A 56,786-nucleotide genomic window follows, 5' to 3' on the forward strand; every position below is an offset into this window, starting at 1 on the left:
GCCCGCGACCTGTTCCTGCGCCGCGGCTACGCCGGCACCACCATCGAGGCCGTCGCCCACCGGGCGAAGGTCAGCCCGCAGACCGTCTACAACGTCGTCGGCGGCAAGGCCGCGCTGCTCAAGACGGTGTACGACGTGCTGCTCGCCGGCGACGACGAACCCGTCCCCATGATCGAGCGCCCCGCGTTCCGGGCGATGCTCGCCGCCACCGACGGCCGCGACTGCCTCACCCGGTACGCCGCCATCGGCGGCGGCATGTACCGCCGGGTCGGCCCGCTCGTCCCCGTCGTCTACGCGGGCGGGCCCGACCCGGCGCTGCGCGCGTTCGCCGACACCGTCGAGGGCGAACGGGCCCGCGGCACCGCCGCCATGGCGGCGCACGTCGCCGGCCGGTTCGGGCTGCGCCCCGGCCTGAGCGTCGCCGAGGCCGCCGACGTGCTGTGGGCGCTCACCGCCCCCGAGCTCGCCGACCGGTTCGTGCGCCGCCGCGGCTGGAGCCTGCAGCGCTACGAGGAGTGGCTGGCGACCACCATGGCCGACGCGCTGCTGCCACCGGCCGCGCCGGTCAGCGGAAGTCGCGCGACCGCGGGCTGATCGGCGGGGTCGCCGCCTCCAACCGGTCCGCCACCAGGTTGATCACGCCCTCCGCGCGTTCCAGCCGGCCCCGCACCACCAGCGCCGCGCTCGTCTTCGCCACCCGCCGGTACCTCTCCCACAGCCCCGGCGAACAGGTCACGTTCAGCATCCCCGTCTCGTCCTCCAGGTTGATGAACGTCACCCCGCCCGCCGTCGCCGGGCGCTGCCGGTGCGTCACGATGCCGCCGACCCGGATGCGCCGCCCCGCCTCCACCCGCGCCAGCCGCGCGATCGGCACCGCCTCCACCGCGTCGAACTGCGCCCGCAGGTGGCGCGCCGGGTGGTCGTCGGGCGACAGGCCCGTCGCCCACACGTCCGCCACCAGGCGGTCCACCTCCTCCATGCCGGGCAGGGCCGGCGCCGACGTGCCCGTCACCGTGCCCGCCAGCCGGTCCGGCTTGTCCTGCGCCGCCGCGCCCGCCGCCCACAGCGCCTCCCGGCGGCTCAGCCCGAAACAGGCGAAGGCGTCCGCCGTCGCCAGCGCCTCCAGGTGCGCGGTCGTGAGACCCACGCGCCGCGCCAGGTCCGTCATGCCCGTGTACGGCCCGCCGGCCGCCCGCTCGTCCTCGATCCGCCGCGCCAGGTCGTCGCCCAGGGTGCGCACGCTGCTCAGGCCCAGCCGCACCACCGGGCCGCCCAGCCCCCACGCGTGCGGCGGCTCCCCCGGCAGGCTCGCCCACCGCGTCGCCGCCGTCGTCTCCAGGACGGCCGCCGCGCCGCTCGCGTTGACGTCCGGGCGGCGCACCTCCACCCCGTGCCGGCGGGCGTCGTCCACCAGCGACTGCGGCGAGTAGAACCCCATCGGCTGCGCGTTCAGCAGCGCCGCGCAGAACGCCGCCGGGTGGTACCGCTTCAGCCAGGCGCTCGCGTACACCAGGTACGCGAAACTGATCGCGTGGCTCTCCGGGAAGCCGTAGCTGGCGAACGACGACAGCTTCAGGTACAGGTCGTCGGCCAGCCCGCCCGTGATGCCCTTGGCCGCCATCCCCTCGTACAGCCGGTCCTTGATCCGGGCCATGCGCTCCGCGGACCGCTTCGACCCCATCGCCCGGCGCAGCTCGTCCGCCTCCGCCGGGCTGAACCCGGCCACGTCGATCGCCAGCTGCATCAGCTGCTCCTGGAACAGCGGCACCCCCAGCGTCTTGTGCAGCGCGTTCGCCATGCTCGGATGCGGCACGCTCGGCTCCTCGCGGCCGTTGCGGCGCCGGATGTACGGGTGCACCGAACCGCCCTGGATCGGCCCCGGGCGGATCAGCGCCACCTCGACCACCAGGTCGTAGAACTCGCGCGGCCGCAACCGCGGCAGCGTCGCCATCTGCGCCCGGCTCTCCACCTGGAACACGCCCACCGAGTCCGCGCGGCACAGCATCGCGTACACCTCGGCGTCGTCCAGGCGCAGGTTCGAGAAGTCCAGCTCCGAGCAGATCATGTCGTACGCGTAGTGCAGCGCCGACAGCATGCCCAGCCCCAGCAGGTCGAACTTCACCAGGTTGACCGCCGCGCAGTCGTCCTTGTCCCACTGCAGCACCGTGCGGCCCGGCATCCGCCCCCACTCCACCGGGCACACCTCGATCACCGGCCGGTCGCAGATCACCATGCCGCCCGAGTGGATGCCCAGGTGCCGCGGGAACGTCTGCAGCTCGTTCGCGAACTGCACCACCTGCTCCGGGATCTCCGCCACGTCCACCGCCGCCACGCTGCCCCAGCGGTCGATCTGCTTGCTCCACGCGTCCTGCTGCCCCGGCGAGAACCCGAACGCCTTCGCCATGTCCCGCACCGCCGACCGCGGCCGGTACGAGATCACGTTCGCCACCTGCGCCGTGTGCTCCCGGCCGTAGCGCTCGTACACGTGCTGGATGACCTCCTCCCGCCGGTCCGACTCGATGTCCACGTCGATGTCCGGCGGGCCGTCACGCTCCGGCGCCAGGAACCGCTCGAACAGCAGCCCGTACTCCACCGCGTCCACATTGGTGATCCGCAGCGCGTAACAGACCGCCGAGTTCGCCGCCGACCCGCGCCCCTGGCAGTAGATGCGGTTCCGCCGGCAGAAGTCCACGATCTCCCACACCACCAGGAAGTAACCCGGGAACCCCAGCCGCTCGATCATGTCCAGCTCGTGATCGATCTGCCGGTACGCCCGCGGGTGCGCCTGGCGCGGCCCGTACCGCTCCCGCGCCCCGTCGTAGGTGAGCTTGCGCAACCAGCTCATCTCCGTGTGCCCCGGCTCCGGGATCGGGAAGTCCGGCAGCTTCGGCGCCACCAGCTCCAGGTCGAACGCCAGCCCCTCGCCGTACTCGGCGGCCCGCTCCACCGCCCCCGGGTACGCGGCGAACCGGCGCGCCATCTCCGCCCCGCTGCGCAGGTGCGCCGTCCCCGCCGCCGGCAACCACCCGTCGATCTCGTCCAGGCTGCGCCGCGCCCGCACCGCCGCCACCGCCGTCGCCAGCCGCCGCCGCCCCGGCGCCGCATAGTGGACGTTGTTCGTCGCCACCGTCGGCACCCCGTACCGCGCGGCGATCCCCGCCAGCGCGTCGTTACGGTCCTCGTCGAACGGGTGCCCGTGGTCGCTCAGCTCCACCGCCACGTTCTCCCGCCCGAACAACGCCACCAGCCGGTCCAGCTCCCGCCCCGCCGCCGCCACACCCCCCGCCGCCAGCGCCCGCGGCACCGAGCCCTTGCGGCACCCCGTCAGCACCAGCACGTGGTCGCGCAGGATCCCCGCCACCGCCTCGATCCCGTCGTAGTCCGGCCGGCCCTTCTCCCCGCCCCGCAGCTGCGCCTGCGACACCGTGCGCGCCACCCGCGCGTACCCCTCGTGGCCGTGCGCCAGCACCAGCAGGTGCTCCCCCTCCGGGTCCGGGACCCCGTTCTGCGGCGCGGTGAGCCCCAGCGACAACTCCGCCCCCAGCACCGTCGGCAACGCCAGCTCCCGCGCCGCCTCCGCGAACCGCACCACCCCGTACATGCCGTCGTGGTCCGTCACCGCCAGCGCCGTCAGCCCCAGCCGCGCCGCCTCCTCCGCCAGCTCCTCCGGGTGGCTGGCGCCGTCGAGGAAACTGAAGTTCGTGTGACAGTGCAGCTCCGCGTACGGCACACTCCGGTCCGGCCGCACCAGCGCGGGCGCCTCGTAGCGCTCCCGCTTACGCGACCACGCCGGCGAGTCCCCGCCGTCCCCGTCCGCGGCGAGCGGGTCGACGATCACCTTCTCCGCCCGGTCGCCCGAGAGGGTGCGCTCGAGTTCCGACCACGGCACCTTCGGGTTGTGAAACCCCACGCCCCCTCCCTCCTTCCTTCCTCAGTCGTAGACGGCCTCCACCGCCCACTCCCCCGCCGCCAGGAACAACAGCACCGCCCGCCCATCGGCCAGCCCGGCCTGGAACCGCGCCCGCCGCCGCGCCTCCCCCGGCGCCCACCACCGCTCGTCCACCGGCCACGGCCCGGCCCACCCGACGATCGGCACCGCCGGCGTCCGGTCCACGACCAGCACCGCCGGCTCCCCGGTCACCTCCAGCCGCGCACTGACCTGCACCACCTCCCCACCGGCATCCCGCACCACCGCCGGCAACGGCTGCGGCAACACCACGGCGGGCGCCGGCTCCGGCAACCGCCCGGGCCACGGCGGCAGCCCGGCGGTGGGATCCCGCACCCGGCGCGCCACGGTGCCCCTTCCTCGCCGCACCACCGCCTTCCCGGCCACCGGCTCCCCGGCCGCCGGGGGCACGACCGCGGGCCCGGACCCGGGCGTGGGCTCCGGTGATGGACCGGAGCCGGGACCGGTTGGGGGGTTGAGGCCAGATCGGGGGGCAAGGTCGGGGCCGGGCTCGGGTTCGCCATCGGGCTCGGGGGCGAAGCCGAGCTTCGGGCTGGAGGCGGGGGCGGGGTGAGGTCCGGAGCGGACGTCAGATTCGCGGTCAAGGCCGGGTCCGGGAGTGGGTGCAGGTCCGGAGGTGGGTCCAGGTCCGAGGGTCGGTCCAGGTCCGAAGGTGGGTCCGGGCCCGGAGGTGGGTCCAGGTCCGAGGGTCGGTCCAGGTCCGAGGGTCGGTCCAGGTCCGAAGGTGGGTTCGGGCCCGGAGGTCGGTCCAGGTCCCGAGGTCGGTCCGGGGATCGGGTCAGAATCGTCGAGGTCGGGCACGGCCCGGAGGTTGCGCACGGGGGCCACCGCCGGGTCGGCGACACGCTCACCCACCGGCGCGATGTCCTTCCGCACCCCCGGTCCCGGCCGCAGCTCCCGGACCTGAGCGGACCCCTGACCCGTCCCCCAGCCAGGCCCGGACCGTGTCGCGGCCCCGGACGACGACTGAAGGTTCGACCAGGGATCGTGGTCCGGGACCGCGGCCAACCCCCGGCCACCCCGGCGCGGCGCCGCGGCCCCCGGGTCAACCTCGGCGGCCGGCGCCGGACCGCCGAAGGGCAGCTCCTCCACCGTGGACGGTGCGAGCGGCGGGCCCGGGCGGGCGGGGGTGCGTTCGTCGCCCCAGGGGATCAGCTGGACCTGGTCCGCGGCCGAGCGGCCGCCGCCCAGGACCGGGGTCACCACCGCTTCCGGGCCGAGGAGGCCCTGGATGCGGCTGAGGGCGCGGTGCGCGCGGTCGCGTTCGGCGCCCGCGTCGCCCCACAGGCCGGGTTGGAGTCCGAGGTGGACGATGACGCCGTCGGGGACGAGGCGCAGGCGGACGAGGCCGGCGGTGGGGCGGCCGGCGGGGCCGGTGCGGTGGGTGCCGGAGAGCCAGCCGTCGAGTTGCCAGCGGACGCGTTCGGCGATGGCGGCGGCGGTGAGCATGCCGTCGTGGCGCCACAGGCGGTGCAGTTCCTGGCCGTCGGCGGTGACGGCCTCGATGCCGAGGCGGGTGCAGGCGAGGCCGTGGGCGGCGAGGCGGTCGTGGAGGCGTTCGGCGAGGGCGCGGCCGGCGAAGGCGGCGACGTCGACGCGTTCCAGGTGGTCGTCGTAGGTTTCGGTGACCTCGAGGTCCGGGGGTGGGCGGCGGACGGCGAGGGGGCGGTGGTCGGCGCCGGCGGCGAGGCGGTACGCCAGGGCGCCGTCGAAGCCGAAGCGGGTGAGGACGTCGCCCGGGGGCAGGGCGGCGAAGTCGCCGAGGGTGCTCAGGCCGAGGCGGCGCAGCAGGTCGGCGAGGTCGGGGCGGTCGAGGGCTTCGACGCCGATGCCGGCGAGGAACTCGCGGGTGCCGCCGGGGGCGACGATGCGGCCGGTGCGGGCGGCGAGCCCGGCGGCGAAGACGCCGTCGGCGATGCCGAGCTGGCTCTCGACGGCGCACGCCTGGGCGACCTGTTCGACGATGCGTTCGGCGGCGGCCTCCTCGCCGCCGAAGTAGCGGGCGGGGCCGCGGGCGGCGACGGCGCAGGCGCCGGGGCGGACCACCTCGACGCCGGCGGCGACCTGTTCGACGGCGGCGACGACGGGTTCGAACGCGCGGGCGTCGCGGCCGGGGTCGTGGTCGACGACGACGAGGCCGGGGCAGCGGCTCTGCGCCTCGCGCCGGCGCAGCCCGCGGCGGACCCCCTCGGCGCGGGCGGCCTCGGAGCAGGCGTGCACCCGGTTGGCGTGCAGCACGGCGACGGGGGCGCCGGCGGGCACCCCGTCGACGATCTCGGCGGCGACGACGGGCCAGTCGGGGCACCACAGCAGCATGGTGCGGTGCGCGTCGCGCGGCGGCCGGGTCACGAACTGTCCCCCGCGGCCCCGGCGGAAGCGGCGGCCGCGGGGGCGGCGGCAGCCGCGGGAGGGGCCGCGGGAGGGGCCGCGGCGACGCGGGCGGTCGCGGGGGCGCCGGCCGGGACGGCGCGGTGGCCGGGGCGGGCGGCGGGCAGCCAGACGGTGAGTTCCTTGCCGCGGGCGGCGGCGCCGCGGCCGCTGGCGGCGACGGTCACGCGGCGGCGGCGCAGCCGGCCCCGGCCGCGGCCGAGGCCCTCCCAGGCGCCGTGGCTGATCTGGAGGGTGACGTCGGCGCCGGTCCACGGCCCGTACGGGACGAGCACGGCGCCGCGCTGGCGGGCGCGGGCGGCGAGCCGGGCGGTGACGGCGGCGGAGACCCCGCCGGGGACGGCGACGACGACCACGTCGACGCCGTCGAGCAGGGCGGCGACGACGGTGGGCCATTCGGGGCCGGGGTGCGGGACGAGCGCGAGCCGGTCGAGGGCGATGCCGAGTTCGGCGGCGGCGAGCACGCCGAGGGCGGGCAGGCCGGCGACGGCGCACCACGAGCCGGCCTGGGAGGCGGCGGCGAGCAGGGCGAGCATGAGGCTGGTGTGGCCGCCGGCGGCGCCGGGGTGGCCGCCGGCGATGGCGACGGTGCTGCCGCGGCGCAGGCCCCGGCCGGGCAGCAGGCCGCCGAGTTCGGGCAGGACGGGCAGGATGCGGTGGATGCCGGGGTCGGCGGTGCCGCTCGCGGGGCGGATCAGCTCGGCGAGGGCGGCGGCGTTGGTGCTCATGCGTCCCGCCATGTCGCGCCCCCGATTGTGCCGTGCCGTGAGTAGGTGGATGGGTGTGGTGCTCAGGTGGTGCGGGGCGGCGCCTGGGGGGTCAGGCGGCCAGGTCGTCGAAGGGGGCGGGGTCGTCGAGGGCGGGCTGGTGCGCGATGCCGAGGGTGGCCTCGACGACGAGCAGGAAGTGCCCGGCGGCGCGGAGCAGGTCGTCGGCGTCGCGGGCGCTGACGACGCGCGGGATGCCGGCCTCGGCGGCGGCCCGCTTGTGCGCGCCGAGGGCGAAGTAGGTGGCCCACTCGCCCAGCTCGGGGGCGACGAGGACGAGCAGGGACCACACGCTGGTGGCGCGGGGGCCGCGGCGCGACGCCGGGGCGGCGGGCCGGGCGCGGACGGCGAGGACCGCGGCGGCGGCGCGCAGGGCCGCCAGGTGGGCGGTGGCGTAGCGCTGGCCGTCGGCGCGGGTGCGGGCCGCCTCGGCGAGGCCGCGGCGGGCGATCGTGAGCAGCTGGGCGGGGGTGCGGTGCGGCAGCATGTGGGCCGGCACGGTGATCGCCGGGTCGGTCGGGACCGTCGCGCTCGTCATGGGACCTTCTCCTCCGCGAAGCGAAACCTGTGGACGCCGGCGGCACCGGCCGGGCGTGAAGCTTCCCCACACCACGCCCGGCCGGCCTGCCGGCGGGGCCACCGGCCGCCGCCCGGGGGTCGAGGGCGGCGGCCGGTGATCCTGCCTGTGGGCGCCGGACCCGCGAAAGCCCGGAACCCTGGGTCGTGCGGCTCGCGAAACCGCACTGCCCCGGCTGGCTGCGCCGCGAATCGCCGCCCGCCGGGCCGCTAGCACGAACGTTCGACTCAATCGAACACTCGTTCTAACTACGAAGAAGACTACACCGCGGGTCCGACAAAAAAGCAAGCACTCGCGGCGGGTAGCGTCGCAGCGAGGCACAGATCAGAGGGGGTACGGCGTGAGCGAGCGCACCGTCGTCGTGACCGGGGCCAGTTCCGGGGTGGGCCTGGCCGCGGCCGAGCAGTTCGCCCGCGCCGGCGACACCGTGGTCCTGGTGGGCCGCACGCCGGGCCGGCTGGACGAGGCGGCCCGCCGGGTCGAGCGCGCCGGCGGCGGCCGCGAGCCGGGCCGGTTCCGCGCCGACTTCGAGCGGCTCGCCGACGTGCGGGCGCTCGCCGAGCACCTGCTGAGCACGTACCCGAGGATCGACGTCCTGGCGAACAACGCCGGCGGCATGGTGCCGGCGCACCGCGTCACCGACGACGGCCTCGAGGCCACCGTGCAGAGCAACCACCTGGCGCCGTTCCTGCTCACCCGCCTGCTGCGCGAGCGGCTGGCCGGCGGCCGCGTGGTCACCACCGCGTCGCGCGCCCACCGCATGGGCGCGGGCCTCGACCCGGCCGACCTCGTCGGCGCGGCGGGCCGCTACAACACCTGGAAGGTGTACGGCGAGAGCAAGGCCGCCAACATCCTGTTCGCGGCCGAGGCGGCCCGCCGGTGGCCGGACGTCCTGTCGGTGTCGTTCCACCCGGGCGTGGTGCGCAGCAACTTCGGCACGGGCGCGCTGACCCGGTTCTTCTACCGCTGGGCGCCCGGCCTGACCACCCCGGAGGCGGCCGGCGAGCTGCTGGTGTGGCTGGCCACGGTCGCGCCGGACCGGCTGGTGCAGGGCGGCTACTACGTGGGCCGCACCGCCACCACGCCCGACCCGCACGCGGCCGACCCGGCCCGCGCGGCCGCCCTCTGGGAGGCGAGCGAGAAGGCCACCGCATGACGCACCGCCGCCCCCTGCTGGGCGTGGCGATGGTGCTCGCCGGCAGCGTGCTGTTCGCCGTCAACGGCACGGTCTCCAAGCTCGTGCTGCGCGCCGGCTTCGACGCGCCCCAGCTCACCCTCCTGCGCGCGGCCGGCGCGTTCACCGGCCTGCTGCTCATCAGCCTCGTCGTGCGCGGCGGCGTGCGGAACCTGCGGGTCACCCGCCACGAGGTGCCGCTGCTGCTGGCGTACGGGCTCTGCGGCTTCTTCCTCGTCCCGATGCTGTACTTCGTGGCGATCAGCCGGATGCCGGTCGGCATCGCCCTGCTGTTCGAGTACACGGCGCCGCTGCTGGTGGCCCTGTGGGCCCGGTTCGGCCAGCGGCACCGGGTGAAGCCGCGGCTGTGGGCGGGCCTGGCGCTGAGCCTGGCCGGCCTGGCGTGCGTCGCCGAGGTGTGGGGCGAGCTGCGTCTCGACGGCGTGGGTGTGGCCGCGGGCCTGGGCGCGGCGGTGCTGCTGGCGCTGTACTACGTGCTGGGCGCGCGCGGCGTCGAGCGGCGCGACACCCTGTCGCTGTGCACGTGGGCGTTCGGGGCGTCGGCGGTGGCGGGCCTGCTGACCCGGGCGGTGACGGCGGGCACGGGCGGCTGGGAGCCGCTGGCCGAACCGCGCACGGTGCTGCTCTGCGCGTACGTGGTGGTGCTCGGCTCGATCGTGCCGTACCTGCTGCTGGCGGCGTCGCTGCGGCACCTGCCGGCCACCAGCGTGGGCATCATCGGCATGATGGAACCGGTCCTGGCGGCCACTGTGGCGTGGATCACGCTCGGGGCGGGCGAAGCGCTGAATTCGGCCCAGTTGGTGGGCGGCCTGCTCGTCCTGGCGGGCGTCGGCCTCGCCGAGACGGCCCGCACGGCGCCGCCGGCGACGACACCGCCGCCGGCCCCGGACACCCTGACCCCGGTGCCCGGCCGCGGGTCGTGACCGCCCGCTAGTCGAACTGGAAGTGCCGGTCCACCGCGTCGATGGTGGCGGCGAGCGCGGTCGGCTGGTTGCCGGCCGGTCCCAGCGCGAACTCCGCGACGATGCGCACCGAGTGGGCGGAGATGTTCTGCTGCCGGGCGGTGGAGGTCCAGCCGCCCTTCTTGAGGATGTCGACGGCCTGCTTGGCGGCCGGCAGCACGTACTTGCCGAGGCTCTTGCGCTCGGCGGTGCCGGTGTCGGACCACTCGATGGTCAGCACCAGTTTGGCGGCGGGCTGGTCGCCGGCGAGCAGCAGGTTCATGCCGGTGCGGCGGTGCACGACGACGCGGGTGCGGTCCTCGTCCCACTCGTAGCTGCGCAGCGCGTCCGACCTGCTCGCCACCTCCTCGGCGAGCAGGTCGGCGTCGCCGACCGCCGACGGCGCGGTGAGGGCCTTCAGCAGCCGGTCGAGCTCCGTGTGCACCTGCGACATGTCCCAGCGGCTGCTCTGCTTCGTCTTCGTCGCGGCGTCGATGACGCGGGCGAAGCGGGCCGGCAGGGAACGCCAGGACACGTCGTCCACGAGCCGCTCCGCGGCGATCCGGACCGTCTCCGGCCAGTCCCTGTGACCGTGCTCCCCCGGCACGGGATCGCGGCCGCTGACGAGCGAGAACAGCGTCATGCCCAGCCCGAACGAGTCGACGGCGGCGTTGCGGGTCGAGGCGTTCGGGATCCGGACCACCTGTTCGGGCGCCAGATAACCGGCCGCCGAGGAATGCATCACCGAATTCTCGACGGCGCCGCGGTGCCAGGAGAGGTCGAAATCGAGGACGACCACGTCGACCGTGTCGGGATCGGCGTAGAAATTGCGCAGCATCACGTTGGCCGGGCGCAGGTCGCGGTGCAGCACCCGTTCGGGCAGCGCGTGGGCGCGCCGGATGATCTCGCTGAGCCGGACGGAGATCTCGAGTATCTGCTGCCAGCCGGTCAGGTAACCCGACTGGGTGGCCTCGGCGAGATTGGGGCCCTCGATCCATTCCATCGCGACGAAGGCGGGGATCTCGGAGGCCTCCAGGAAACGCACCATCCCGTCGGCGTGGTACTGCTGCAGAATGCGCATCGACCGCACCCCGCGGCGGAATCCCTGCAGCGAATCGGGCTTCGTCCGGATCTCCTCCAGGAGCACCTTCACCGCCACCTCCTGGCCGTCGGGGGCGGCCGCCTTGAAGACCCGCCCGAACGCGCCGCGCGCCACGTCCTCGCGCAGCGTGTAGCCGAGCAGGACGTTGCGCGGCGGCGTCGTGCTCGTGTACCACGCCCGGTAGATGGCCTCGTCGTAGCGGCGGGAGAAGTCGTCGTACTCGTCGTAGCCCTTCGGGTTGGCGGGGTCGAGCAGCCGGCTGGCGTGTTCGTTGAGGACACTGCGGATCTCGTCGGCGCCCCAGGCGGCCATCTCCTCCGCCGGGGGCAGCGACTCCGGCGTCTCGCTGGGCCGGTTGAGCGTGACGCGCGGGAGGTCCACGTCGTCGCGCGGCACGAACTCCAGCAGCGCGTCGATCATCTCGTCGACGTCGCCCGGGCTGTGGTACCGGATCACCTTGATGTTGAGCTTCTCGCCGCGGTCGTCGGTGCCCACGTCGCGCGACGGGGTGAGCCAGTAGTGGCCGGGCACGTTGAGCCGCTTGCGCTCCAGCCAGTCGAACAGGCCGCAGACCTGCAGGTCGTCGTCCGTGACGCCGACGAACAGCAGGGCGTTGGCCTGCACCAGGATCTTGAGGAAGTCCTGGACCCTGCTGTCGCGCAGCGCGGCGTCGACGTGCTCGCGCTCGAACGTCCAGCTGGCGGCGTCCTCGAACTGGCCGTGGAAGTTGACCACGAACTCGCGGCGCTGACCCCAGGACACCTGGGCGATCTGCCGCCGGCCGGAGTACTCGTGCGGCGGCAGGTCGCTGCGCGACTGGGCGAGGTACGCCCGGGTGACGAGCCGGTCGAGGGAGAGGCTGACCATGCCGCGGACCGGCAGGCTCCACAGTCGCTTGTAGATCCGCGGCAGCTCCACCGTGGCGGCGGCGGCGTAGGCCTCCCGCACGGCCCCCGGGAACGAGCCGGCGCCGAGCACCCCGCGCAGGCTGCCGAACGCCCGGCCGAGGTCCGCCTCCTTGAGGATGCGCTCGGCGGCCATCTTCTTGTGCACGGCGTCCGGCCGCTCGAACGAGCCCGCCTTCCGGACGACCTGCTCGACCAGCGCCTCGCGCAGCGCCGGCCACGTCGGCACGTCGGGCACGAATTGCGAGCCGAGGACGACGACGAGGGGCCGGGTCCGCTCGCCGACGATGTCGCGCAATTCGAGATAGGAAGACTGACTGGCATCGAACGACATGCGCGCCCCCGTTGTGAGCCGATGGTGGGCCGATCGGGTCCGGTATACGTTAACGTCCCGCCACGCCCGGCATCGACCACCGGACGGGTGGTGAGCATTCATCGGAACGGAGTTGCATGGACGCAGGACATGAAACCGATTCGCCCGGTGTGGACACTCCGGCCGGGCGGTTGCGGGGGGCGTTGTCGCGGGCCCGGGCGCTGCCCGGAAACGTGAATGCGGCCGAGGGCTGGGCGCGGATTTTCGGCGTCGACCCGGAAAGGGAATCGGCGGAGCTGCTGCTGCGGGGTGCGGCACTGTTGCACGACGCGGCCGCCACCAGGGAATTCATCACGCGGCTGGACGACAACGGGCGGTCCTGGCTGCGCCACTTCGGCGAGGTCGAGGAGACGGTGGCCAACTTCGGCTACCTGTCGGAGGACATGGCGTTCTTCCTGAGCCCGCTGCGCGACACCGGCCTGCACGCGCTGGAGATGTGCGAGGGCCTGCAGCGGCGCACGTCGCGCGAGCCGACCCTGCCGGCGGACACGGTCGCCGAGCTGCTCCGGCAGGTGCAGGACCTGATCGCGGACGTGCGGGCGGCGGCCGACCTGGACGACGAGACCCGGCAGCGGGCCCTGCACCACCTGCTGGAGATCGCCCGGGCGCTGACGCTGGCGCCGCAGCAGGGCGGGGAGCCGCTGCGCCGGGCCGTCGACGAGACGGTCGGCGACGCGGCCCGCGATCCGCGGTGGCTGGAACGGCTGCGCGGCTCCAAGGCGTTCAACGGGTTCGCGGCGGTGCTGCTCGCCACCGACTTCGCGCTCAACCTGGCCCTGGCCGGCAAGGAGCTGCTGGCCGGCGAGGAGGAGCCCAAGCCGTCGACGGTCGTCGTGCAGCTCGTCGAGGGCGGCGATCCCGTCGTGCTGCCCATCGCGCCACCGAAGTGATCCGGATCACACCGCGATCGACCCGATCGCCGATTTCGGGCCGTCCGGCCGAGGCGCCGCCGCCCGGTGGCGGCCGCCTCGGGGCCCGGTCGGCCGTCGCCGGCTCCCCGCACGCACCCACTGCCTCAACCGACTAAACGGGCGAAGGCCTACGTCCGGGCCACTCGGGCGCCGTCGCGGTCGCCCGGACCACCCGGGAGGTGGACACGAAACCGCCCGGCGAGGGGTTTCCGGACGGTCGGCGGGGCGGCCACAGAAAGAATTAAGGCGGCCGTAAAACAGCGTCTGGCACCGTAGTCGGGTGACCGCTGCCGCACAGAGCGCTCCCCCCGCCCTCCGCCGCCCGGCGCCCACCCCGCGCTGGTGGGGCCCGTTCGCGCTGTTCGCCGGCGGGCTCAGCCTCGTCGCCGTCGTCGCGTTGTGGATCCGCAACGGCGGGGCGTTCGACCTGACCCAGGGCGCGTTCGGGGGGTACCTGACCGCCGTCGGGCGGCTCACCGGGCTGCTCGCCACCCAGCTCATGCTGATCCAGGTGCTGCTGATGGCGCGCATCCCGCTCGTGGAGCGCGCCTTCGGCCAGGACACCCTCGCCCGGGTGCACCGGGTCACGGGGTTCACCTCGTTCAACCTGATGCTCGCGCACATCGTGCTGATCACGTTCGGCTACGCGGCCGGCGTCGATCAGGGGCCGGTGGCGCAGTTCTGGAGCCTCGTCACCACGTACCCGGGCATGTTGCTCGCGACCGCGGCCACCGCGTGCCTGGTGCTGGTGGTCGTGACCTCGATCCGGGCGGCGCGGCGCAAGCTGCGCTACGAGTCGTGGCACCTGCTGCACCTGTACGCGTACCTCGGCATCGGCCTGGCCCTGCCGCACCAGCTGTGGACCGGCACCGACTTCGTCAGCTCGCCCGAGGCGCGGGCGTTCTGGTGGGGGATGTACCTGTTCGCGGCCGGCGCCGTGCTGGTGTGCCGCATCGGCATCCCGATCCGGCGCAGCCTGCGGCACCGGCTGGAGGTGGCGTCGGTGGTGCCGGAGGGGCCGGGGCTGACCTCGGTGTACCTGCGCGGCCGCGAGCTGGACCGGCTGCCCGCGCGGGCCGGGCAGTTCATGCTGTGGCGGTTCCTCGACGGGCCGGGGTGGTCGCGGGCGCACCCGTTCTCGCTGTCCGGGCCGCCGCGGGCCGACCTGCTGCGGATCACCGTGAAGGAGCTGGGCGACGGCAGCCGCCGGGTGTCGACGATGGCGCCGGGCACGAAGGTGCTGATCGAGGGGCCGTACGGCAAGCTCACCGGCCAGACGTACGACGGCGGGCCGGTCACCATGTTCGCCTGCGGCATCGGCATCACGCCGCTGCTGGCGCTGCTGTGGGAGCTGCCGTACCGGCCCGGAGAGGCGACCCTGGTGTTCCGCGCCCGCACCGACGACGACCTGGCGTTCGCCGAGGAGCTGGACTGGCTCGTGAAGAACCGCGGCCTGCGCGTCGTCGACCTGATCGGCCCGCGCGCCCGGCCCGACTCGTGGCTGCCGCAGGAGTACGGCGACTACAGCGACCTGGAGGCCGTGCAGGCCATCGCTCCGGACGTCGCCGGGCACCATGTGTACGTGTGCGGCCCGGACGCCTGGACGGAGTCGGTGCGCGGGGCGATGCGCGAGGCCGGCGTGCCCGCGAACCGGCTGCACACCGAGCGCTTCGCGTGGTGACTCCCCGTTTCCACCCCCGCTGACGGTGAACCGGCCGCGCCGGTGACCCGTACCGGAGGGTGGAGAAGGGAGAACGATGCGCCGGATCACCCTGTGGCTCATGTCGACTGTCGGAGCCCTGGTGTTGTTGTTCAGCTACCGCACCAGCACCCAGGCCCCCTCGCACGACGTGGTCGACGCGTCCCAGGCCCGCCCCGGGCCCGCCCCCGCCGACGACGCCCCGACCCGGGAGCCGAGGCCGGCGGGCGAGGACGACGAGGACGAGGGCCGCGACGCCGAGGACGACGACGAGGGCGGTGACGGCGGCGGTGACGGCGGCGGCCGCGAGGAGTCCGCCGACGCCGGCGGGACCTTCGAGGGCGCGCTGGCCCAGACCGCGCAGGGCCCCGTCCAGGTCAGCATCACCGTCGAGGGCGGCCGGATCACCGACGTCGGCGTGCTCACCGCGCCGAGCGGCTCGGGCCGGCACGAGGAGATCAACTCGCGGGCGCTGCCGATCCTCGAGGAGGACGCGCTCGCCAAGCAGAGCGCCGACGTCGACACCGTCTCGGGCGCCACCGCCACCAGCGGCGGCTACCGGGAGTCCCTGCAGGCCGCGATCGACGCCGCGAACCTGTGACCGCCGCCGTCCTGGAGCGCAGGGCCTGGGTCGAGCAGGTGATGGGCCTGCCGGTCAGCGTGCACGTGCGCGGGCCCCGGCCCGGCGCCGCCGCCGACGCGGTGGCGCGGCTGTTCGCAGAGCTGCGGCGCGCCGACGCGGTGTTCAGCCCGTACCGCGACGACAGCGAGCTGAACCGGCTGGAGCGCGGCGAGCTGGCCCTGCGCGACGCCGACCACACGATGCCCGAGGTGCTGCACCTGTGCGGCGAGGCGCGGCGGCGCACGGCCGGCTGGTTCGATGCCCGCGGCCTGCCCGACCCGCGCACCGGCCGCCCCCGGCTCGACCCGTCCGGCCTGGTGAAGGGCTGGGCGGCGGAGCGGGCCGCGGGCCACCTGGCGGGCCTGGACGGCCACGGCTGGTGCCTGAACGCGGGCGGCGACGTGCTGGTGTCCGATGCGGACGGTCACCCGCCGTGGCGGGTCGGCATCGAGGACCCGGCCGCGCCGGGCCGGATCCTGCGGGTGGTCGAGGTCCGCTCCGGGGCGGTCGCCACCTCCGGCGACGCGCACCGCGGCGCGCACATCGTGGACCCGCACACGGGACGCCCGGCGACCGCGGTGCGCTCGGTGAGCGTGCGCGGCCCGTCGCTGATGTGGGCCGATGTGCACGCCACCGCGGCCGCCGCGCGCGGCTCGCTGGCGGGGCTGCCGCCCGGCTACAGCGGGCTGCTGGTGGCCCGCGACGGCACGGTGACCGCGTCGCCGGACTGGCCGGGCTGAAGTCTGGCTTAGATCTTCCGCCGGCGGCCGCCGCGCCCGCGGCCGCGCCCGTATCGTGCGGCGATGTCCCACCGCCGCCGGGCCGGCCTCGCCGGTCTCCTCGCCGCCGCGCTGGCCGCCACCGCCCTCACGGTGTCGGCCTGGTCGGCCGCCCCGCCGCGGGCGTCCGCCGGAAGCGCCGGCACGGTCGCCGGGCGCGGCGCCGCCGTCCCGTTCGTGGAGCACGAGGCCGAGGACGCCGCCACCACGGGCACGGTGCTGGCCCCCGGCCGCCGCTACGGCACCCTGGCCGCGGAGGCGTCCGGCCGGCGCGCGGTCGTCCTCGACGCCCCCGGCGAGTACGTCGAGTTCACCCTGACCGCCCCCGCCGACGCCGTCACGGTGCGCTACAGCATCCCGGACAGCGCGGACGGCCGGGGCCGCGACGGCGCGCTGCTGGCCCGCGCCGGCACGTCGGTGACCACCCTGGACCTGACCTCCCGGTACGGCTGGTTCTACGGCCCCCACCCGCACACCAACGTCCCGGCCGACGGCACCCCGCACCACTTCTACGACGAGACCCGCGCGCTGCTGGGCGCTGTCCACCCGGCCGGCGCCACGGTCCGGCTGGAGGCGGCCGGCACGCCCGTCACCGTGGACCTGGCCGACTTCGAGCTGGCGGGCGACCCGCTGCCGAAGCCGCCGGGCGCCCTCGACGTGGTCGCCGACTTCGGCGCCGACCCGGCCGGCCGGGCCGAGGCCACCGCCCGCTTCCAGGCCGCCGTCGACGCGGGCCGGGCGCAGGGCCGGCCGGTGTACGTGCCCGCCGGCCGCTACCTGCTGCACGACCACGTCGTCGTCGACGACGTCACGCTGCAGGGCGCCGGGCCGTGGCACACCGTCCTCGGCGGCCGGCACCCCACCGACCGCGCCCGGGCGGCGGGCGTCTTCGGCCGGTTCGCCGCCGACGGCGCCGCCAGCCGCGGCGTCACCGTGCGCGACCTGGCGATCATCGGCGAGATCACCGAGCGCGTCGACGACGCCCCGGTCGGCGCCATCGGCGGCTCCCTCACCGACTCGGTCGTCGCGAACGTGTGGCTGCAGCACACCAAGGTCGGCGTGTGGCTCGACGGGCCGGCGGACAACTTCACGCTGCGCGACAGCCGGATCCTCGACCAGACCGCCGACGGCGTGAACTTCCACCGCGGCGTCACGAACTCGGCGGTCACGAACACGTTCGTCCGCAACACCGGCGACGACGGCCTGGCCATGTGGGCGCAGGACCTGCCGAACGCGGGCAACGCGTTCACCCGCAACACCGTCGTCGCGCCGATCCTGGCCAACAACATCGCGGTGTACGGCGGCCGCGACATCACCGTCGCCGACAACGTGGTGGCGGACACGGTCACCAACGGCGGCGGCATCCACGTCGGCAACCGGTACCCGGGGGTACGCGGCCCGACCGCGGTCGCCGGCACGGTCACGCTGGCCCGCAACACGCTGCTCCGGGCCGGCGCGGGCGACCGCAACTGGGACTTCGGCGTCGGCGCGCTCTGGTTCGACGGCCTGAACGAGCCGATCGCGGGCGCGACGATCGACGTCACCGACACGGACATCGTGGACAGTTCGTACGCGGCGGTGCACGTCGTCGAGGGCGCCGTGACCGGCCTGCGCCTGACCCGGGTGCGGATCGACGGCGCCGGCACGTACGCGGTGCAGCTGCAGGCCCCGGGCGCGGCGACGTTCACCGGCGTGACCGCCACCCGGGTGGCGCAGGCCGCCACGCCGGTGCACCGCTGCGGCACCGGCTTCGTGCTCTCCGGCGTCGACTGGCCGTCGGTGTGCGGGCCCTGGCCCGCGCCGGTGTGGTGAGCGCGGCACCGTAAACCCGTTGAGGCCGCCGCGCCGCGGGGGCAGGCTGGGGTCATCCCCCAACCGCCCGGAGGCCTCACCATGCGCCTGTTCAGCGACCTCTGGCGAACGTCACCCCGCCGGACCGGCCTGGTGGTGGCACTGATCGTGCTCGGCGCCGCCGGTCAGGCCGGCGCCGCCGCGCTCGCCGGGCCCGTCCTGCTGGACCGGTCCACCACGCTGTTCCTGCTGCTCGCCGCGGGCCTCACCGCGGCCGTGCTGACCGACGTCGCCGTCAACCTCATCGCGGCCCGGCTCACCGCCGACTGGGCCGCCGACGTGCGCCGCCGGCTGTGCCGGGTCGCGTTCGGCCAGCCGCTGCCCGCGCTGGAGGGCACCCCGGTCGGCGAGCTGCTCGACCGCATCGACGGCGACGTCTACCAGGTCGGCTCCGCGCTGCGCGGCCAGTGCCTGCGGCTCGCCCAGTCCGTCGCGGTGGGCGTGCTGAGCGTCGCGCTCGCCTTCACCGTGTGGTGGCCGGCCGGCATCGGCATGCTCGTGCTCGCCGCGATCCTCGTCGCCGTCCTGCGCAAACCGGCCTCGCGGATCGGCCCGGCCCGGATGGCCGAGGAGGAGGCCTGGTCCGACCTGGCCGCCGTGATGGAGGAGGCCGTCCACGGCCAGGACGACGTGCGCACCAGCCTGGCCCGCCCGTACGTGCTGCGCCTGTACGCCCGCCGCGCCAGCGCCGTGCTGAGCCGCGGCCGGCGGGTGTGGCGGATGTCGGCGCGGGTCATGACGACCGCGGGCGGCATCACCCGCGGCGGCATCGCCCTGGTCGTGGTGGGCGGCGTGCTCGCCCTGGCCGCGGGCGTCGTCGACGGCGCCCGCCTCACGTCGGTGTGGCTGCTGGCGCTGGCCTTCGGCATGACCGTCGAGCAGATCACCCGGATGGTGCCCGAGCTGCAGTACGCCCTCGGCGCGTGGGGCCGGGTGCAGCTGCTGCGCGACTCCGCCCAGGAACCCGCCGGCGGCGCCCGGCCCGCCGACGGCGACCTCACCGTGCGCGGGCTGACGTTCCGCTACGGCGAGGACGCCGCCCGCCCGCCGGCGCTGCACGACGTCGACCTGACGTTCGCCCGCGGCCGCTCGTACGCGCTGGTCGGGCGCAGCGGCTCCGGCAAGTCCACGCTGGCCAAGGTGCTCACCCGGTCCGTCGACGTGCCCCGCGGCACGGTGCGGCTCGGCGGCACCGACCTCGTCGACCTGGACGTCGAGGCGCTGCGCCGGTGGATCGCCGTGGTCACCCAGCGCACCGAGATCCTGGCCGGCACGCTGGCCGAGAACGTCGCCCTGTTCGACCCGGAGCTGACGTCGCGCGCCGAGCGGGCCCTGCACGAGCTGGGCCTGGCCGGCTGGGTGGCGAGCCTGCCCGACGGCATGCGGACCCGGCTCGGCGACGGCGGTCACAAGCTGTCCGCCGGGCAGGAGCAGCTGGTCGCGTTCGCCCGCATCCTCGTGCGCGACCCGCAGGTGGTCATCCTCGACGAGGCCACCGCCCGGATGGACCCGGTCACCGAGCTGTGGGTGCAGCACGCCACCGAGCGGCTCGTCCGCGGCCGCATCGCCATCGTCATCGCGCACCGGCTGTCGTCGGTGCAGAGCTGCGACGAGGTCGTCGTGCTCGCCGACGGCCGGGTCGTCGAGGCGGGCCCGATGGCCGAGAGCGAGCGCTTCGCCCGGCTGCTGGCCAGCAGCAACGCCGCGGTGCCCGTGGCCGCGGGGTCGGGCGCGCGCGGCGGCGTCGCGCTGGCCGAGCGCGACGCCGACGGCCCGGTCGCCGCCGGGCACGGCACGCCGGTGACCGCCGACCCGCCGCCGCTGCCGCCGGCCGCCCCGGCCCGCACGCTGCGGGAGATCCTGCGCCTCGGCGTCAACGACCCCCGGTACGGCCTGAACGCGGTCTGCTGGTTCGCGTTCATGATGCTGTTCGGGCTCGACGGCACGCTGCTGCCGTGGCTGTGGGCCGACCTGGTCGACGGGCAGGGCGGCGTGTGGCTGCCCGCCACCGGCATCGTCGCCGGGCTGGTCGTGGCGGTGCCGGCGATGTACTTCACCGGCGCGTGGTTCCCCGAGTGGTGGGTCCGGCAGATGCTGCGGATCAGCCTGCGGCTGGTGCACGGCCAGACCGGGCCGCGCCGGATCAGCGCGCACACCCCCGCCGAGGTGGTCGCGCAGGGCGGCGACACCGAACGCGTGGTGCAGCTGGCCGACAACCTCATCGACCAGTTCATCTGCCTGACCGTGATCGTGTCGATGACGGTGGTGTCGGGCTCGTTCTGGCCGGCGCTGTTCTTCCTCGGCGCGATGCTGCTGTCCGGCCTCGCCGCCACCGTGTTCGGGCCGGGGCTGGCCGGCGCCGCGAAGCGCACGGTCGCGTCGCGGGCGGCGTTCGCCACCGCCCTGGTGTCGTCGCTGTCGGCGGCGCGCACGGTGAAGCTGGCCGGCGCGACCCGCCCGGTGCTCGACCACCTGGCCCACCTCGACACGGTGCGCAGCGACCACCAGCGGCGCGAGATCGCCGTGCAGGTGTGGGCGCGGTCCACCCCGGCCGTCGCCAGCGGCCTGCTGCCGCTCGCGGCGTGGGGCCTGTACCTGGCGGGCGACCTGAGCGCGGCGGCCACCCTGGTGGCGGTGTCGACGCTCGGCTCGGCGCGCTGGTTCGCGTGGACCACCGCGTCGCTGGTGTCGCAGCTGCCGTCGGCGCGGGTGTGGACCCGGCGCACCGTGTCCATGGCGGGCGTCGGGGCGTACTCGGCGCCGGTGCCCGGGGTGGACATCTCGGCGGGCACCGCGCCCGCCCCGGACGTCACCACCCGCAACCCGCTGCGCCGGCTCGACCTGCGCGGCTTCACCGCCGTGCACGAGAACGGCGCGGTCGGCGCGGGCGGCATCGACCTGACCGTCGAGCGCGGCCAGCTCGTGCTCGTCGTCGGGCCGGTCGGCGCGGGCAAGAGCTCGCTGCTGCGGGCGCTGGCCGGCATCGTGCACCACACGGGAGAGCTGCGCTGGAACGGCGAGCCGGTCACCGAGCCGGAGCTGTTCCTGCGGCCCGGCCAGGTCGGCTACGTCGCGCAGCTGCCCCGGGTGCTGTCCGGCACCGTCGCCGACAACATCGCCCTCGGCCACACCGTCGACGCGGCCGGCGCCGTCAGCACCGCGCAGCTGGAGCACGACCTGGCGGCGGCCGGCGGCGGGCTGGGCCTGGTCATCGGGCACAAGGGCACCCGGCTGTCCGGCGGTCAGCTCCAGCGCCTCGCCCTGGCCCGGGCGCTGGCGCCGCGCACCGAGCTGCTCATCGCCGACGACGTCTCGTCCGCCCTGGACGTGACGACCGAGCTGGAGCTGTGGCAGGCACTGCGCGCGCACGGCGTCACCGTGGTCGGGTCGACGTCGAAGCGGGCCGCGCTCGCCCAGGCCGACCGGGTGGTGGTGCTGATCGGCGGCGCCGCCGTCGCCCAGGGCACCTGGGACGAGCTCGCCCCGCGGTGGGGCCACCTGGCAGGCTGACCGGCATGCCGCACCGGCTCGCCCGGGAACCGGCCGTCGCGGTGTTCGCCGCGGCGGTCCGGCCCCTGGCGCGGGCGCTGTACGTCGGCGGCTCGCTGGCGTCCGGCGACTACCGCCCGGGCATCAGCGACGTCGACGCGGTCGCCGTGGTGGCCGCGGCCCCGCCGGACGACGCGCTGACCGCCCTGCACCGCCGCGCGGGCGCGCCGAAGCTGCACTGCGCGTACCTGGTGGCGGGCGAGGCGGACGACCCGGACCGGGAGCACCCGTACTGGGCGGTGGGCGAACTGTGGCGCCGCCCGGTCGGCGGCATCGCCCGCGCCGAGCTGCACGCCTTCGGCATCACGGTGTTCGGGCCGCCGCCCGCCGCGTTCGTGCCGCCGCTGCCGCCCGCGGCGGTCCGGGCGGCGGCCCGCGCCGAGCTGACCGGCTTCTGGGCGGGCGCCACGGCCCGCCCGGAGCTGTGGCTGGAGGACCTGTACGTCGACCTGGGCCTCACCACGCTGGCCCGGGTCCGGGCGACGGTCACGACGGGCCGCCTCGTCACCAAGCGCGAGGCGATCGACGACCTGCCCGCGCTGGGCGTCCCGCCGGACCTGGCGGCGGAGATCCGGGCCCGCCGCGAGGGCCGCCCCACCCCGCTGACGGAGCCGCAGCGCCGGGCCCGCGCCGAGCTCGCCCGCCGCCTCATGGTCGACGGCTCGGCCGCGGTGCTCGCCCTCCCGGACCGTGAATCGTGACGGAAGCATCGGGGCGCGCCGCGCGTTGACCACCGGCGTGACCCTCACCCTCGCCGTCCTCGGCGACTCCATCGCGTACGGGCAGGGCGCGTCGCGGCCGGCCGACACGGTCGGCGCGCGGCTGGCGGCCCGGCTGCGGGCGGCCGGCACCGACGTCGACGTGCACGTCGTCGCCGTGCCCGGGGCGCGCAGCCAGGGCCTCGCCGCGCAGGTGCAGCGCGCGGCGCCCGCCCGGCCCGACGTGGCGCTGATCATCATCGGCGCGAACGACGTCACCCACCTCGTGCCGCCGCAGCAGGCGGCGGCGCACCTCGGCGACGCGGTCCGGGCGCTGCGCGCCGCGGGCGCCGAGGTGGTCGTCGCGCCCGCGCCGGACCTGAGCGTGGTGCCGTGGGTGCCGCCGCAGATGCGGGCCGCCGTTCGCGCCGGGTGCGCCGCGTTCCAGCAGGCGCAGATCCGGGCGGCGGCGGCCGCGGGCGCCCGGGTCGCCGACCCCGCCGGCGGCTCGGCCACCGGTTTCGCCGTCGACCCGGGCCTGTTCAGCGCCGACCGGTTCCACCCGTCGAGCGCGGGCTACGCGGTGATCACCGACGCGGTGGCCCCCGCGGTGGAGGCCGCGGTGGAGGCGGTCACAGCTCGTCGAGCCGGAACCCGACCTTCATCGTGACCTGGACGTGCGCCACGTCGCCGTCCGCGAGGTGACCGCGGATCTCGGTCACCTCGAACCAGTCGAGGTTGTGCAGGGTCTGCGACGCGCGCCGCACGGCGTTGCGGATGGCCTGGTCGACGCCGTCGGGCGAGCTGCCGACGATCTCGGTCACGCGGTAGGTGTGGTCACTCATCCGCTCAGTATGGGGCGGAAACGCGGGTCCGCGGCGATCGTGCTGTTCGGCGTCCTCGCGGTCCATCTGGACCGGGCGGGCCGGGGCTCCTCGATCGCGGGGCCGGTGCTGCTGGGCTTCGCCGCGTGGGCGCCGCCCTGGACCTGCCGGTGCCCGCCGCCGTGCTGGTGGGGGCCGGTCTGGCGCCGCCGACGGCCGCCGGTGACCGGCGGTGGCGGCTGTGCTGACGGGTGCCGCCGGTCATCGGGCAGGATGGGAGGCATGCAGGACCATCCGAACGTCGTGGCCGTGCAGGACGCCCTGGACGCCGCGGGCGCGGCCACCGCCGCCGGCGAGCCGTCCCGGGTCGTCGTGCTGGACGACGCCGTGCACACCGCCGCCGCGGCCGCCGAGGCGCTCGGCGTGACCGTGGGCCAGATCGCCAACTCGCTGATCTTCGACGCCGACGGCCGGCCGCTGCTCGTGCTCACCTCCGGCGCGCACCGGGTCGACACGGCGAAGGTCGCCGCGCTGGTCGGGGTGGCGAAGCTGGGCCGGGCCACGCCGGAGTTCGTCCGGGCGCACACCGGCCAGCCGATCGGCGGGGTCGCGCCGCTGGGCCACCCGAAGCCGGTGCGCACGCTCGTCGACCGCGCGCTGGCGCAGTACGACGTGGTGTGGGCCGCGGGTGGGGTGCCCCGGGCGGTGTTCCCGACGACGTACGCGGAGCTGCTGCGGGTCACCGCCGGCGACGCCGCCGACGTGGCCTGACGTGGACCCGCTGGTCACGCTGCACGTGTGGCGGGTGCCGCGGCGGCGGGTGCCGGCCGCGTTCGCCCGGCTGGCCGTCGACCGGCGGCGGCTGCGCGCCCTGCCCGGGGTGCGGTTCGGCAAGCTGCTCGGCACCGGGACCGGCACCGGCTTCGGGCCGGGCGACGCCGACCTGACCCGGTACGCGGCCGTCGTCTCGTGGGCCGACCCGGACGCGGCGGCCGCGTTCGACGGCTCGCGGCTGGCCCGCGACTGGGCCCGGATCGCCGACGGCAGCGCCCGCGTCGACCTGACGCCGCTGGTCAGCCGCGGCCGGTGGTCGGGCGTCGAGCCGTTCGCCGCGACCGGGCGGCGCGCCGACGGGACGATCCTGGCGCTGACCAGGGCCCGGCTGGCGCCGCGCAAGGCGCTGACGTTCTGGCGGGCCGTCCCGCCGGTGGCGCGGGCGCTGCACGAGGCCCCCGGGCTGCTGGCCCGGTTCGGGGTGGGCGAGGCGCCGGTCGGCTGGCAGGGCACGGTGAGCGTGTGGCGCAGCGCGACGGACCTGACGCGCTTCGCGTACCGTCAGCCGGAGCACCGCGCGGTGGTCGAGCGCACGCCCGCCGACCGCTGGTACGCCGAGGAGTTGTTCGCCCGGTTCGCGGTGCGCGACATCAGCGGCGACCGCGCCGTGCTGGGCTGGCAGGACGAGAAGGAGAACGCACGGTGAGGCTCGTGCCGTGGCAGCCGGACGACCTGGTCCGGCGGCTGCCCGACGTCGTCGCCGTGTACGGCGAGGCGATGGGCTACCGCAAGGAGCTGCTGGAGACCCGCCGCGGCTACATCGCCGCGCACGTGCGCCGCCCCGGCTTCCGCGCCGTCGCCACCCTCACCACCGACGGCCAGCTCGCCGGCTTCGGCTACGGCTACACGTCCGCGGGCGGGCAGTGGTGGCACGACCAGGTGCGCTCCGCGCTGAGCGACGCCGAGCGGCGCACCTGGCTCACCGACTGCTTCGAGGTGGTCGAGCTGCACGTGCGGCCCGCCGCGCAGGGCCACCGCATCGGCTCGCGGCAGCTGCGGGCGCTGCTGGCGATGGCCGCCGGGTCCACCTGCCTGCTGTCGACGCCGGAGGCGGACGAGAAGACGTCGCGCGCGTGGCGGCTGTACCGCGGCTTCGGGTTCATCGACGTGCTGCGCGACTTCCACTTCCCCGGCGACGAGCGGGCGTTCGCGGTGCTCGGCCGGGAGCTGCCGCTGGCGGCGGACCGGCGCGACGCGGCACCCGCCGCCGAACGCGCTTGAGACGCCTGCCCTGGGCGCTGCTGGCGGCGCTCGTCCTCACCCAGATCTGCTACCCGCTCACCGCGGGCGGCACCCGCGCGGCGTGCACGGTGCTCACCGTCGTCCTCGGGTACGTGCTGTCGGTGTCGCACGCGGCGCTCTCCCGCGGGCCGCGCGCCGCCCTGGCGCTGGTGGCCGTGGCCACCGCGGGCGGCTGGGCCGTCGAGGCGGTCGGCGTCGCCACCGGGTTCCCGTTCGGCACCTACGACTACTCCGGCCAGCTCGGCCCGAAGCTGCTCGGCGTCCCGCTGATCATCCCGCTGGCCTGGACGTGGATGGCGTGGCCGGCCTGGCTGGCGGCCGGGCGCCTGGTGTCGTCGGTGGCCGCCCGGGTGGTGGTGGCCGCGGCGGGGCTGGCCGCGTGGGACCTGTTCCTCGACCCGCAGATGGTCGCCGAGGGCTACTGGACGTGGCAGAGCCCGACGCCCGCGCTGCCCGGCGTGCCCGGCATCCCGGTCGGCAACTACCTGGGCTGGCTGGGCTTCGCGGTGCTGCTGATGGCGGGCCTGGCCCGGTTCGTGCCGGACCGGGCGGGCGCCGACGACGCCCCGATGCTCGCGCTGTACCTGTGGACGTACGGCTCGTCGGTGCTCGCCCACGCCGTGTTCCTCGGCCTGCCCGCGTCGGCCGCCTGGGGCGGGGTGGGGATGGGGCTGGTCGCCGTGCCGCTCGCGGTGCAGCTCGCCCGATCGCGCCGCGCCCGGGTGCCGGCGTGATCTGGGCGCTCACCGGCGTGGTGGCGGCGCTGACCCTGCACACGATCGTCAACGCCCGGCTGCTGCGCCGCCCCGACCCGCGCGCGGCCGCCGCCGAGCCGGTGTCGGTGCTGCTGCCGCTGCGCGACGAGGCCGCCCGGGTCACCCCGTGCCTGCGGGCCCTGCTGGAGCAGCGCGGCGACGTCGAGATCGTCGTGCTGGACGACGGGTCCACCGACGGCACCGCCGACGTGGTGCGCGCCGTCGCCGGCGACCGGGTGCGGCTGATCAGCGGCGGCGACCTGCCGGCCGGCTGGCTCGGCAAGCCGCACGCCTGCCAGGTGCTCGCCGACGCCGCCCGGCCGGAGTCCACCGCCCTGGTGTTCGTCGACGCCGACGTGGTGCTCGCGCCCGGGGCGGTCGGCTCGTGCGTGGCGCTGCTGCGCTCCGCCGGGGTGGACCTGCTGTCGCCGTACCCGCGGATCACCGGGGCGGGCCGGCTGGTGCAGCCGCTGCTGCAGTGGACGTGGCTGACGTTCCTGCCGCTGCGCGCCATGGAGCGCTCGCCGCGGCCGTCGCTGGCCGCCGCCGGCGGGCAGTTCCTCGTCGCCGACCGGGCCGGGTACCGCCGCGCCGGCGGGCACGCCGCCGTCCGCGGCACCGTGCTGGAGGACGTCGAGCTGGCCCGGGCCGTGAAGCGCGCCGGCGGGCGGATCGCCCTCGCCGACGCGTCGGCGCAGGCCACCTGCCGCATGTACGAGTCGTGGCGCGAGCTGGCCGACGGCTACACCAAGTCGCTGTGGGCGTCGCCGGGCGCCGGGTTCGGGGCGGTCCTGCTCCTGCTCGGGTACGTGCTGCCGCCCGCGCTGGCGCTCACCGGCCGCCCCGCGCTGGTGGCCGGCGGGTCGGCGGCGTACCTGCTCGGCGTCGCCGGCCGGGTCGTGTCGGCCCGCGCCACCGGCGGCCGGGCCTGGCCGGACGCCCTGGCGCATCCGGTGTCGGCGGCGCTGTTCGGGTGGCTGGTCGTGCGGTCGTGGCGGCGGCGTCGCACGATCACCTGGCGGGGACGGGCGGTGGTGACGTGAGGATCGTCGTGATCGGCGCGGGCGTCGGCGGGCTGACGGCGGCGGCGCGGCTGGCCGCCCTCGGCCACCGGGTCACGGTGTTCGAGGCGGCGGGGACGGTGGGCGGCAAGCTCGGCCGGTACGACCGCGACGGCCACGTCTTCGACACCGGCCCGAGCCTGCTCACCCTGCCGCAGCTGTTCACCGACCTGGACCTGGACCTGGTGCCGCTCGACCCGGTGGTGCGGCACGTCTTCGCCGACGGGGTGACGCTGGACTCGTCGTCGTCGCACCCGGAGTTCCTGGCCCGCATCGCCGCCGCCCTCGGCCCGTCCGCCGCCGACGACTGGGACCGGCTGTGGCGCCGCGCCGCCCGCATCTGGGACGCGTCGTGGCGCTCGGTGCTGCAACGCCCGGTCGACACCCCGCTCGCCCTGGCCGGGCTGGCGTGGCGGCTCGGCGACCTGGCCGCGATCGCGCCCGGGCTGACCCTGCGCGGGCTCGGCCGCCGCTACCTGCGCGACCCGCGCCTGCGCACCCTGCTCGACCGTTACGCCACGTACACCGGCGCCGACCCGCGCCGCGCGCCCGCCGCGCTGGCCGCCATCCCGTACGCGGAGCTGAACTTCGGCGGCTGGTACGTGCGCGGCGGCCTGCGCGCCATCGCCGACGCGCTGCTGGAGCGCTGCCGGTCCCTCGGCGTCCACGTCGAGCTGGGCGCCCCCGTGCGCGCCGTGACGGTCACCGGTGGCCGCGCCACCGGCGTGGTGCTGGCGTCCGGGGCGGCGGTCGCGTGCGACGCGGTGGTGTCCAACGTGGACGCGCTCACGCTGTACCGGGACCTGCTGCCCACGCCGGGGCGGCTGGCGGGCCTGGCGGCGCGCAGCCTGGCGGGCTTCGTCCTGCTGCTCGGGGTGCGCGGCGCGACGCCGGAACTGGCCCACCACACGGTGTTCTTCCCGCGCGACTACGACGCCGAGTTCGACGCGGTGTTCGGCGGCCGCCCGCCCGCCGACCCCACGGTCTTCGTCACCCGCGCCGACGACCCCGCGGTCGCCCCGCCCGGCCACGAGTCGTGGTTCGTGCTGGTCAACGCGCCGCGCCACGGCCGGGCGCCGTCCGCCGTGGACTGGGAGCGGCCCGGCCTGGCCGACGCGTACCGCGACCGGGTCCTCGACGTGCTGGCGGCCCGCGGCCTGGACGTGCGGTCCCGGCTCACGTTCGCCGAGACCCGCACGCCCGCCTGGCTGGCCGCCGAGACGCTGTCGCCCGGCGGCGCCATCTACGGCACGGCCGGCGGCCTGCTGCGCCCGCCGAACCGCGGCCCGGTGCCGGGCCTGTTCCTCGTCGGCGGCTCCACCCACCCGGGCGGCGGCCTGCCGATGGTGACGCTGTCGGCGGCCATCGTGGCCGACCGGATCGGCCCGGCCTGACGACCGCCGCCCGGCGGCCGTCAGGACAGGGCCAGCTGCGCCCACGTCGGCTCGGCCGGCGCGCGGCGCAGCGTCAGGCCCGCCTCGGCGGGCGTGCGGTCGGCCTTGCGGTGGTTGCACCGGCCGCAGGCCGCCACCGTGTTGCGCCACGTGTTGCCGCCGCCGCGCGAGCGCGGAAGGACGTGGTCGACCGTCGACGCCGCCCGGCCGCAGTACGCGCACCGGCGGCCGTCGCGGGCCAGCACGCCCTGCCGCGACCACGCCGGGCCGCGGCTGTGCCGCCAGCGCGTCACCACGTAGCTGACCAGCCGCACCACCGTCGGCACCGGGAACACCCCGATCCGCCGGTCCGGCTCCGCCTCGTGCACGACCGCCACCTCGCGGAACAGCATCCGCACGGCGTGCCGGACGCTGACCCGGTGCAGCGGGCCGAGGTCGGCGTTGAGAACGAGCACCACCGGGCCACCTCCTTCACCTGTCGACACCTGCGTGGACCCCGGCGGAGTCGAACCGCCGGCCTGCGGCCTGCCGCGAGCCCCCCGACGCCGGACCCGGGCCGGGTCCGGCGCGGCGCGCCTGCGGCCCCCGTGACCGCACGACGCGCCCGTCCCTCCACAGTGGAGGGACGGCACAAAAAAGAAACCGTCCCCGGCAACCGGGAACGGGCGGGCCGACGCGCGGGCGGGTCAGCCGTGCCCGTCACCCATCGATCCGGCGTCGCGCAGCATCGTCACGCTCCTGACCTGGTCGTTGTCCGGTGACGCAGACCACGGTAGGGCGTGCGGAACCGCGCCGACAATCGATTTCGCGATCATCGGCGCAGCGCCCGGCGGACCCCGCCGAACAGCTGGCCCAGGCCGAACACCGCGAAGAACAGCCACGCCACCGCGCCCACCGTCGCGGTGCCCGCGAGCAGGTCCGGGTTCAGCAGGCCCGCCGCCCCGGCCAGCAGCAGCGCCACCAGCGCCACCGACACCCGGGTCGGCCGCTCCGCCACCGTCACCACGCCCACCTCGGTCATCCCGGCGGCGACGGCGCGGGCGCGCAGGTACTCGTGCAGCCAGCTCACCGCGCCGCCCGCCACGACCAGGCCGCCGGGGGCGCCCGCCACCCACAGCGCGGCCAGCCAGGCGGCCTCGCCGACCCGGTCGGCGACCGAGTCGTACACGAACCCGAGGCGCGAGGTGCGCTCGCTGGCGACGGCGACCGCGCCGTCCAGGGCGTCGGCCACCCCGGCCAGCAGCACCAGGCCGGCGGCGACGAGCGCCCCGACCGGCCCGCGCGACGCCGCGACCGGCACGGCCAGGCAGATCAGCAGGCCCGCGGCGGTCACGGCCGTCGGCGACACCCGCAGGCGGCCGAGCAGGCTGCCGCCCGCGTACGCGAGGCGCACCCAGCCCCGCACGACGGGCGACGCGGCCCGCGGGTCGAAGCCGCCGTGCAGCTTCGACCAGGCGGTCGCGTACTGGTCCCAGGTGAGCACCCGTCCAGCCAATCACGCCGGGGCACGCCCGTGCGGGTGATCGTCAGGCGGGTGCGGTCGCGGGGGCCGTCGCGGCGAGCTGCTGCCACACCTCGCGCGTCGCCGTCGAGCGGTTCAGCGTGATGAAGTGGATGCCCGGCACGCCCTCGTCGAGCAGCCGCCGGCACATCTCCGAACACAGCTCGATGCCCAGCTCACGCACCGCCGCCTCGTCGCCGGCCAGCCGCTCGAAGCGCTCCAGCAGCGCCGGCGGGAACGGCGCGCCCGACAGCTGCGTCGACCGCTCGATCGTGGCCATCCGGGTGACCGGCATGACACCCGGCACGATCGGGGTGTCGCAGCCGGCCGCCGCCACCCGGTCGCGCAGCCGCAGGTACTCGTCGGCGTCGAAGAACATCTGGGTGATGGCGAAGTCGGCGCCCGCCCGGCACTTGCGGATGAAGTTGCGGGTGTCGCTGTCGGTGTCGGCCGACCGCGGGTGCTTGTACGGGAACGCGGCCACCCCGACGCTGAAGTCGCCGATCTCGCGCAGCAGCCGGACCAGGTCCTCCGCGTACAGCACGCCGTCGGGGTGCTGCACCCACTCGCCCATCGGGTTGCCCGGCGGGTCGCCCCGCACGGCGAGGATGTTGCGGATGCCCGCCCCGGCGAGCCGGCCGATCACGTTGCGCAGCTCGGCGACCGAGTGGTTGACCGCCGTCAGGTGCGCCATCGGCAGCAGCGTCGTCTCCGTCGCCACCCGCTCGGTCACCGCCACGGTGGTGTCGCGCGTGGTGCCGCCCGCGCCGTAGGTGATCGACACGAACGACGGGCGCAGCGACTCCAGCTCGCGGATCGCCTGCCAGAGCAGCCGCTCGCCGTCCGCCGTCTTCGGCGGGAAGAACTCGAACGAGAACGTCGGCTCCGCCCCGCGGATCAGGTCGCCGATCGACGGCGAGGCGGGGAGCCGGGAAGGAAGTCCGAGTGCCACGGCCGGAATGGTACCGGCCGCGACGCGGCGCACCGGACGTCGTCCCACCCGGCGGATGATCCGCACAGGTACTAGCGTCGTGCCGTGACCAGCGACATCTCGCCGCTCGACACGGCCGGCCTGCGCCAGCGTGTCGACCGCGCGCTCGCCGACTTCCTCGCCCGCCGGCGCGCCGACCTGGCCGCGATCGACCCCGCCCTCGGCCCGGTCGCCGACGCCGTGGACGCGTTCGTGCTGGGCGGCGGCAAGCGGCTGCGGCCCGCGTTCGCCTACTGGGGCTACCGCGCGGCCGGCGGCCCCGACGGCGACGCGGTGGTGGCGGCGGTGGCGGCGCTGGAGCTGGTGCAGGCCAGCGCCCTGATCCACGACGACCTGATGGACCGCTCCGACACCCGGCGCGGCGAACCCGCCGTGCACCGCCGCTTCGAGGCCCTGCACGGCAAGGCCGGCTGGCAGGGCGACGCGGCCGCGTTCGGCGACAGCGCCGCCATCCTGCTCGGCGACCTGACCCTCGTCTGGTCGGACGAGCTGCTGCACACCGCCGGCGTCGACCCGGCCGCCCTGGCCCGCGCCCGCCCCGTGTTCGACGCGATGCGCACCGAGGTCACCGTCGGCCAGTACCTGGACGTGCTCACCCAGGCCACCGGCGAGATGTCCGTCGAGCGGGCCGGCAAGGTGGCCCGCTACAAGTCGGCCAAGTACACGGTGGAGCGGCCGCTGCTGCTGGGCGCCGCCCTGGCCGGGGCGCCGGCGGCGCTGAGCGCGGCGTACAGCGCCTTCGGGCTGCCGCTGGGCGAGGCGTTCCAGCTCCGCGACGACGTCCTCGGCGTCTTCGGCGACCCGGCCGTCACGGGCAAGCCGGCGGGAGACGACCTGCGCGAGGGCAAGCGCACCTACCTGGTCGCCGCGGCCTGCGCCACCGCGCCCGAGGCGGACCGCACGGAACTGCTGTCCCGCCTCGGCGACCCGGCCCTGGACGCCGCGGGCGTCGACCGGCTCCGCACGATCATCGAGTCCTCGGGCGCCCTGCGCCGCACCGAGGAGCGCATCGCCGAACTCACCGCCGAGGCGGCAGCGGCCCTGACCGCCGCCGACGTCGACCCGGACGCCGCGGCGGTCCTACGCCGCCTCGCCGACGCGGCCACCCGCCGCACCGTCTGACGTCAACCCGGCCGGCCACCAGCCGGCGAGTCGGAGAGCGACCGACCGAGGTTCCGGGGGCGGGGTGGCCCACGGAGGGATCAAGCCTGACCGCCCGGAGTGGGCCACCCCGCCCCCGGAACCGACCAAGCGCAACCCGAGGGCAGGATCGGCCTCACCGGCCCGACGCTGTCAGGAGCGGGTGCGGTCGCGCAGGCGTTCGAGCAGGCGGCTGCCCTCGCCCGCGGCCGGGGTGCGCTGCACGCCGCGGCGGCCGTGCCAGACCCACAGCGACAGGGTGAACAGCACCAGCGCGAAGCCGAAGAACAGGTCCTCGACCGGGGCGAACACGATGCGCAGGCCCAGGATCGCGGCCGGGTCGTACAGGACGATGCCGCGGCCGGTGAGGATGCCGTTGGAGATGAGCTGGAACAGGATGATGATCGGGTACGTCGCCCAGAACACGGCGCGGGTCAGCAGCCGGGTGCGCAGCACGAACAGGTCGACGACCGCGGCGACGGCCACGCCGAGCAGCGCGGCGGCGGTGTAGCTCACTCGTCACCCGCCGGGCGGCGCAGGACGGCGCGGACGGCCTCGAAGCCGAGGATCGCGCACACCGGCACGACGACGAAGAACAGCACCTCGTCGACGGGCAGGCCGCCGGGCAGGACCAGCCCGGTGGTCTGGGCGGGGTCGAACGTCCAGTGCCCGGCGGCGATGGCGGCCAGGTCCCAGACGGCGAACACGACGACCACCGGCAGCACCGTGAGGGCGAGGCGGCGCCACCGGCGCAGCACGTTGACGCGCAGCACCGGTTCGAGCCAGCAGGCCGCCGCGAAGCAGAAGGCCAGGACCGCCAAGTAGGAGAGGTGTCCCATCCGCGGCGGTCAGAACCCGAGCGCCTGGGCGCGCCGCTTGACCTCGCGGGCGCGGTCGCCGCCGAGCGCTGCGGCGGGGGTCCCGCCGAGCGTTTCGTCCGGTTCGTACAGCCACCGGAGGGCCTCTTCGTCGTTGTACCCGGCGTCGTGGAGCAACGTGAGGACGCCGGGGAGGTGCTTGAGCACGGTGTCGTTGGTCACCAGCTCAGCGGGCACCACGCGGATGCCGTCACGACGAGTGGCGAGCAGCGCGCGCTCGCGGATCATCTGGTGGACCTTGGTGATCGGGACGTCCAGCTTCTCGGCGACGTCCGGCAGCGCGATCCACGCGGCCGGCTCGCCGGCCGGACGCAGTTCGCCCACGGGTACGGAATCGGTCACGGGTCAACCCTGCCATGCCGTCCCGGCCGCCTACCAGCGGCCCTGACCTGCCCCCAACGAATCCGAGAGGTGTCTTCGATGAGCTTCCTGCGGTCAGCAGGACGGGAGGTGGCCGGCGCCTGGCGCTCCCTGCGGTACGACATGCGGCAGCGGCCGGGCCAGGCGGACTCCCCCGCCGACGGCTACCCGGACGTCACCTCGGCCGGCCTGAGCACGTTCGGCGGCGGGGTCGCGGACGAGGAGTACGGCCCCCGGCCGCGCCGGCTCGTCGCGGCGTCGGCGTTCGCGATGCTGGCCCTGACCGGCGCGGCCGGCAGCTACCTGGCCGTGGTGAACGGCCTGGGCGAGCTGGCCGCCGGCCGGGCCGCGCAGGCGCACGCCCCGGAGCCGCTGCCGCTGATGGCGGAGCCGTCGGCGCTGCCGCCGAGCCGGCCGGCCGCCCGGGTGCCCGCCCGCCGGACCACCGCGCCCGTGGCCGCGGAGCGCCCGGCGCAGCGCGAGGAGGCCCCGCGCCCCGGCCGGACGACCGCGCGTCCCGCGCTGACGCTGGCGCCGCCGGTGCCGACGCCGTGCCGGTGCACGTACCCGCCGGTGCCGACGCCCGCGTCGGAGTCGCCGTCGCCGTCGGAGTCGCTGTCGCCCAGCCCGTCGCCGACCCCGGACGCGACGGAGAGCGCCACCCCGTCGGCGAGCGAGACTCCTCGCGACCCGCGGGAGTCGAAGGGTTACTGACGGTCGAATGTGCCCGGCGCCACCGCCCGTGGCGCCGGGTATGACCCGAACGGTCCGTACCCGAGCCGTGAACGCTGTGGCATCCTGAGCTGTCGCCGACCCGAGGACTAATAGACTTCACGCCGATGGACACGACTGTTGCCGACCCGCTGCTGGGCGCCCTCATCGATGGGCGCTACCGCGTGCGTGGGCGCGTGGCCCGCGGCGGCATGGCCACGGTCTACACCGCGCTCGACGAACGCCTCGAACGCACCGTCGCGCTGAAGATCATCCACGCGAACCAGGCGACGAACGTGCACTTCCTCGACCGGTTCGCCGACGAGGCCAAGACCATCGCCCGGCTCACCCACCCGAACGTGGTCGCCGTCTACGACACCGGCATCCACGAGGGCCTGCCCTACCTGGTGATGGAGTACGTGCAGGGCCGCACCCTGCGCGAGCTGCTCAGCCAGCGGCGCCGGTTCCAGCCCGTCGAGGCCCTGGCGATCCTCGACCAGATGCTCGCCGCGATCGCCGCCGCGCACCGCGCCGGCCTGGTGCACCGCGACGTCAAGCCGGAGAACGTGCTGGTCGCCCAGGCGCCCAGCGGCGGCCCCGGCAACCTGCAGGACTCCGTCGTCAAGGTCGCCGACTTCGGCCTGGCCCGCGCCGTCGAGGCCAGCACGGACGGCGGCACCGGCCAGCTCATGGCGACCGTCGCGTACGTGGCGCCCGAGCTGGTCACCGACGGGCACTCCGACGCCCGCACCGACGTCTACTCGGCCGGCATCGTCCTGTTCGAGATGCTCACCGGCCGGGTGCCGTTCGACGGCGACCAGCCGGTCGAGGTGGCCTGGCAGCACGTCGACAACGACGTGCCGAAGCCCAGCTCGATCGTCCCCGGCCTGCCGCCGGTGCTGGACGAGCTGGTCGCCCGCGCCACCCGGCGCGATCCGGGCGCCCGCCCCACCGACGCGGGCGCGCTGCTCGGCGAGGTGCAGGTGGTCCGCGACGACCTCGGCGCCGCCAACGTGGAGACCGCCGTCTACCGGCAGGTCGGCCGCCCGGCCGCCGCCGACCAGACCGCCGTCGTGCCGGCCGTGCCCGCCGACGCCACCCGCGCGCTCGACCCGGCCCGCCCGGGCTGGGCCCGGCTGCCCGGCCAGCCCGACCGCGCCCGCACCGGCCCCGGCCGGCGGCGCCACGGCGGCACCGCCGGCCTGGACGAGACCCCGGCCGACAACCGGATGCGGATCATCGCGCTGGTCGCGGCCGCCCTCGCGGTGCTCGTCGTGGCCGTCGGCGCCTGGTACCTGGGCGTCGGCCGCTACACCGACGCGCCGCGCCTGGTGAACCTGACCAAGGCGGAGGCCGAGCAGCAGGCGCAGACCGCGGGCGTGGTGTTCGCCTACGGCGAGCCGCAGTACAGCGACACCGTGCCCGTCGACGTCGTGCTCAGCCAGGACCCGCCGCCCGACGAGCGCATGCTCGACGGCGACACGGTCACCCTCGTGCTCAGCCTCGGCGCCGAGCGCCACGCCGTGCCCGACCTGGCCGGCCTCGACCTCGACGCGGCCAAGGCGCAGCTCGAGGTCGAGAAGCTGGTGCTGAAGAAGGGCGGCGAGAAGTTCAGCGACAGCGTCGCCAAGGGTTCGATCATCTCGTTCAAGCCGGAGGCCGGCACCGAGCTGAAGTCCGGCGAGACCGTCACCGTCGTGGTCAGCAAGGGCCGCGCGCCGATCACCGTGCCGAACTTCGTCGGCAAGAACATCAACGACGCCCGCAACGAGGCCGGCCAGCTGGGGCTCACCGCCGCCGAGATCTACAAGGACAGCGACCAGCCCGCCGGGCAGGTCATCGGGCAGAGCCTGAAGGAGGGCTCCAGCGCGGAGAAGGGCGCCGAGGTCAAGCTCGAGGTCAGCAAGGGCCCGCCGCAGCTGGTCGTGCCGCGGGTGCTGGGCGCGCCGTGCCAGCAGGCGAAGGGCCAGCTGGAGGGCATGGGCCTGCGGGTGCGCGTCGACTTCAACCCGAACGGCACCGTGCAGGGCCAGCAGCCGGGCGAGAACACCCCGGTGGCGCCGCAGACCGAGGTCGCGATCCAGTGCTTCTGACCCGCCCGGTCGGCTCGCACACCAGGACGTCCGGCGGGCTCGCGAAGGCGGGGCTGCCGTACGCCGACGCCGCGGGCGCCGAGGTCGTGCAGATCTACGTGTCGAACTCGCGCGGCTGGGCGCTGCCGCCCGGCGACCCGCAGCAGGACGCCCTGTTCCGCGACGGGCTCGCCGAGCGCGGCGTCCCGTCGTACATCCACGCCTCGCTGCTGGTGAACCTGGGCTCGCCGACGTCGCTGACGGTGGAGAAGTCGGTGCAGACGCTGGAGCACGCGCTGCGCCGCGGCCGGGCCATCGGCGCCACCGCGGTGGTGTTCCACGCGGGCAGCGCCGTCGACCCGGCCCACGACGACAAGGCGCTGCACCAGGTCCGCGAGGCGCTGCTGCCGCTGCTCGACACCGCGTTCGCGGAGGGCCTGCCGCGGCTGCTGGTCGAGCCGAGCGCGGGCGGCGGGCGCAGCCTGGCGTCGACGATGCAGGACCTCGGCCCGTACCTGGACGCGGTGGAGCGCCACCCCTGGCTGGGGGTCTGCTTCGACACCTGCCACGCGTGGGCGGCCGGGCACGACCTGGCGGCGCCCGGCGGCATGGCGGCCACCCTGGACGCCCTGGTCGCCACGGTCGGTCCGGGCCGGCTGCAGCTGGTGCACGCCAACGACTCGAAGGACCCGTGCGGCTCCACCCGCGACCGGCACGAGACGATCGGCAAGGGCACGATCGGCACGGCCGCGTTCGCCGAGCTGATGCGGCACCCCGCCACCGCGGGCATCCCGGTGGTCGTGGAGACCCCCAGCGACGACGCCGCCACCGGCCATGCGACGGACATCACCCTCCTGAAGGACCTGCGCGCCGCCGGCTGACGTCGAGGCGGCGCGGCCGGCTCCGTCCACGCGGTGACACCTGACCCGACAGGAGACGCCATGCCCGCTACCTGCGCCCGCGCCACCGGTGCGGGGGCGACGTGAGGCCGGACGACCTGCACGACGACGAGAACTGGACGGGCGGGTTCTACGAGCTGTCCCTGACGCTCGAACCCGCCGGCGACGACCTACTCGACCGCGCCGTGCGGGCGCTGTGGCGCGCCGCCGGCGTGGAGGGCTGCCTTGCCCGGCGGCCGGACGGGACGTTCGCGGCCGTCGAGCCGGGCGCCGCCGCCCTGCACGCGCACGGCCACCTGCGCGGACGGGTCACGCTGCCCGCCGGTGACCGCGTCGTGTGCGGCGGTTTCGTGTCCCGGTTCGACGGCGCCGACCACCTGGAGCTGTACCTGCCGCTCGGCGCGCTGGCCCGGGTCGACCGCCGCATCGGCGGGTTCCCGTTCGACGAGCGCAGCGGCGCCGAGTCGCTCGACTGGCGCGCGCCGATCGACCGCTGGCTGGCCGCGGTGGCCGCCGTGGTCCACGCGGAGGTGCCGATCCGGCACGGCCTGGTCGGCTTCGAGATCGACGAGGTGGACGACCTCGGCGAGGTGCCGCCGTACACCGCCGTGCTCGTGCCGTCCGGGGCGGGCCTGGACCACCGCCCCGCGTACGGCTAGCGCGGCTGGCGGCGGCGCGCGCCGCGCAACTCCCGGGACACGGCGCTGAGCAGCTCGTGGGCGGTCACCGGCTTGTTCAGCAGCACGGTGCCGCCGGGCAGGGTGCTGCGGGCGGCCAGGATCGTCTCCGCGTAGCCCGACATGTACAGCACCCGCAGGTCCGGCCGGTCGGCGTGCAGCGCGGCGGCGAGGTCGGGGCCGTGCATGTCGGGCATGACGACGTCGGTGAGCAGCAGGTCGATGTCGGCGTGCTCGCGGGCCAGGGTGCGGGCCTCGGCGGCCCGGGACGCCGACAGCACCGTGTACCCGCCGCTGCGGAGGATGCGCTCGGTGAGGGCGCGCAGGCTCTCGTCGTCCTCGACGAGCAGGATGGTCTGGCCGGCGCCGGGCTCGGGCGGGGCCGCGGCGGCGCCGGCCGCGTCGGCGGTCTCCTCGGTGACGGGCAGCAGCACCCCGACGGTGGTGCCGTGGCCGAGTTCGGAGTAGATCTGGGCGTGCCCGCCGAGCTGCGTGACGATGCCGTAGATGGTGGCCAAGCCCAGGCCGGTGCCCTGCCCCACCGGCTTGGTGGTGAAGAACGGCTCGAACGCGCGCTCCAGCGTCTCCCGGCTCATGCCGGCGCCGGTGTCGCTGACCCGCAGCCGCACGTAGCGGCCGGGGCGGGCGCCCGGGTGCTGGGCGGCGTAGTGGTCGTCGACGGCGACCACGTCGGTGTCGATGGTCAGGGCGCCGCCCTGCGGCATGGCGTCGCGGGCGTTGACGGCGAGGTTGACCAGGATCTGTTCCAGGCGGCCCACGTCGCCCTTGACCAGCGCGGGGTCGCCGGTGAGGTTGGTGCGCAGCGCGATGTCCTCGCCGAGGGTGCGGCGCAGCAGCCGCTCCACGTCGGTGACGACCGCGTTGACGTCGACCACCCGCAATTCGACGACGGAGTCGGCGCGGGCGAACGCGAGCAGCTGGCGGGTCAGCCCGGCGGCGCGGTCGCCCGCGGCCACGATCTCCAGCAGGTCGGCACGCAGGCGGCGCCACTCCGGCTCGTCCGGGGCCAGCTCCTCGACGTCGGTGGCGCACATGCCGGCGTAGCCGTTGATGATGCCGAGCAGGTTGTTGAAGTCGTGGGCGATGCCGCCGGCGAGCTGGCCGAGGCTCTCCAGCCGCTCGGACTGGCGCAGCCGCCGCTGGAGCTGTTCGCGCTCGGTGACGTCGTCGACGACCGCGCAGCGCACCGTCCGCCCGGCGAACACGGTGACGTGGCTGGTCAGCTCGACGTCGGTGACGGTGCCGTCGCGGCGCAGGTGCCGCATCCGGCGGCCGCGGTCGACCACGCCGGCGCCCGCCATCGCCTGGGTGACGGCGGCGGCGTCGTCGGCGGGGCACAGGTCCGGCACGGTGAGCGCGAGCAGCGCCTCCCGGCCGCGGCCGAAGTACGCGACGGCGGCGTCGTTCACGGCGACCAGGCGCAGCGTGTCCGGCTCGAACAGGTAGATGGGGTTCGGGCTGGTGTCGAACATCTGCCGGTAGTTGCGCTCGTGCTCGCGGGCGGCCTCCTCGGCCTGGCGGCGCTCGGCCAGCTCCCGGTCGACGGCGGCGAGCAGGCCGGCGAACTCGGCGCCCAGCGCCCGCACCTCCCGCGGCCCGGCCACGGTGACCTCGGCGTCGAGGTCGCCGGTGTCGGCGGCGCGGTGCACGGCGGCGCGCAGCCGGCCGATGGGGCGGGTGATGCGCCGGTACACCAGCAGCGTGGCGAGCAGCCCGGCCGCGAGGCCGATCGCGGCGATGAACGCCTGCCAGCCGGCCGACCGGCGTTCGGCGGCGAGCGCCGCGGAGCGGTCGGCGCCCGCGTACACGATCCAGCCGGCGCCAGGGACGGTGGCCTGCCCGTAGACGCGCGGCACGCCGGTCACGTCGGTGCCGTCACCGCCCGGGCCGGGCGCGGCGAACGCGCTGGGGCGCAGCGGCAGCCCGGACCACCGGACGGGGTCGGGCCAGCGGGTCAGGATGCTGGACCCGTCCGGGCCGAGCACGAGGAACTCCAGGTCGCGGGCGCCGCCGTAGGCCTGGCCCGCGTTCCGGCCGAACTCGGCCAGGTCGACCATGGCGATCACCGAGCCGAGCCCGGGCAGCGGCGCGCTGATCAGCACCGCGGGGCGGCCCGTGCGGGGGTCGGGCACGGGGCCGGTGACCTGCGGCTCGCGGTTCGCGGCGGCCAGCCACCCCGCGCCGCGGTACGTGCGGGCCTCCGCCGCGTCCCGCAGGGGCCGCGACGAGCAGGCGACGGTCCCGTCCGGCCGCAGCAGGTCGAGGTGCCCGGCGTCGGACGAGCCGAGGTTGAACGACAGCCGGCACGCCGTCGGGTCGGTGTACACCTCGGCCGCGCCCGGCGCGCTCGCCAGCGAGCCGACCGTGGCCTGCACGGTGGTGACGCCCTCGCCCATCTGCTGCGCCGCCTTGCCGGCGGCGAACCGCGCGTCGGCGCGGGCCGCCGCCAGGCCGTCGGTGCGGGCGCGTTCCCAGCCGAACCAGATCGCGCCCGCCGCGGTCAGCACGAACAGGGCGGTCAGGCCCATGAGGTACGCCCGCAGCGGCGCGCCCACCCCCGCTGTGGTCCGGTTCTTCGGCCGCATCGCGCCTCGATTCGCCGGCCCGGCCGGTCGTGCCGCCGGGAGGATGACGGACGCCAGCGACGCTACCGGCGGCCCGCGCGCGGCGGTCCCGGATCGGCCAAACCGCTCCCGACCCGGCGGCCCCGCCCGGGCCCGGCCCGGCGGCCGCCCGGTCAGCCCGGGTTGCGGGCGCTCGCGGTGAGCAGGTCGTGCGGGTACGGCAGCTTCTGGTCGCTGGCCGCGGTGAGCCGCTCGGCGAGGGCCGGGTCGAGGTCCCAGTCCGTGGCGGCGAGGTTCGCGTCGAGCTGCTCCAGGTTGCGCGCGCCGATGATCGGGGCGGTCACCCCGTCGCGCTGCAGCAGCCAGTTCAGCGCCACCTGCGCCGGCGGGCGGCCCGCCTCGCCCGCCACCGCGTGCAGCGCGTCGAGGACCGTCCAGGTGCGCTCGGTGGCGTACTCGGCCCAGCGCTCCCCCCAGCCCTCGGCCTCGGCGGCGTCGATGCGGGTGCCGGCCGGGGCGGAGGTCATGTCGCGGGTGTACTTGCCGGTCAGCCAGCCGCCGCGCAGCGGGCTCCACGGCAGCACCCCGAGGCCGTTCTCCCGGGCCAGCGGCAGCAGCTCCCACTCGGTCTCGCGGTCGAGCAGGTTGTACAGCGGCTGCAGCGACACGAACGGCTCGCGGGCGCAGGCCAGCGCCTGCTGGATGCGCCAGGCCGCCCAGTTGCTGACTCCGATGTGCCGCACCTTGCCGCTGGTCACCAGGTCGTCGAGGGTCCGCATGACCTGCGCGACGTCGGTGGCGGCGTCCCAGCCGTGGATCTGGTAGAGGTCGATGTGGTCGGTGCCGAGCCGGCGCAGGCTGGCCTCGGCCGCGGCGACGACGTGCTTGCGCCCCAGGCCCTCGCGGTTGCCGCCGGGACCCCAGCGCACCTTGGTGGCCACGACCACGTCGTCGCGGTCGCGGCCGCGCAACCAGCGGCCGAGGATCCGCTCGCTCTCCCCCGCCGAGTACGCGTCGGCGGTGTCGATGAACGTGCCGCCCGCGTCGGCGAAGCGGTCGAGCAGCTGGAAGCTCAGCTTCTCGTCGGCCTCCCGGCCGAACGTCATGGCGCCGAGGCACAGCTCGCTGACGGCCAGCCCGGACCGGCCCAGGAATCGGTATCGCATACCTGCGACCCTACGACCGGCGCGGCCCGTTCCTATGATCCACTTCGATGCCGGAATTCCGCACCGATGCCTGGGAGACGCTGCTCGACCTGTCGCCTGGCGGCCGCCGTGCGGGTCAGCCCTTCAGCAGCGTCGTGAGCACATCGATCGCGTGGTCGGCGCCGGCGTCGTCGACGTCGAGGTGGGTGACGAGGCGGCCGGTGCGCGGGCCGAGGACCGAGATCAGCACGCCGTGCTCGCGGGCCGCCGCGCCCAGCGCCGGGGCGTCCGGCAGGCGCAGCGGGACGATGTTGGTGCGCACCGCGGCCGCCGTGGTGACGCCGAACGGCTCCAGCGCCCCGGCGAGGCGGCGGGCGCGGGCGTGGTCGTCGGCGAGGCGGGCGACGTGGTGGTCGAGGGCGTGCAGGCCGGCGGCGGCGAGGATGCCGGACTGGCGCATGCCGCCGCCCATCCGCTTGCGGATGTCCCGGCCCCGGGCGACGTGCTCGGCGCCGCCCACGAGCAGCGAGCCGACGGGCGCGCCGAGGCCCTTGGACAGCGAGACCATCAGGGTGTCGAACAGCCGGCCGTAGTCGGCGGGCGCGACGCCGTCGGCGACGTGGGCGTGCCAGATGCGGGCGCCGTCGCAGTGCAGGGCGACGCCCGCGGTGTCGGCGACGGCGCGCAGCGCCCGCAGCGTGTCCAGCGCGATGACGGCGCCGCCGCCGCGGTTGTGGGTCTGCTCGACGGCGATCGCCCGGGTCGCGACGGCGTGGTAGCCGCCGGGGCGGATCATCGCCTCGATCGCGGCGACGTCGAGGTCGGCGCCGACGGCGGGCCAGGTGCGGGTGGAGATGCCGCCGTACGCCGCCGCGGCCGCCAGCTCGTACGTGACGACGTGCGCGTCGGCGTCAGTGAGCAGCTCGCCGCCGGGCGGGACGAGCAGCTGCAGGGCGATCTGGTTGGCCATCGACCCGGTCGGGGTGAACAGGGCCGCCTCGTGGCCGAACAGCGCGGCGACCCGCGCCTCGAGCGCGTTGACGGTGGGGTCCTCGCCGTACACGTCGTCGCCGACCTCGGCGGCCGCCATGGCCGCCCGCATCGCCGCGGTGGGCCGGGTGACGGTGTCGCTGCGCAGGTCAACCACGCAGCATCTCCGCGACGAGGAAGGCCAGTTCGAGCGACTGCTGGGTGTTCAGGCGCGGGTCGCACGCCGTCTCGTACCGGTCGGGCAGGTCGAGGTCGGCGATGCCCTGCGCGCCGCCCAGGCACTCGGTGACGTCCTCGCCGGTCAGCTCGACGTGGATGCCGCCCGGGTGGGTGCCGAGGCCGCGGTGCACCTCGAAGTAGCCGAGCACCTCGTCGACGATGCGGTCGAAGTGGCGGGTCTTGTAGCCGTTGGACGACTCGTGGGTGTTGCCGTGCATGGGGTCGCACTGCCAGACGACCTTGGCGCCGGCGGCGGTGACCTTCTCCACCAGGGCGGGCAGCACGTCGCGGACCTTGCCGTTGCCCATCCGGCTGATCAGGGTCAGCTTGCCGGGGACGTTGTCCGGGTTGAGCTTCTCGCACAGCTCGACGGCCTGCTCGGGGGCGGTGCCGGGGCCGAGCTTGACGCCGATCGGGTTGGCGATGCGGCTGATGAAGTCGATGTGCGCGCCATCGATCTGCCGGGTGCGCTCGCCGATCCACAGGAAGTGCCCGCTCAGCCCGTACGCGCGGCCGCCGGACACGCGGGTGAGCGCCCGGTCGTACTCCAGCGCCAGCGCCTCGTGCGAGCAGTACAGGTTGACGGTGCGCAGCGCGTCGTTGTCGGTCATCCCGCAGGCGCGGATGAACTCCAGCGTGCGGTCGATCTCGCGGGCGATCGCCTCGTAGCGCTCGCCGGCCGGCGACTGCTTGACGAAGTCCTTGTTCCAGTCGTGCAGGCCGTGCAGGTCGGCCAGGCCGCCGGACAGGTACGCGCGCAGCATGTTCATGGCGGCGGCCGAGTTGGCGTACGCGCGGATCATGCGCTGCGGGTCGGCGACGCGGGCGGCCTCGGTGGCCTCCAGCGAGTTGATCAGGTCACCGCGGTAGGCGGGCAGGCCCAGCGCGTCGGTCGCGGCGGAGCGCGGCTTGGTGTACTGCCCGGCGACCCGGGCCACCTTGACGACCGGCAGCGACGCGCCGTAGGTCAGCACGACCGCCATCTGCAGCAGGGTGCGCGCGTTGGCGAGCAGGTGGCTCTCGGTGTTGTCGGCGAACGTCTCGGCGCAGTCGCCGCCCTGCAGCAGGAACGCCTTGCCCTCGCACACCAGGGCCAGCCGGTGGCGCAGCTCGTCGACCTCGTACGGGGCGACGATCGACGGCACGTTGTCGAGGACCTGGCAGACCTCGGCGACCTCGGCCGGGTCGGCCCACGGCGGCGTCTGCGCCCGCGGCAGCTCGCGCCAGCGGTCGAGGCCGAGCGCCTCGTCCTCGGCGGAGCCGGCGGTGGTGGGGCGGCTGGTCTGCAGCGCGACGCTGCCGACCGCGGGATGACTCAGCTGGTGCCACTCCGAGCGCATGACGACAAGCGTACGGCCGGGCCGGGCAGGGTCGATCAACCGGGTTCCGTCGTACCCACCCGGTAGGAACAGCGCCATGACGCCACCGGCCGCCCGGCCGCGGGGCTGGCCGCCCAGACCGGGCAGGCCCTGGCGAATGTGGGCGTCGCGCTGGCCGCGGCGGGCGCCTCGTTCGCCGACGTCGCCCGCGCCACGATCTCGGCCCGGCTGGGCCCGGTCGAGATCGGGGTCTCCGCGGTCGTGGCCTGGACGCACGAAAACGGGGAGCCGGTCGCCCGGCTCCCCGTTCCCGAGGGGTTGTTACTTGAGGCCGTTGCTGATCGCGGTGATCAGCTCGCCGTTGCTGGTGTCACCGGAGAACTCCCAGAAGAACGCGCCGCCCAGGCCCTGCTGCTTGGCGTAGTTCATCTTGCTGCCGATGGTGGCCGGGGTGTCGTAGCTCCACCAGTTGCTGCCGCACTTGGCGTAGGCGGTGCCGTTGGTGGTGCCGGTGGCCGGGCAGGTGTTCTTGAGGACCTTGTAGTCCTCGATGCCGGGCTCGTAGGTGCCCTGGGCCGCACCGGAAGCGGTGCCGCCCGGCGCGGTCTGGCTGACGCCGGTCCAGCCGCGGCCGTAGAAGCCGATGCCGAGCAGGATGTCCTTGGCCGCGATGCCCTGCGACTTCAGCTTCTGGATCGCCGCGTCGGAGTTGAAGCCGGCCTGCGGCAGCGCCGGGGTGTTGTTCAGCGGCGAGTGCGGAGCCGTCGGGCCCTGCGCGTTGAAGGCGCCGAAGTAGTCGTACGTCATCGGGAAGATCTTGTTCATCTTCGCGTCGCGGAACGCCTGGCCGTACTTGGTGGCGTCCATCTTGCCGCCGTTGGAGCCGTCGGCGGTGATGGCGGCCGTCAGCAGCGCGTTCGGGCCGAACTTGGCGCGCAGCGCCTTCATCACGTTGCCGAACGCGTCCGGGCCGCTCGAGTCGCAGCCGAGACCACAGGCGTTCGGGTACTCCCAGTCGACGTCGATGCCGTCGAACACGTCGGCCCAGCGCGGGTCCTCGACCATGTTGTAGCAGGACTCGGCGAACGCGGCCGGGTTCTGCGCGGCCTGGGTGAAGCCGCCGGACCAGGTCCAGCCGCCGACCGAGAAGATGACCTTCAGGTGCGGGTACTTCTTCTTCAGCTTGCGGAGCTGGTTGAACGAGCCGCGCAGCGCGCCGGTGTCCCAGGTGTCGGCGACACCGTCGACGGACTCGGCCGCGGAGTAGGCGCGGTCGTAGTCGGCGTACGTGTCACCGAGGGCGCAGCGGCCGCCGGCGCTGTTGCTGAACGCGTACAGGATGTGCGTGATCTTCGACGCCGAGCCGGAGGTGTCGATGTTCTTCACGTGGTAGTTGCGGCCGTAGACGCCCCACTGCGCGAAGTAGCCCACGACCCACTTGTCGGTCACCGGCGGGTTCGTCGTCGGGTTCGTGGTCGGCGTCGTGGTGGGCGTCGTCGTCGGCGTCGTGGTCGGCGTCGTCGTCGGCGTCGTGGTGGACGGCGTGGTCGGGGTGGTGGTGCCGCCGCAGGCTACGGCGTTGCGCCACACGCCCCACTGGTCACTGTTGGTCGGCACCTCGTTCTGCGTCCACCACTGGGCGGTGTAGTTCTTGTTCTGGTACGACGCGACGTTGCCTTTGGTGTAGACCGTGGAGGCGTTCCAGGCCGGCGCGCAGGCTTCGGCGGCGGAGGCGTTGAACAGCGGCACGACGGCGGCGGAGGCCGCGAGGATCGCGACGCCCGCGCCGGCGAGGATGCCGCGGCGGAGGGATTTCTTCAAGGGTGTCTCCTCGAACCAACAGTTAGGAAACTTTCCAGAAGGAAGGCTGAAGAGACCGTAGTCACATCAATGAACGGGCGTCAAGAAGCAGACCGCGGAATTAACAGCGGCCTTAACTAACAGCTGGTACGGACAACGACCCGCCATCGGTTCACCACGCGCCGTAGTGATGCGCGGCGTAGTCTTCGCGGCATGACCATCTTCGACGCCGACATCGACGCCCTGGGCGGCGGCAGCGCGAACCTTGCCTCTTTGCGGGGCAAGGCTGTCCTGATCGTGAACGTCGCGTCCCGTTGCGGGCTCACCCCGCAGTACGCCGGCCTGCAGAAACTCGCCGACACGTACGCGGACCGCGGGCTGGTCGTGCTGGGCGTGCCGTGCAACCAGTTCGCCGGTCAGGAACCGGGCACGGCGGCCGACATCGAAGAGTTCTGCCAGGTCAACTACGGCGTCACTTTCCCGCTCACGGAGAAGGTGGACGTCAATGGCGCGGAACGGCACCCGATCTACACCGAATTGGCCGCAACCGCCGACGACACCGGCTACTCCGGTGATATCCGGTGGAACTTCGAGAAGTTCGTGATCGCCCCGGACGGCACCGTTTCGGCCCGATTCGCGCCGCAGACCGCGCCCGACGACCCCGGCCTCGTGGCGGCGGTCGAGCAGGCGCTCCCCCGCTGACGGCCGTGCGCGTCATCGGGGTCGACGCGTACCCGCTCGGCTGGGTCGCGGTGGAGCTGCGCGACGGCGCGTTCCTGCGCGCCATGCTCGCGTCGTCACTCTACGAGGTGGTCACCGCCAGCTCGGGGGCCACCGTCATCGGCGTGGACATCCCGCTGGGCATGCTGCCCGACCGCTGGCGGGCCGCCGACACGCTCGCGGCCGACACGCTCGGGCCGCGCCGCAGCAGCGTCTTCCGGGTGCCGCCGCGCCCGGTGTGGGAGCAGACCGACTTCGCCCGCGCCAACCGGCTGTGCCGCGAGATCACCGGGCAGGGGCTCAGCCGGCAGTCGTGGGCGCTGCGCCCGAAGCTGCTGGAGGCCAACACCATCTGGGAGCGGCACCCGGGCCTGCTGTTCGAGGCGCACCCCGAGGTGTCGTTCCGGGCCATGGCGGGCGCCCCGCTGGCGTACCCGAAGAAGTCGTGGGCCGGGCACGTCAAGCGGCGCGGGCTGCTCGCCCGGCAGGGCATCGTCGTGCCCGACGAGATCGGCCCCGCCGGCCAGGCGCCGCCCGACGACGTGCTCGACGCGGCCGCGGTGGCGTGGACGGCGCACCGGGTGGCGACCAAGGCGGCCGCCAGCCACCCGGACCCGCCGGAGCAGGCCGCGGCCGGCCCCGTGGCGATCTGGTACTAGAGGTTCTGGGCGGCCAGCTCGCGCGCGCGGTCGCGGGCGGCCTCCAGGGCCGCCAGCAGCGCCGCCCGCACGCCGTGATTCTCCAGCTCGCGGATCGCCGAGATCGTCGTGCCGGCGGGCGACGTGACCGCCTCGCGCAGCTTCACCGGGTGCTCGCCCGAGTCGCGCAGCATCACCGCCGAGCCGATCGCGGTCTGCACGATCAGGTCGTGGGCGACCTGGCGCGGCAGGCCCAGCAGGATGCCGGCGTCGATCATCGCCTCGACCAGCAGGTAGAAGTACGCCGGGCCCGAGCCGGACAGCGCGGTCACCGCGTCCTGCTGGCTCTCCGGCACCCGGACGGTGCGCCCGAGCGGCGTGAACATCTCCTCGGCGAGCGCCAGGTGCTCGCCGGTGGCGTGCGCGCCCGCCGAGATCGCCGACATCGCCTGGTCGACCAGCGCCGGCGTGTTCGTCATGACCCGGATGACCGGGGTGCCCTCCGACAGCCGGCGGGCGAAGAACTCGGTGGGCAGGCCCGCGCACAGCGAGATGACCAGTTTGTCGGCCGGGATCTTCGACCCGACCTCGTCCAGCAGCGAGCCGGCGTCCTGCGGCTTCACCGCGATGGCCAGCACGTCGGCCTCCGCCGCGGCCGTCGCGTTGTCGACGACGCGCACGCCGTAGCGGGTCGCCAGCTCCTCCGCCCGGGCGGGGCGGCGGGCCGTCGCCAGCAGCTTGTCCGCGGGCCAGCCGGCCCGCAGCAGCCCGGAGAGCACCAGCTCGCCGATCTTGCCCGCGCCGATCACGGCGACGGTGTGCTTGCTCATGACGCTCCCACGAGAAAGGGTGGGCGGGCCGCCCGGGGGCGGCCCGCCCGTGGCCTCAGCTGCCGAAGAAGACCTCGGCCTCGTCGTAGCGCTCGACCGGGACGGTCTTGAGCTCGCCGGTGCCGTCGATGAGCGGGACGCGCACGATGTCGGTGCCGCGCAGCGCCATCATCTTGCCGAAGTCGCCCTCGTGGACGGCGTCGATGGCCTGCAGGCCGAAGCGGGTGGCCAGCACGCGGTCGAACGCGGTCGGCGTGCCGCCGCGCTGGATGTGACCCAGGACGACCGTGCGGGCCTCCTTGCCGGTCTTCTGCTCCAGCTGCTCGGCGAGCCACTGGCCGATGCCGCCGAGGCGGACGTGGCCGAACGCGTCGAGCTCCTGGTTGTGCAGCACCATCTGGCCCTCGAGCGGCTGCGCGCCCTCGGCGACGACCACGATGGGGGCGTACTCGTACTCGAAGCGCTTGGTCACGTAGTTGGCGACCTGCTCGACGTCGAACTGCCGCTCGGGCAGCAGGATCACGTTCGCGCCACCGGCGAGGCCGGCGTGCAGGGCGATCCAGCCGGCGTGCCGGCCCATGACCTCGACGACCAGCGTGCGGTGGTGCGACTCGGCGGTGGTGTGCAGCCGGTCGATGGCCTCCATCGCGATGTTGACCGCGGTGTCGAAGCCGAACGTGAAGTCGGTGGCGTTGAGGTCGTTGTCGATCGTCTTCGGCACGCCGACGACGTTGACGCCCAGGTCGTTGAGCTTGGTGGCGACGCCGAGGGTGTCCTCGCCGCCGATCGCCACGAGCGCGTCGACGCCCTGCTCGGCCAGGTTGGCCTTGATCTTCTCGACGCCGCCGTCGATCTTGAACGGGTTGGTCCGCGAGGAGCCCAGGATGGTGCCGCCGCGCGGCAGGATGCCGCGCACCTCCGGGATGCCCAGCGGCTTGGTCAGGCCCTCCAGCGGACCCTTCCAGCCGTCGCGGAAACCGACGAACTCGTGACCGTAGGTGGCGACGCCCTTACGGACGACCGCCCGGATCACCGCGTTCAGGCCGGGGCAGTCGCCGCCGCCGGTGAGCACGCCGATGCGCATAGTTGCTCGTCCTCCCATGTACGGATCGCGGATAGCCCTGCGAGCCCCAGGGGTGGTCGGTCGGCACCGTTGCCGGCCCGGGGCGGGCCGCAACTGCGCACTGTAGTCGTCCTCGCCGGGGCGGCAAAGCCTGACCCCTGGGGCGTCTCAGAGGCTGACCTCTTCATTCTCCCCCGCGTCCGGTGGGCGCTTCGTGACGGCCGCCTTCGCGTAACCCAGCAGCTCCACGACGCGGCTGGAGTGCGCCGACTCCCAGTACTCGGCCGAGTTGGCGTGCACCTTCAGCAGGGTCACCCCGGGCGTGTCGAGCCCGTCGGGGAACCACGCCTTGAGGAGCGGGCTCCACAGCTGCTCGGCCTTGGCCCGGTCGCTCACCTGCTCGGCGGTGCCGCTGATCGACACCCAGGAGGTCTTCGTGCTGAACGACACGTTCACCTCCGGGTGCAGCCGGATCTCGGCCGCCTTGTCGGAGTCGGCGTAGCAGAAGAACCACAGGTCGCCGTCGAACTCGGCCTCCTGCAGCGCCATCGGGCGGCTCACGTGCCGGCCGTCGGCGGTCATCGTGGTCAGCATGCACAACCGGGCGTCGCGGACCAGCTCGGTCACCTTGTCACGGCGGTCTGCCGTCGTCGTCTCGCTCATCCCGGCGGAATGCCCCGCTCACCGGCGCGGAAACTGCTCCATGGCGTTCCACCGCGCCAGGTTGTGCCGTGCGTCGACCAGCGCGTCGTGCCGGCCGGACGCGTCGGGCAGCGCCGGGCGCCCGAGGTCGTCCCAGCGCTGACGCAGGTCCTTGGTGAAGCGCGGGATCTCGCGCGGCAGCGCCGGCATGGCGCCCCACAGCTGGGCCAGCGCGACGTGGTCGTACGCCGCGTACCAGGCCCACAGCTCCATCGACTCGCCCGGGCGGCCGGCGACGGGCTCGCGGAGGAAGGCGTGCAGCTCGTCCCGGATGCGCTCGCGGGAGCGCCAGGCCGGGTCGGCCGGGGACGGCAGCTTGTCGAGGACGTGGCGGCGGACCCACGGGTTGGCGCGGCTGTCGTCGAACTCGGTGGAGACCGCGTAAAACTCGCGGCCGTACTCGTCGACGACGCCGATCGAGACGAGGTCGATGAGACGCCCGTCCTCGATGAACTCGCAGTCGTAGAAGTATCGGTAGACCATCGGGGCCCATCCTCGCCTACCGGCCCGGCGGGCGGCGCGCCGGGCTCAGCAGGGCGTCTCGAGGGCCTCGCGGGCGGCGTCCAGGTGGGCGCGGTCGGTGTCCGGCTCGGGCTCAGTGACGCGGGCCTGGCGCGGCACGGCCGCGGGGGCCGCGTCGGGTAGCGCGCCGGGCGCCCCGCCGGGCGCCGCCCCGATCGCCAGCCGGCGGGCGTGCCAGTCTGCCTGCACCGCCCACCGGAAGCGCAGCAGCACCGGCAGCGCCGCCTCCACCTCGTCGCGGCCCACCGGCCCGGCCGACACGTACGCGTCGATCAGGTCGCCGGCCGCGCCCGGCCCGCCCGCGTACGCCACCGCGGCGGCCAGGTCGTAGACCAGCGGGCCGGTGCCGCACGGGCCCCAGTCGACGATGCCGGTGCGGCCGGTGCGGCCGTCCACGACGAACGCCTCGGGCGCCGGGTCGCCGTGCAGCACCCCGTAGGTCAGCTGGTCGGCGACGGTGAGCCGGGTCAGCGCCGCCACCGCGTCGGCGACGGCGGGCCGCAGCCACGGCTCGACGGTCAGGTGCGCGGCGTCCGGGTGCAGCCAGTGCCAGCGCTGCAGGCCCCGGTGGGTGAACCCGGTCAGCGCGGCGTGCGCGGCGGCGAGCCGCTCGCCCCACCACCGCTGGTCGACCGGGTCGCGGCCGTCGAGCAGGTCGCCGGGGACGCGCCGGACCAGCCCGAGCGTGCCGTCCGGGGCGGCCGCCGTGAGCGAGCCGCCGAGGGTGCGCACCGGCTCGCCGATCGTGAAGCCGGCATCGTGCAGGTGCTGCGCGGCGGCGAGCCCGGCCTCGAACGGCTGCCGGGCGACGTCGTCGACGAGCCGGACGACGTACAGCCCGGAGTCGTCGCGCACCGCCCAGGCCCGTGACATCCAGCCCGCCGGCATCTCGACCACGGCGCTGGGGCGCAGGTGCCAGTGCCGGCGCAGGGAGGCGCGGATCGCATCGAGGCGCGGGTCGTCCGGTTGCACCCGCTGATTATCACCCACCGATATGCCGCTTCGATGCCCGTGTGTGCGTCATGTGTGCGTCGGCCGTACGCCGCGCGTGTCAGGTGCGTGACCCGGAAGCACCTGCCACTTGTACCGAGCGCTACGGAAGAACATGATCGGGGGTGGCGCGCGGTCCCCGCCGCGGGATGGCGCGGGCCCCGCGCTTCGTGCTACTAGTGATCGTTCGCGTCACGATCCGGGGAGGACAGTCACGTGGAGGTTCGGCTGCCGGATCCCAACGACCCGCTCAGCGGGGTCGAGATGTTCGCGGGCCTGGAGCCCGACGTGCGCCAGCGGGTGGCGGCGGCCGCGGTGCCGCGCACGTACCGCAAGGGACAGTTGCTGTTCGTCGAGCACGACCCGGGCGAGTCGCTGATCGTGCTGCGCCGCGGGGCCGTCGCGGTCTTCCGCACCGCCCCGACGGGCGAGCGCGCCGTGCTGCACGTGGTCCGCCCGCCCGACGTGCTGGGCGAGGTGTCCCTGCTGGACGCGTCCACCCGGTCGGCGTCGGCGGAGGCCATCGAGGACACCGCGGCGCTGGCGCTGTCGCGCGGCGCGTTCATGGAGCTGGTCCACTCCAACCCGCGCATCCTCGACGCGGTGATGCGCTCGCTGGGCGGCCTGATCCGCCGGCTGACCGAGCAGAACGCCGACCACGTCTTCCTCGACCTGCCGGGCCGGGTGGCCAAGACGCTGGTGCGCCTCGCCGGCGAGAGCCACGCGCCGATGATCACGATCGAGCTGAACCAGAGCCAGCTGGCCGAGATGGCGGGCGGGTCGCGGCAGAGCGTCAACCAGGCCATCGGGTCGTTCGCGAGCCGCGGGTGGCTGCGCACCGAGGGCCGCCGCATCGTGGTGACCGACGTGGCGGCCCTGCGCCGGCGCGCCGGCATGGCCGACCGCTAGCGCAGCGCGGCGACCCCCGGGCCGCGAAGCTGCGCGACGGCGGCGGACCGGCCGGTCACGAGCAGCAGCAGCGCGCCCATGGGTCCCTCGACGGTCCGGCCGTCGCCGACCGTCCACTCGTGATCGGTGGCGACCAGCCGCAGCCCGGCGAGCCGCCGCCGGGCGAAGAACGGGAAGCTGCGCGTGTACGCGCGGGTGGCGGCGACGGCGGCCGCGGCGGGCGGCACCGGCCGGGTGATGCCGAGCGGCAGCGCCATGTCCTGGCCGTGCACGATCACGTCGAGCATCGGCTCGACGGGGGTGACGCCGGGCGCGAGGCGGCGCGAGCCGATCATGGCGGTGAGCAGCTCGCCGTACGCGCCGACGGGCAGCCGCGCCTGGCGGATAGCGGTGTCGCGGATCATCCGGTCGAACGAGCCGCGGGCCCGGGCCAGCTCGCGCAGGGCGGGGCCCCAGCCGAGGTGGGCGAGGGTGAGGTGGGCGGCGACGTCGCGCACCCGCCAGCCGGCGCACAGCGAGGGCGCCTCCCACTGCTCGGCGGACAGGGCGCCGAGGAAGGCGGCCGTCTGCGCCCGCTGCTCGTCGATGACGCGCCAGATCTCGTCGTGGTGCATGGAACACCCCCATTTTGGTACGATCCTCTGACTAAATATGGTCAGAGAGACTGACGAAGTCAAGGGGTGCGGATGAACATCGGCCTGCTCTGTTTCATCACCCACCGGGCGATGGAGACGCGCGTGATGGCCGCCCTGGCCGCGGCCGGGTTCGACGACCTCACGCTGGCCCAGGGCCGGGTGGCGGCGCGCATCTCCCCCGGCGGCACGCGGCTCACCGCCCTGGCCGAGCAGGCCCAGGTCACCAAGCAGACCGCCGGGTTCCTGGTCGACCAGCTGGAGCGGGCCGGCTACGTCCGCCGCGAGCCCGATCCCGCCGACGCCCGCGCCCGGCTGGTGCGGATGGCGCCCCGGGGCGAGGCGGCGGTGGCGGTGGCCCGGGCGGCGGAGGCCGAGGTGGAGAAGGAGTGGACCGGCCACCTCGGCCCGGGCGAGATCGAACGGCTGCGCGCGGCGCTGGAGAGCCTGCGCGAGCTCACCGACCCCTACCGCTGACGGCCGGCGCGGAGCCGGCGAGCTCGCGCAGCACGTCGTCCAGGGCGGTCGGGGTCAGCCCGAAGGTCCTGGTCACGGCGGAGCTGTCGAGGACGAACGGCGCCCAGAACTGGTAGTCCATCTCGACCAGCTCGCGCGCCATCGGCACGACCAGGCCCGCGGCCCGCAGCAGCCCCCGGGGCAGCGTGCGCACCCGCACCGGCGGCAGCCCGCCGACCTCGGCGAACCGGGCGGCCAGCTCGCGCACGGTCACCGGCGGCGGGGACGGCACGTGCCACGCCCGCCCCCAGGCCCGCTCGTCGCGGGCCAGCGCGATGAGCGTGCGGGCCATGTCGCCGGTGTAGGTGAAGCTGTGCGGCACGTCCGGGTCGCCGGGCATCCACGCCGCGCGTCCGCTGCGCATCGCCGGGAACAGCACCATCGAGAAGACGGACGCCGCGCCCACGCCCAGGTAGTCGGAGCCGCGGGCCTCGACCGTGCGCACGCCGCTCGCGAGCGCGTCCTGCCACATCCGGATGCGCACCCGGCCCTTGCGGCCCGTCGCCGCCAGCGGCGTGTCCTCGGTCATCGGGCCGTCGACCGGGCCGTACCCGTAGAGGTTGCCGGTGGTGGCCAGGACGGCGCCGGACGCCCGGGCGGCCGCGACGAGCGCGGCGCTGATCGGCGGCCAGTCGGTGGGCCAGCGCGTGTACGCCGGGTTCACGCAGTTGTAGATCACCTCGGCGCCCCGGGTCAGCGCGGTGAGCCGGGCGGCGTCGGACGCGTCGGCGGCGACGCGCTCGACGAGCGGGTGCTCGGGGCCGCCGCCGCTGCGGGTGATCACCCGGACCGCCTCGCCGGCGCCGGCGAGCTGCCGGGCGACGGCGGTGCCGACGGGCCCGGCGCCGACGATCACGTGCTGGGTCATGACGCTCTCCTTTGCGAGCAGTGCTCTCTGTCGAGAACAACAGTCGCAGGCCACTCCCCGTCCGTCAAGAGCAGTGCTCGCAATCACGTACACTGATCGCATGAGTGCCGCCTCGCTGCGCGCCCGCGTCCGGGCCGAGATGACCGACGAGATCAAGGCCGTCGCCCGCCGGCACCTCGCCGCCGACGGCGCGAACCTGTCGCTGCGCGCCGTCGCCCGCGACCTGGGCATGGCGTCGTCCGCGGTCTACCGGTACGTGGCGAGCCGCGACGACCTGCTCACGTGGCTGATCATCGACGCCTACGACGCAGTCGGCGCCGCCGCCGAGGCGGCCGAGGCGGCCGTCGACCGGGCGGATTTCACCGGCCGCTGGCTGGCCACCTGTCATGCCGTGCGCGAGTGGGCCCTGGCCAACCCGCACGAGTACGCCCTCATCTACGGCAGCCCCGTGCCCGGCTACCGCGCGCCCGCGGACACCGTCGCGCCCGCCACCCGGGTGGGCCGGCTGATGGGCCGGATCCTCGCCGACGCCCGGCCCGACCCGGGCGAGCCGGTCGAGGGGCCGCTGGCCGCCGAGCTGGACGCCGTCGCCGCCGAGGTCGCCCCCGGCGTGAGCGCCGCCGCCATGGGGCGCGGCATGGCCGCCTGGATCCACCTGTTCGGGGCGGTCAGCTTCGAGCTGTTCGGTCAGCTCGCCAACGCCGTCGACGAGCGGCGCGCGTTCTTCGACCTGCAGATGCGCGGCGCCGCCGCCGTCATGGGGCTGGCGCGGGCGCCGGGGTCTTGAGCGACTGGGCGTACACGTCGACGTACTCGCGCCCGCACAGCTCGCGGATCTCGTACATGATCTCGTCGGTGATCGCGCGCTCGACCAGCCGGTCGCCGAGGCCGCCCGCGTGCCGGTCGAAGCGCAGCGGCGCGCCGATCCGGATGCGCACCCGCTCGCGGGGCCGCGGCAGCCGCTGCCCCGGCGGCTGGATCCGGTCGAGGTTGAGCATGCCGACGGGGAGCACCGGGGCGCCGCTGGTCAGCGCGAGCCGGGCCACCCCGGTCTTGCCGCGGTAGAGCCGCCCGTCGGGCGAGCGGGTGCCCTCCGGGTAGATGCCCGCCAGCCCGCCGCCGGCCAGGATGCCGAGCTGGGTGTCGAGCGCCGCCTGGGCGGCCGCGCCGCCGGAGCGGTCGAGCGGGATCGTGCCGGTGCCCGCGAAGAACATCTTCATCAACCGGCCCTTGATCCCCTTGCCGGTGAAGTACTCGGCCTTGGCGACGAACGTGATCCGCCGCGGCAGGACCAGCGGCAGGAAGATCGAGTCGACGAACGACAGGTGGTTCGCGGCGAGGATGGCCGGGCCGGTGGCCGGCACGTGGCCCAGGCCCTCGACCTCGGGCCGGAACAGGGCCCTGAGCAGGGGTCCGAGGACGACGTGCTTCAACAACCAGTACAGCACCGGCGTCCCTTCCCGCTCCCGACCGTGCCCGCGCGGCCGGCACGCGGCGGCGCTGTCGCCCGATGAGCCTACGGACGGCGAGCGGCGCGCCACAACGCACTCCCGCAACCGGCATCCGACGTGTCACCATTCAAGGCACGGTTCGCCAGGCCACACCCCCCGGCCCACAGGTTCGGGGCAGACCGGCCGATAGGGCGTACCGGCAGGGCGATGGGGCGCGGGCGGCGCCGGCGAGGAGTGTGCACGGTGTCTGCGGGTGGCGCCCGGCGCGGGCGACGGGACAACGGGCTCCACGCAGCGGACTACGCGGCGGCCGGAGACGTCGACCCGCGGGTCGGCGAGCATCTGCTCGACGTGCTGGCCGCGGGCGGCATCGCGGCGTACCTGCAACCCTCGGCCGACCTGAACCCGCTGCTGCGCACCACCACCTTCCCGCCCCGGCCGACCGACCGGCTGTTCGTCGACAGCACCCACCTCGACGTCGCCCGCGACCACCTCGACAAGCTCAGCGACGAGGCCGCCACGACCGCGCCGCGCCAGCCGCACCCGGCCGGCCACGAGCGGCCGCAGAGCGACGTCGACGCCGAGTGGGCGCGCATCGTGGCCGGCTTCCACACCACCGTCGACCCGGCGACCACGCCGTGGCCGGACGCCGAGGGCGTGCCCGACCGCCCCGCCCCGGCCGGGCCCGAGGCCGAGCAGCCGCCGGGCCTGCAGTCGGCCGTCGAGTTCACCCGCATCGACCCGCACAACCGCCGCCGCACCGACCCGCCGTCGCTGCTCGACGCGCTCGACACGTTCGGCGCGGACCTGCCCGACGGCGACGACGACGGCTACACCCCGCCGCCGCCTCCCCCGCTGCCGAAACTGTCCAAGTTCACCGTCGCGGCGGTGCTGGCGATCATGGCGGGCTTCCTGCTGTTCCTGTTCCCCGGCGTGCTGCCGGTCGGCACGGATTTCGCGATGCTGCTCGGCTTCGCGGGCGTGCTGGGCGGCGCGGTCACGCTGGTCTGGCGGCTGCGCAGCGGCGACGAGGACGACGAGAACCCGGACGACGGCGCCGTCGTCTGATTGATCGACACCATTGTCACCCAAGGTGATGAGCCCATAGCCTGACGTACATGCGGCAGAGCTCCCTTGTGGTGGTGGCCAACCGACTCCCGATCGACGACAACGCGCCGCCCGACGGCGTGTGCGAATGGCGGCGCAGCCCCGGCGGGCTGGTCG

At 75.2% G+C, this 56,786-nt stretch carries 53 protein-coding genes and 2 pseudogenes (2 of these 55 cut by a window edge); 29 read left to right on the top strand and 26 right to left on the bottom strand.

The features are described from left to right. Positions 1-594 carry the 3' portion of a TetR/AcrR family transcriptional regulator gene (locus Sya03_RS13890; RefSeq protein WP_203938689.1) on the top strand. The gene continues 75 nt to the left of window position 1, outside the view, so only the last 594 of its 669 coding nucleotides appear in the window; the start codon falls outside the window, past its left edge; its stop codon occupies positions 592-594. On the opposite strand, the gene Sya03_RS13895 is transcribed toward Sya03_RS13890, so the two are convergent. From Sya03_RS13895 to Sya03_RS13915, 5 genes and pseudogenes are all read right to left on the bottom strand, one after another. Further along, complete coding sequence (locus Sya03_RS13895) at positions 566-3,910, bottom strand: error-prone DNA polymerase (RefSeq protein ID WP_203938690.1); 3,345 nt, start codon at positions 3,908-3,910, stop codon at positions 566-568. The two genes, Sya03_RS13890 and Sya03_RS13895, sit on opposite strands and share 29 nt — an antisense overlap. A gap of 21 nt (positions 3,911-3,931) precedes the next feature. Beyond that, a pseudogene (locus Sya03_RS31960) lies at positions 3,932-4,264 on the bottom strand (DNA polymerase Y family protein); the annotation flags it as partial. Positions 4,265-4,990: 726 nt separating this feature from the next. Then, a pseudogene (locus Sya03_RS31845) lies at positions 4,991-6,283 on the bottom strand (DNA polymerase Y family protein); the annotation flags it as partial. A gap of 29 nt (positions 6,284-6,312) precedes the next feature. Continuing rightward, a complete protein-coding gene (imuA', locus tag Sya03_RS13910; RefSeq protein WP_239107474.1) occupies positions 6,313-7,095 on the bottom strand; it encodes a DnaE2-dependent mutagenesis accessory factor ImuA' in 783 nt (260 codons plus the stop codon). A 79-nt stretch (positions 7,096-7,174) separates the two neighbouring features. Beyond that, positions 7,175-7,660 (bottom strand): SAV_6107 family HEPN domain-containing protein, encoded by a 486-nt coding sequence (locus tag Sya03_RS13915; RefSeq protein WP_203938691.1) that lies wholly within the window; start codon positions 7,658-7,660, stop codon positions 7,175-7,177. Between the two features lie 379 nt (positions 7,661-8,039). On the opposite strand from Sya03_RS13915, the gene Sya03_RS13920 reads away from it, so the two are divergent. Continuing rightward, positions 8,040-8,855 (top strand): SDR family NAD(P)-dependent oxidoreductase, encoded by an 816-nt coding sequence (locus tag Sya03_RS13920; RefSeq protein ID WP_203938692.1) that lies wholly within the window; start codon positions 8,040-8,042, stop codon positions 8,853-8,855. After that, positions 8,852-9,817, top strand: coding sequence for an EamA family transporter (locus tag Sya03_RS13925; protein WP_203938693.1), 966 nt, complete (start codon positions 8,852-8,854; stop codon positions 9,815-9,817). The genes Sya03_RS13920 and Sya03_RS13925 overlap by 4 nt, the downstream gene beginning before the upstream one ends. A gap of 7 nt (positions 9,818-9,824) precedes the next feature. Here Sya03_RS13925 and Sya03_RS13930 read toward each other — a convergent pair whose 3' ends face one another. Further along, positions 9,825-12,140, bottom strand: coding sequence for a protein kinase domain-containing protein (locus Sya03_RS13930; protein WP_203938694.1), 2,316 nt, complete (start codon positions 12,138-12,140; stop codon positions 9,825-9,827). A 248-nt stretch (positions 12,141-12,388) separates the two neighbouring features. Between Sya03_RS13930 and Sya03_RS13935 the strand changes: the two genes are divergently transcribed. The 8 genes from Sya03_RS13935 (at position 12,389) to Sya03_RS13970 (ending at position 22,994) form a co-directional block, all read left to right on the top strand. Further along, on the top strand, positions 12,389-13,105 hold the full coding sequence (locus Sya03_RS13935) for a hypothetical protein (RefSeq protein WP_203938695.1): 717 nt from the start codon (positions 12,389-12,391) through the stop codon (positions 13,103-13,105). Positions 13,106-13,406: 301 nt separating this feature from the next. Continuing rightward, the gene (locus tag Sya03_RS13940) at positions 13,407-14,807 is read left to right on the top strand and encodes a ferredoxin reductase family protein (protein WP_203938696.1); all 1,401 of its coding nucleotides are present in this window, start codon (positions 13,407-13,409) and stop codon (positions 14,805-14,807) included. 100 nt (positions 14,808-14,907) lie between these two features. Beyond that, positions 14,908-15,426: an FMN-binding protein gene (locus Sya03_RS13945; RefSeq protein ID WP_239107476.1), complete on the top strand. Its 519-nt coding sequence runs from the start codon at positions 14,908-14,910 to the stop codon at positions 15,424-15,426. Continuing rightward, entirely contained in the window at positions 15,423-16,187 is a 765-nt protein-coding gene (locus Sya03_RS13950; RefSeq protein WP_203938698.1) for an FAD:protein FMN transferase, read from the top strand. Before Sya03_RS13945 ends, Sya03_RS13950 begins: the two co-directional genes overlap by 4 nt. Before the next feature lie 63 nt (positions 16,188-16,250). Then, positions 16,251-18,038 (top strand): glycosyl hydrolase family 28-related protein, encoded by a 1,788-nt coding sequence (locus Sya03_RS31545; RefSeq protein WP_203938699.1) that lies wholly within the window; start codon positions 16,251-16,253, stop codon positions 18,036-18,038. Between the two features lie 81 nt (positions 18,039-18,119). Further along, the gene (locus Sya03_RS13960) at positions 18,120-21,587 is read left to right on the top strand and encodes an ATP-binding cassette domain-containing protein (protein WP_203938700.1); all 3,468 of its coding nucleotides are present in this window, start codon (positions 18,120-18,122) and stop codon (positions 21,585-21,587) included. A gap of 5 nt (positions 21,588-21,592) precedes the next feature. Next, positions 21,593-22,327 (top strand): hypothetical protein, encoded by a 735-nt coding sequence (locus Sya03_RS13965; protein ID WP_203938701.1) that lies wholly within the window; start codon positions 21,593-21,595, stop codon positions 22,325-22,327. After that, positions 22,317-22,994: a GDSL-type esterase/lipase family protein gene (locus Sya03_RS13970; RefSeq protein ID WP_239107478.1), complete on the top strand. Its 678-nt coding sequence runs from the start codon at positions 22,317-22,319 to the stop codon at positions 22,992-22,994. Before Sya03_RS13965 ends, Sya03_RS13970 begins: the two co-directional genes overlap by 11 nt. On the opposite strand, the gene Sya03_RS13975 is transcribed toward Sya03_RS13970, so the two are convergent. Next, positions 22,957-23,169: a dodecin gene (locus Sya03_RS13975; RefSeq protein WP_203938702.1), complete on the bottom strand. Its 213-nt coding sequence runs from the start codon at positions 23,167-23,169 to the stop codon at positions 22,957-22,959. The genes Sya03_RS13970 and Sya03_RS13975 overlap by 38 nt on opposite strands. 261 nt (positions 23,170-23,430) lie before the next feature. On the opposite strand from Sya03_RS13975, the gene Sya03_RS13980 reads away from it, so the two are divergent. From Sya03_RS13980 to Sya03_RS14005, 6 genes are read left to right on the top strand one after another with little or no spacing between them, the layout of a single operon-like run. Continuing rightward, positions 23,431-23,919: a YbaK/EbsC family protein gene (locus Sya03_RS13980; RefSeq protein WP_203938703.1), complete on the top strand. Its 489-nt coding sequence runs from the start codon at positions 23,431-23,433 to the stop codon at positions 23,917-23,919. A 1-nt stretch (position 23,920) separates the two neighbouring features. Beyond that, positions 23,921-24,628 (top strand): monooxygenase, encoded by a 708-nt coding sequence (locus Sya03_RS13985; RefSeq protein ID WP_203938704.1) that lies wholly within the window; start codon positions 23,921-23,923, stop codon positions 24,626-24,628. After that, complete coding sequence (locus tag Sya03_RS13990) at positions 24,625-25,203, top strand: GNAT family N-acetyltransferase (protein WP_203938705.1); 579 nt, start codon at positions 24,625-24,627, stop codon at positions 25,201-25,203. Before Sya03_RS13985 ends, Sya03_RS13990 begins: the two co-directional genes overlap by 4 nt. Continuing rightward, on the top strand, positions 25,200-25,958 hold the full coding sequence (locus Sya03_RS13995; protein ID WP_203938706.1) for a carotenoid biosynthesis protein: 759 nt from the start codon (positions 25,200-25,202) through the stop codon (positions 25,956-25,958). Before Sya03_RS13990 ends, Sya03_RS13995 begins: the two co-directional genes overlap by 4 nt. Then, positions 25,955-27,022, top strand: a complete 1,068-nt coding sequence (locus tag Sya03_RS14000) for a glycosyltransferase family 2 protein (RefSeq protein WP_203938707.1) — start codon at positions 25,955-25,957, stop codon at positions 27,020-27,022. The genes Sya03_RS13995 and Sya03_RS14000 overlap by 4 nt, the downstream gene beginning before the upstream one ends. Beyond that, positions 26,995-28,434 carry a phytoene desaturase family protein gene (locus tag Sya03_RS14005; RefSeq protein WP_370872154.1) on the top strand — a complete coding sequence of 480 codons (1,440 nt, stop codon included), beginning with the start codon at positions 26,995-26,997 and terminating at the stop codon, positions 28,432-28,434. Before Sya03_RS14000 ends, Sya03_RS14005 begins: the two co-directional genes overlap by 28 nt. A 20-nt stretch (positions 28,435-28,454) precedes the next feature. Here the strand turns inward: Sya03_RS14005 and Sya03_RS14010 are convergent, their stop codons facing one another. The 3 genes from Sya03_RS14010 to metF form a co-directional block, all read right to left on the bottom strand. Beyond that, positions 28,455-28,892: an HNH endonuclease gene (locus Sya03_RS14010; RefSeq protein WP_203938709.1), complete on the bottom strand. Its 438-nt coding sequence runs from the start codon at positions 28,890-28,892 to the stop codon at positions 28,455-28,457. Between the two features lie 353 nt (positions 28,893-29,245). Then, a complete protein-coding gene (locus tag Sya03_RS14015; RefSeq protein ID WP_203938710.1) occupies positions 29,246-29,929 on the bottom strand; it encodes a CDP-alcohol phosphatidyltransferase family protein in 684 nt (227 codons plus the stop codon). 31 nt (positions 29,930-29,960) lie between these two features. Then, positions 29,961-30,887, bottom strand: a complete 927-nt coding sequence (gene metF, locus Sya03_RS14020; protein ID WP_203938711.1) for a methylenetetrahydrofolate reductase [NAD(P)H] — start codon at positions 30,885-30,887, stop codon at positions 29,961-29,963. Between the two features lie 84 nt (positions 30,888-30,971). On the opposite strand from metF, the gene Sya03_RS14025 reads away from it, so the two are divergent. Next, the gene (locus Sya03_RS14025; RefSeq protein ID WP_239107480.1) at positions 30,972-32,048 is read left to right on the top strand and encodes a polyprenyl synthetase family protein; all 1,077 of its coding nucleotides are present in this window, start codon (positions 30,972-30,974) and stop codon (positions 32,046-32,048) included. A gap of 171 nt (positions 32,049-32,219) precedes the next feature. Here the strand turns inward: Sya03_RS14025 and Sya03_RS14030 are convergent, their stop codons facing one another. The 3 genes from Sya03_RS14030 to Sya03_RS14040 are packed head-to-tail and all read right to left on the bottom strand — an operon-like array spanning position 32,220 to position 33,286. Further along, on the bottom strand, positions 32,220-32,582 hold the full coding sequence (locus Sya03_RS14030; protein WP_203938712.1) for a lycopene cyclase domain-containing protein: 363 nt from the start codon (positions 32,580-32,582) through the stop codon (positions 32,220-32,222). Then, on the bottom strand, positions 32,579-32,905 hold the full coding sequence (locus Sya03_RS14035; RefSeq protein WP_203938713.1) for a lycopene cyclase domain-containing protein: 327 nt from the start codon (positions 32,903-32,905) through the stop codon (positions 32,579-32,581). Before Sya03_RS14035 ends, Sya03_RS14030 begins: the two co-directional genes overlap by 4 nt. Before the next feature lie 9 nt (positions 32,906-32,914). Next, positions 32,915-33,286, bottom strand: a complete 372-nt coding sequence (locus Sya03_RS14040) for an Rv2175c family DNA-binding protein (RefSeq protein ID WP_203938714.1) — start codon at positions 33,284-33,286, stop codon at positions 32,915-32,917. 78 nt (positions 33,287-33,364) lie between these two features. Between Sya03_RS14040 and Sya03_RS14045 the strand changes: the two genes are divergently transcribed. The 4 genes from Sya03_RS14045 to Sya03_RS14060 all read left to right on the top strand — a co-directional run bounded on the left by Sya03_RS14045 (position 33,365) and on the right by Sya03_RS14060 (position 37,645). Continuing rightward, positions 33,365-34,018: a hypothetical protein gene (locus Sya03_RS14045; RefSeq protein WP_203938715.1), complete on the top strand. Its 654-nt coding sequence runs from the start codon at positions 33,365-33,367 to the stop codon at positions 34,016-34,018. A gap of 125 nt (positions 34,019-34,143) precedes the next feature. After that, positions 34,144-36,108, top strand: coding sequence for a Stk1 family PASTA domain-containing Ser/Thr kinase (gene pknB, locus Sya03_RS14050; RefSeq protein WP_203938716.1), 1,965 nt, complete (start codon positions 34,144-34,146; stop codon positions 36,106-36,108). Beyond that, positions 36,099-36,968, top strand: coding sequence for a deoxyribonuclease IV (locus Sya03_RS14055; protein WP_203938717.1), 870 nt, complete (start codon positions 36,099-36,101; stop codon positions 36,966-36,968). Before pknB ends, Sya03_RS14055 begins: the two co-directional genes overlap by 10 nt. Before the next feature lie 101 nt (positions 36,969-37,069). Continuing rightward, positions 37,070-37,645 carry a hypothetical protein gene (locus Sya03_RS14060; protein ID WP_203938718.1) on the top strand — a complete coding sequence of 192 codons (576 nt, stop codon included), beginning with the start codon at positions 37,070-37,072 and terminating at the stop codon, positions 37,643-37,645. Here Sya03_RS14060 and Sya03_RS14065 read toward each other — a convergent pair. From Sya03_RS14065 to Sya03_RS14085, 5 genes are all read right to left on the bottom strand, one after another. Beyond that, the gene (locus tag Sya03_RS14065) at positions 37,642-40,269 is read right to left on the bottom strand and encodes an ATP-binding protein (RefSeq protein WP_203938719.1); all 2,628 of its coding nucleotides are present in this window, start codon (positions 40,267-40,269) and stop codon (positions 37,642-37,644) included. The genes Sya03_RS14060 and Sya03_RS14065 overlap by 4 nt on opposite strands. A 152-nt stretch (positions 40,270-40,421) precedes the next feature. Further along, on the bottom strand, positions 40,422-41,414 hold the full coding sequence (locus Sya03_RS14070) for an aldo/keto reductase (protein ID WP_203938720.1): 993 nt from the start codon (positions 41,412-41,414) through the stop codon (positions 40,422-40,424). Positions 41,415-41,529: 115 nt separating this feature from the next. Continuing rightward, positions 41,530-42,540, bottom strand: coding sequence for a threonine aldolase family protein (locus Sya03_RS14075; protein ID WP_203938721.1), 1,011 nt, complete (start codon positions 42,538-42,540; stop codon positions 41,530-41,532). Continuing rightward, positions 42,533-43,942, bottom strand: a complete 1,410-nt coding sequence (locus tag Sya03_RS14080; RefSeq protein ID WP_203938722.1) for a class II 3-deoxy-7-phosphoheptulonate synthase — start codon at positions 43,940-43,942, stop codon at positions 42,533-42,535. Before Sya03_RS14080 ends, Sya03_RS14075 begins: the two co-directional genes overlap by 8 nt. A 300-nt stretch (positions 43,943-44,242) precedes the next feature. Then, positions 44,243-45,742: a glycosyl hydrolase family 18 protein gene (locus tag Sya03_RS14085; RefSeq protein WP_203938723.1), complete on the bottom strand. Its 1,500-nt coding sequence runs from the start codon at positions 45,740-45,742 to the stop codon at positions 44,243-44,245. A gap of 192 nt (positions 45,743-45,934) precedes the next feature. On the opposite strand from Sya03_RS14085, the gene Sya03_RS14090 reads away from it, so the two are divergent. Both Sya03_RS14090 and Sya03_RS14095 read left to right on the top strand, forming a co-directional pair. Continuing rightward, positions 45,935-46,423, top strand: coding sequence for a glutathione peroxidase (locus tag Sya03_RS14090; RefSeq protein WP_203938724.1), 489 nt, complete (start codon positions 45,935-45,937; stop codon positions 46,421-46,423). Between the two features lie 5 nt (positions 46,424-46,428). Then, complete coding sequence (locus Sya03_RS14095) at positions 46,429-47,100, top strand: DUF429 domain-containing protein (RefSeq protein ID WP_239107481.1); 672 nt, start codon at positions 46,429-46,431, stop codon at positions 47,098-47,100. Here the strand turns inward: Sya03_RS14095 and proC are convergent. The 5 genes from proC to Sya03_RS14120 all read right to left on the bottom strand — a co-directional run bounded on the left by proC (position 47,097) and on the right by Sya03_RS14120 (position 51,168). Continuing rightward, complete coding sequence (proC, locus tag Sya03_RS14100; RefSeq protein WP_203938725.1) at positions 47,097-47,909, bottom strand: pyrroline-5-carboxylate reductase; 813 nt, start codon at positions 47,907-47,909, stop codon at positions 47,097-47,099. The two genes, Sya03_RS14095 and proC, sit on opposite strands and share 4 nt — an antisense overlap. 55 nt (positions 47,910-47,964) lie before the next feature. Then, complete coding sequence (locus Sya03_RS14105) at positions 47,965-48,993, bottom strand: 6-phosphofructokinase (RefSeq protein ID WP_203938726.1); 1,029 nt, start codon at positions 48,991-48,993, stop codon at positions 47,965-47,967. A gap of 147 nt (positions 48,994-49,140) precedes the next feature. Continuing rightward, on the bottom strand, positions 49,141-49,635 hold the full coding sequence (locus tag Sya03_RS14110; RefSeq protein ID WP_203938727.1) for a pyridoxamine 5'-phosphate oxidase family protein: 495 nt from the start codon (positions 49,633-49,635) through the stop codon (positions 49,141-49,143). Positions 49,636-49,653: 18 nt separating this feature from the next. After that, entirely contained in the window at positions 49,654-50,157 is a 504-nt protein-coding gene (locus tag Sya03_RS14115; RefSeq protein WP_203938728.1) for a polyadenylate-specific 3'-exoribonuclease AS, read from the bottom strand. A 45-nt stretch (positions 50,158-50,202) separates the two neighbouring features. Further along, positions 50,203-51,168: a phosphotransferase enzyme family protein gene (locus Sya03_RS14120; RefSeq protein WP_239107483.1), complete on the bottom strand. Its 966-nt coding sequence runs from the start codon at positions 51,166-51,168 to the stop codon at positions 50,203-50,205. Positions 51,169-51,402: 234 nt separating this feature from the next. Between Sya03_RS14120 and Sya03_RS14125 the strand changes: the two genes are divergently transcribed. Continuing rightward, entirely contained in the window at positions 51,403-52,095 is a 693-nt protein-coding gene (locus Sya03_RS14125; RefSeq protein ID WP_203938729.1) for a Crp/Fnr family transcriptional regulator, read from the top strand. Here the strand turns inward: Sya03_RS14125 and Sya03_RS14130 are convergent. Continuing rightward, positions 52,092-52,709, bottom strand: a complete 618-nt coding sequence (locus tag Sya03_RS14130; protein ID WP_203938730.1) for a maleylpyruvate isomerase family mycothiol-dependent enzyme — start codon at positions 52,707-52,709, stop codon at positions 52,092-52,094. The two genes, Sya03_RS14125 and Sya03_RS14130, sit on opposite strands and share 4 nt — an antisense overlap. A 72-nt stretch (positions 52,710-52,781) precedes the next feature. On the opposite strand from Sya03_RS14130, the gene Sya03_RS14135 reads away from it, so the two are divergent. Further along, positions 52,782-53,204: a MarR family winged helix-turn-helix transcriptional regulator gene (locus tag Sya03_RS14135; RefSeq protein ID WP_203938731.1), complete on the top strand. Its 423-nt coding sequence runs from the start codon at positions 52,782-52,784 to the stop codon at positions 53,202-53,204. On the opposite strand, the gene Sya03_RS14140 is transcribed toward Sya03_RS14135, so the two are convergent. Next, complete coding sequence (locus tag Sya03_RS14140; protein ID WP_203938732.1) at positions 53,185-54,111, bottom strand: NAD-dependent epimerase/dehydratase family protein; 927 nt, start codon at positions 54,109-54,111, stop codon at positions 53,185-53,187. The genes Sya03_RS14135 and Sya03_RS14140 overlap by 20 nt on opposite strands. Positions 54,112-54,211: 100 nt before the next feature. Here Sya03_RS14140 and Sya03_RS14145 point away from each other — a divergent pair, with 100 nt between their 5' ends. After that, positions 54,212-54,898, top strand: coding sequence for a TetR/AcrR family transcriptional regulator (locus Sya03_RS14145; RefSeq protein ID WP_203938733.1), 687 nt, complete (start codon positions 54,212-54,214; stop codon positions 54,896-54,898). Here the strand turns inward: Sya03_RS14145 and Sya03_RS14150 are convergent. Further along, on the bottom strand, positions 54,867-55,559 hold the full coding sequence (locus Sya03_RS14150) for a lysophospholipid acyltransferase family protein (protein WP_203938734.1): 693 nt from the start codon (positions 55,557-55,559) through the stop codon (positions 54,867-54,869). The two genes, Sya03_RS14145 and Sya03_RS14150, sit on opposite strands and share 32 nt — an antisense overlap. Before the next feature lie 246 nt (positions 55,560-55,805). Between Sya03_RS14150 and Sya03_RS14155 the strand changes: the two genes are divergently transcribed. Together Sya03_RS14155 and Sya03_RS14160 are read left to right on the top strand one after the other, a co-directional pair. After that, complete coding sequence (locus Sya03_RS14155) at positions 55,806-56,630, top strand: DUF308 domain-containing protein (RefSeq protein ID WP_203938735.1); 825 nt, start codon at positions 55,806-55,808, stop codon at positions 56,628-56,630. 50 nt (positions 56,631-56,680) lie between these two features. After that, positions 56,681-56,786: the beginning of an alpha,alpha-trehalose-phosphate synthase (UDP-forming) gene (locus tag Sya03_RS14160; protein ID WP_203938736.1), read on the top strand. It continues 1,307 nt past the right edge of the window; the window shows 106 of its 1,413 coding nt (coding positions 1-106); its start codon is at positions 56,681-56,683; the stop codon falls past the right edge of the window.

The organism is Spirilliplanes yamanashiensis (assembly GCF_016863475.1).
Taxonomy (GTDB): Bacteria; Actinomycetota; Actinomycetes; order Mycobacteriales; family Micromonosporaceae; genus Spirilliplanes; species Spirilliplanes yamanashiensis.

Bases quoted from the DNA above. Each gene is read 5' to 3' on its own strand.
- imuA' (WP_239107474.1), bottom strand. From the start codon at position 7,095: ATGGCGGGACGCATGAGCACCAACGCCGCCGCCCTCGCCGAGCTGATC.
- Sya03_RS13915 (WP_203938691.1), bottom strand. From the start codon at position 7,660: ATGACGAGCGCGACGGTCCCGACCGACCCGGCGATCACCGTGCCGGCC.
- Sya03_RS13925 (WP_203938693.1), top strand. From the start codon at position 8,852: ATGACGCACCGCCGCCCCCTGCTGGGCGTGGCGATGGTGCTCGCCGGC.
- Sya03_RS13945 (WP_239107476.1), top strand. From the start codon at position 14,908: ATGTCGACTGTCGGAGCCCTGGTGTTGTTGTTCAGCTACCGCACCAGC.
- Sya03_RS31545 (WP_203938699.1), top strand. From the start codon at position 16,251: ATGTCCCACCGCCGCCGGGCCGGCCTCGCCGGTCTCCTCGCCGCCGCG.
- Sya03_RS13960 (WP_203938700.1), top strand. From the start codon at position 18,120: ATGCGCCTGTTCAGCGACCTCTGGCGAACGTCACCCCGCCGGACCGGC.
- Sya03_RS13965 (WP_203938701.1), top strand. From the start codon at position 21,593: ATGCCGCACCGGCTCGCCCGGGAACCGGCCGTCGCGGTGTTCGCCGCG.
- Sya03_RS13975 (WP_203938702.1), bottom strand. From the start codon at position 23,169: ATGAGTGACCACACCTACCGCGTGACCGAGATCGTCGGCAGCTCGCCC.
- Sya03_RS13980 (WP_203938703.1), top strand. From the start codon at position 23,431: ATGCAGGACCATCCGAACGTCGTGGCCGTGCAGGACGCCCTGGACGCC.
- Sya03_RS14035 (WP_203938713.1), bottom strand. From the start codon at position 32,905: ATGGGACACCTCTCCTACTTGGCGGTCCTGGCCTTCTGCTTCGCGGCG.
- Sya03_RS14045 (WP_203938715.1), top strand. From the start codon at position 33,365: ATGAGCTTCCTGCGGTCAGCAGGACGGGAGGTGGCCGGCGCCTGGCGC.
- pknB (WP_203938716.1), top strand. From the start codon at position 34,144: ATGGACACGACTGTTGCCGACCCGCTGCTGGGCGCCCTCATCGATGGG.
- Sya03_RS14065 (WP_203938719.1), bottom strand. From the start codon at position 40,269: ATGCGGCCGAAGAACCGGACCACAGCGGGGGTGGGCGCGCCGCTGCGG.
- Sya03_RS14070 (WP_203938720.1), bottom strand. From the start codon at position 41,414: ATGCGATACCGATTCCTGGGCCGGTCCGGGCTGGCCGTCAGCGAGCTG.
- Sya03_RS14080 (WP_203938722.1), bottom strand. From the start codon at position 43,942: ATGCGCTCGGAGTGGCACCAGCTGAGTCATCCCGCGGTCGGCAGCGTC.
- Sya03_RS14090 (WP_203938724.1), top strand. From the start codon at position 45,935: ATGACCATCTTCGACGCCGACATCGACGCCCTGGGCGGCGGCAGCGCG.
- proC (WP_203938725.1), bottom strand. From the start codon at position 47,909: ATGAGCAAGCACACCGTCGCCGTGATCGGCGCGGGCAAGATCGGCGAG.
- Sya03_RS14105 (WP_203938726.1), bottom strand. From the start codon at position 48,993: ATGCGCATCGGCGTGCTCACCGGCGGCGGCGACTGCCCCGGCCTGAAC.
- Sya03_RS14110 (WP_203938727.1), bottom strand. From the start codon at position 49,635: ATGAGCGAGACGACGACGGCAGACCGCCGTGACAAGGTGACCGAGCTG.
- Sya03_RS14115 (WP_203938728.1), bottom strand. From the start codon at position 50,157: ATGGTCTACCGATACTTCTACGACTGCGAGTTCATCGAGGACGGGCGT.
- Sya03_RS14130 (WP_203938730.1), bottom strand. From the start codon at position 52,709: ATGCACCACGACGAGATCTGGCGCGTCATCGACGAGCAGCGGGCGCAG.
- Sya03_RS14135 (WP_203938731.1), top strand. From the start codon at position 52,782: ATGAACATCGGCCTGCTCTGTTTCATCACCCACCGGGCGATGGAGACG.
- Sya03_RS14140 (WP_203938732.1), bottom strand. From the start codon at position 54,111: ATGACCCAGCACGTGATCGTCGGCGCCGGGCCCGTCGGCACCGCCGTC.
- Sya03_RS14145 (WP_203938733.1), top strand. From the start codon at position 54,212: ATGAGTGCCGCCTCGCTGCGCGCCCGCGTCCGGGCCGAGATGACCGAC.